The sequence below is a fragment of the Sulfurospirillum tamanense genome (assembly GCF_016937535.1).
Lineage (GTDB): Bacteria > Campylobacterota > Campylobacteria > Campylobacterales > Campylobacteraceae > Sulfurospirillum_B > Sulfurospirillum_B tamanense.
In genome coordinates this window covers 1-56,350 of record NZ_JAFHKK010000016.1, presented here as the reverse complement: position 1 = coordinate 56,350, position 56,350 = coordinate 1, and the positions used below count along the sequence as shown (strand labels likewise).

The window sequence follows — 56,350 nt, the reverse complement described above, 5'->3', positions numbered from 1 at the left end:
GTCTCGCAACAACTCGCCCGTGGAGTAGTGGGCGATGGTTTCAGGGTTGTGTTGAGCAATCAAGCTCGCATCGGTGGTTTTGCCGCTACCAGGTGCGCCAATGATGAGAAAAAGTTTTTTCATAAGAGTCCTTAATGGGATGTTTTTTCGCGAAGTCGAATGCCAAGTTCACGCATTTGCGCCATTTCGACAGGGCTTGGAGCGCCAGTGAGTTGGCACTGGGCGCGCTGGGTTTTAGGGAAAGCGATGACATCACGGATGCTAGAAGAGCCAGTAAGCAGCATCATTAGCCTGTCAAGTCCAAGGGCGATACCACCGTGTGGGGGTGCGCCAAATTTAAGAGCATTGAGCAAAAAGCCAAACTTTTCTGCCGCTTCTTCGTCACTGATGCCAAGGAGTGAAAAGACTTTGGCTTGGATGTCCGCTTTGTGGATACGAATACTTCCTCCGCCAAGCTCAACGCCGTTAAGTACCACGTCATAGGCGATGGATTCCATCTCATCCAGCGGCGCGTTGATGTCTTTTGGCATGGTGAAAGGGTGGTGCAAGGCTTTGAGTTTGCCTTCTTCCACTTCAAACATTTCAAAATCTACTACCCACAAAAACTCAAAGCGGTCTTTGGGGATGATGTCCATTTGTTCGGCCAAAAAGATGCGAAAACGTCCCATGTAATCAAGCACGAGTTTTTTGGGGCCTGCGCCAAAAAAGACCACGTCTCCCACGACAAGTTCGCAACGCGCCACAATCTGCTCAAGGGCTGCTTCGGTAAAAAACTTGGTCAAGGGGCCTTTGAGGCCGTCTTCTTTCATTTGAAAATATCCAAGACCTGAAGCGCCAAACTTGCGCACGTAATCCTCAAAGCCTTTCATCTGGCGTTTGGAGAAAACGGTGTCACCTTGGGGAACTTTGAGGGCTTTGATACGGTTTTTCTTGGCATCTTTGGCGATGGAGCTAAAGATTTCGTTGTCGCAGGTTTCAAAGATGTCCATCACATCTACCATGGAAAGGTCGTAGCGCAAATCAGGCTTGTCTGAACCGTAACGTTCCATCGCTTCTTTGTAGGTGATGCGGTTAAACGGTGCGTGAATCTCATGGCCCGCTTCTTTGAAAACAGCTTTGAGCAAATCTTCAGTCACAGCGATGATGTCGTCTTGCTCGCAAAAGCTCATTTCGATGTCGATTTGGGTAAATTCAGGTTGGCGATCGGCGCGCAAGTCTTCGTCGCGGAAACATTTAGCAATCTGAAAATAGCGGTCAAACCCTGAACACATGAGGAGTTGTTTGAACAGCTGTGGGGATTGGGGAAGGGCGTAAAATTCGCCGTTGTGCACACGGCTTGGCACAAGGTAATCCCGCGCACCCTCGGGCGTTGCTTTGGTTAAAATGGGGGTTTCGACTTCCAAAAAGCCTTTGGCGTCTAGGGTGTTGCGCACGGCCATGGCCGCTTTGCTACGCAAGCGAAAGGTCTCGTAAGCTTTGGGTGTGCGCAGGTCGAGGTAACGGTACTTTAAGCGTACTTCTTCGCTCACGTCTTTGTCGTTGATGACAAAGGGAAGGGCGGCACTTGGGTTTTCCACCACAAGACGGCTAAGGATAACTTCGATGGCACCTGTGGCAAGCTTGGGGTTTTCTAGTCCTTCGCCGCGCGCGCGCACTTTGCCGTAAGCGCGCAAGACAAATTCGTCGCGTACTTTAGAGGCTACATCGTGGGCTTCTTGGCTATCTTCGGGGTCGCAGACGAGTTGAATGAGTCCGGTTTTGTCTCGTAAGTCAATGAAAATAATCCCGCCGTGGTCGCGGTAGCTGTTGGTCCATCCGCACAATTCGACCTCTTGGCCGATGTGGGTCGTGTTTAAATCAGTGCAATAATGACTTCGCAATCTGTCTTCCTTGTGGGAGCTTTGGAAATTTTAAAAGGCTAAAGTGTACCAAAACCTTGCTTGTGCACGGCTTATCTTAAAAAAGCACAGACCAAACAGGCTTTTTCGCTCATTCTCGATTTATCATCCATGACAAATCTCCGAGGGTTTGATGGGCTCAAAAATCCGCTCAAAAGCCTGTTTAGTCTGTGCTTAAGATTTTTGATGCACTGCCATATTAAGTGAGTTTTTACACAGGGTTTGTATAATGCACTTTTTGTCATTGTCTGTGGGGGTGCTGTAAAAGGCTGAGATAATACCCCAAGAGGTCATTAATGTGGCTTCATGAACCTGATCTGGGTAATGCCAGCGTAGGAAATAAGGAGATAACCGCTATGAGTAAAGTGTTAGACAACCTCGAAAAAATCGACGCTTCGTACATCGAAAACTTCCCAAGTTCTCGAAAAATTTACCTTCAAGGCTCACGCCCCGACATTCAAGTGCCCATGCGTGAAATCACCCTCACGCCAACCGAAAAAAGCGACGGCACGGTAGAGGAAAACCCGCCTTTACATGTATATGATACTTCGGGTGTTTATACTGACCCTTCTGTGACCATCGACTTGCACCAAGGCTTAAAGCCCATCCGCAAGGCGTGGATTGAAGAGCGCGGGGACAGTGAGGTGTTGGAGGATTTTAGTTCGGTCTATTTTCACGAACGCCACGATGACCCTGAGCTTAAGGCGTTGCGGTTTCCTAACCTCAAAGCCCCGCGTCGGGCTAAAAAAGGTAAAAACATCACCCAACTCCACTACGCGCGTCAGGGCATCATCACCCCTGAGATGGAGTACGTGGCTATCCGTGAAAACTGCAATCTCGAAGTAGCACGCCAACACAAACTCTTGGGCAAACAGCACAAGGGCGAGAGCTTTGGGGCTAATTTGCCTGAAGTCTATACGCCTGAATTTGTGCGCCAGGAAATCGCCGCAGGGCGCGCGGTCATGCCCCTGAACGTAAACCACCCTGAAGCGGAGCCTATGATTATCGGGCGCAATTTCATGGTCAAAATCAACGCCAACATCGGCAATTCCGCGACCACCTCGTCCATCGAAGAAGAAGTGGAAAAGATGCTGTGGTCGACGCGCTGGGGTGGGGACACGGTGATGGATTTGTCCACGGGCAAAAACATTCACGAAACCAGAGAGTGGATTTTGCGAAATTCCGCCGTGCCTATCGGTACAGTGCCTATCTACCAAGCCCTCGAAAAGGTCAATGGCATCGCGGAGGATTTGACGTGGGAAGTGTACCGCGACACGCTCATCGAGCAAGCTGAGCAGGGGGTGGATTATTTTACCATCCATGCGGGCGTGCGGTTGGCGTATGTGCCGTTGAGTGCTACGCGCCTCACTGGCATCGTTTCGCGCGGGGGAAGCATCATGGCAAAATGGTGTTTGCACCACCACAAAGAGAGCTTTTTGTACACCCATTTTGAAGAGATTTGTGAAATCATGAAAGCTTATGACGTGGCGTTTTCACTAGGGGACGGCTTGCGCCCAGGCTCACTCTATGACGCTAACGACGAAGCGCAGTTTGCGGAGCTTGAAACCCTAGGAGAACTCACCAAAATCGCATGGAAACACGACGTACAAGTGATGATCGAAGGCCCAGGACACGTGCCGATGCAGATGATTAAAGAGAACATGACTAAGGAACTGGAGGACTGTTTTGAAGCCCCGTTTTACACCCTTGGGCCGCTCGTGACGGACGTGGCACCGGGGTACGACCACATCACCTCAGCCATTGGCGCGGCACAGATTGGGTGGTATGGCACGGCGATGTTGTGTTATGTGACGCCCAAAGAACACTTGGGATTGCCTAACCGCGAAGATGTCAAAGAGGGCATCATCACCTACAAAATCGCCGCCCACGCCGCCGACCTAGCCAAAGGTTTCCCCGGAGCGCAAATCCGCGACAACGCCATGAGCAAAGCCCGTTTTGAGTTTCGTTGGGTTGACCAGTTTAACATCGGCTTCGACCCTGACCGCGCCCGTGAATACCACGACAAAACCTTGCCCGCCCAAAGCGCCAAAGTCGCCCACTTTTGCTCCATGTGCGGCCCCAAGTTTTGCTCCATGAAAATCTCCCAAGACATCCGCGACTACGCCGAAAAAATCGGCACCGACGATGTCAACGTTGCCTTAGAAAAAGGGCTAGAAGAACAAGCCGAACATTTTAAAAAGAGCGGTGGACAGCTTTACATGTAAGGGGGGTGTTAGCCCCCCCTTTTTTTTCTCAGGTTTGTGGTAAAGCTTAACACAATAATGCCTCATTTATATCTTGTTTGTAGGATTCGTATGGGTTTTTGGAGGTGCGAAATGTCCAGCCCAAGACATCTAAAATAGAATATGAGACAAGGGTGGTATTATCTCCATAAATATTCAAATCAAAATCATTAATTTTTTGAGGAAAGTTTTTGTATAAATCATCCAATATTAATTTATTTGCTAGATCATCCAAATCCATGATACGTTGATCCATATGATTAAATTGATTTCGCGCAGCATAAATAACTAACCCCATTGGCATATTTCCAATTTCTCTGCCCGCGCAAAACTTTGTATTAAATTTAAATGTTTTGTTTCGATTAACTGCGTATTGGAGTTTATTATCGTTAATAAAATTTTCGCTCTCAGATAAAAAAGAATTTTTTGTCTCGTTTTTTGAATAAAGTTTTATAGCCATATATGCAATTTGAAGAATCGAACCTGCGATAACATTTTTGGAAAAAATCATTGAGTTGGATTGTGATTTATAATCTTTAATACTCTCTGGCAATGCTGTTTGTATAGTGGAGACTAATTTAACAAAATTATCAACAAATCGTCTTTCGTCTTCCAATAGTATATTAAACAATGACCTAATTGCAGAGTCTGTGTTTTTAAAATAATCCTCCAAAGTTTCCACGTTTTTCCTTAATATCAAGAAGACTAATGCGATAGAGCAAGGGCACTTTTTATTCATCTTTATCGCATATAAAGATTTGTTTCATTCTGCGCTTGTATATCAAAGAATAAAAACTCACACCTCCAACGTAATTTTCCCCTTGACATAGTTATGCACCAACGCTTGAATGAGGTTTTGATACCCGATACCTAGCTCTTTGGATTTTGCTTTGAGGACGGCTAGGTCGCTGACGGAAAAGCGAATGGTGGTTTGTCTTTTTTCATTCAATGATTTAGTGTATTTGGCGTGGTTTTGGTACACACTTAGCTCTTGTTTGTCTAATGGTTTTTCACGCCATTCGCCTGCTTCTATCTCTCCGAGGAGTTCTGCTTCTTCGGTATCTAGGACTATTTTTTTTGTTTTCATTGTTTTTTCCCTCCAAAGGATTTGACCAATTTTCGACTAGGAATAATTGTCTTTAAAAATATTTCACTCTCATTTTCCACGAAAGGAACATACCAAATATAGCCTTTCAGTTCAACGACAAAAATCTCTTGATGGGGGTATTTTTCATGGTTGGGGTGCGCGAGGCGATTTAAAATGGTACCTTGCTCAATTAGCGCAAGCACCTCTTCAAAACTCACCCCTCGTTGAAGTTGCAAGAGTTGATTTTTTGCTTCGTCCCAACGAATGATTTTATCCACAATTTTTCCTTATCGTTGATGAAATATTGTAGTATTTTGTAGATGTATTGTCAATACATATTTATTCACTTTATAAACTAAAGAGAAGGTGTTTACATGTTAAAGATAAAACATCACACTGTATTAAGACCAAATAAATGGCTTTACATGTAAAGCCCCTCCGCCTCATCTTCTAAGAATATGGTAAAATCCCCCTTATGAAAATCATCAAACCCACCCATCCCTTAGCCTCGTTAGCGCATGTTGGTCTTGTGGCGCGCCCCAATAGCGATGTGCTCTTACATGTAAAGCGTCTGGAAAAGGCACTACAAGCCCATGGTATCGCCTTACATGTAGAAGAAAAAAGCGCACACATGCTAGGCCTTCCAAAAGGCCTTCCTCTAGACGCGCTGTGCAAAAAATGCGACATGCTCGTCTCTCTTGGGGGCGATGGCACCCTTATTTCCGTGTGTCGGCAAAGTTACATGTACGGCATTCCTGTGCTTGGGATTCATGCGGGGCAGTTGGGATTTTTGACCGATGTGCGTTTGGAAGAGATTGAGGATTTTGTGGAGTCGTTGGTGGCGGGCGAGTACCGCATTGACACACGCATGATGCTTGAAGTGGTGCTTAAAAAAGACGACCATGAAGTGCGTAAAGTGGCGTTTAATGACGTGGTTTTTTCCCGCGCTTCCATTTCCGCTATGGCCAAAATCGACGCGTTTATCAACGGAGAATTGTTCAACTCTTACCACGGCGATGGCGTCATCGTTTGCACGCCCACGGGTTCTACTGCGTACAACCTCTCCGCGGGCGGGCCTATCGTGTTTCCTTTAACCCAAGCGCTCATCTTGACGCCCATTTGCCCGCACTCTTTAACCCAACGCCCCATGGTGTTGCCCGTGGAGTTTCGCATTACGCTCAAAAGTTTAGACGAAACGGTCGTGGTGGTGGATGGCCAAGACACCTACGCCATGAGTGAATTTGAGAGCATAGAGCTTGGCATTGCGCCAAAAAGTGCCTACTTGATGCACAAAAAAGAGCGCAATTATTTTGACGTACTGAAAGATAAACTCCGCTGGGGGGATGAATGATTGAACGGTTGTTGGTCAAAGACCACTTAAGTTTTAAAGAAGCAGATTTAACCTTTGCACCCGGCCTCATCGCCTTTACGGGTCCTAGTGGTGCGGGAAAATCAGTACTCATGCGCGCATTTTTAGCCTTGTTTGGGTTTCAAGAAAGCGACGCCACTTTGCTAGAAGCAGCGCTTAATGGCCCTTTGGCACTCGAAGAAGTGGGTATCGAAGCGGAAGAGCCCAATGTGTTGCGCTGTGTCAAACAAAAAAGCGTGCGCTACTTTGTCAACGGCCAAATGCTCTCACGCAAAAACATGACCTACGTGTGCAAAGACGCGGTGCGCTACCTTTCGGTGAAAGAGAGCAACGAATTTAGCCCCGAAGCCCTTTTGAGCCTCTTGGACGGAAGTATTAAAACGCCAAAATTTGCCCAAGAAAAAGTGGCGTTTGGAACCCTTTTTGCGGAATACAAAACCGCCAAAGAAGCCCTAAAGCGCGTGGAAGACGAAGAGCGTCGTGTGGAAGAGTTGCGTGAATTTGCACGCTTTGAGATTCAAAAAATCGAAGAGGTTAGCCCCAAGCTTGGGGAAGACGACGACTTGATGCGCTTTAAAAAAATGCTCTCCAAAAAGGAAAAACTCGAAGTCGCTTTGTCCAAAGCTGAGGGGATTTTTGAGTTTGAAAGCGCGGTGCATGAAGCCCTAAGCCACAGCGACATTCCGAGCGATTTTTTTGACGCAAGCATGAACGAACTGCGGATGCATTTTGAACAAGCCAGCGAACGGTTGGGGGATTTGGAAGAAGCGGACGTGGAAGCGTTACTAGACCGTATCGAAAAAATCAGCACCCTCAAAAACCGCTACGGAACCATTGAAGAGATTTTGGCGCACTTGCAAAAACGCAAAGAAGAACTGAGCCGCTACGAAAACATCGCCTTTGAAAAAAAAGCCCTAGAGGAGCGTCACGAAGTCCTTCGAGGTGAAGTCAAGGTTAAAGCAGCGTACCTAAGCAGTGAGCGCGCGAAGGCCCTTGGGGCGTTAGAAGCGCGTATCAACGGGTTTTTAAAAGCCCTCTATTTGCACGGTGCGCGTGTGGTGATGGCCCCTTGTGAAGTGAGCCAAACGGGCGCAGATTCCCTTGAAGTCGTGCTTGAAGGCGTTGAAGTGCGCTCCATCAGCTCAGGGGAATTTAACCGTTTGCGCCTTGCTTTTATCGCCACCGCCCAAGAAGTGCTCAACAGCGGAAGCGGTGTGCTCATCTTGGACGAAGTGGACGCAAACTTAAGCGGCAAAGAGTCTATGAGTGTCGCCAATGTCCTCAAATCCCTCTCTCGGTCGTACCAGATTTTTGCCATCTCCCACCAACCACAACTTTCTTCTAAGGCCGACCAACATTTTGTGGTGGAGAAAAAAGAGGGACAAAGCATTGTGCGGCTTTTAAGCCCCAAAGAGCGCGTGGAAGAAGTAGCGCGCATGGTGAGTGGTGAAGCCATCACTTCTGAAGCAAGGGAGCTAGCCCTCTCTTTATTAGAACCCTAACATAAGGAATGCAGTAGCCTATGCGAGAAAAAATTTTACTGGTAGAAGACAACAAAGCCCTCGCCAAACTCTTGGCCAAAAAAACGGAAAGCTCCTTGGGAATGCAAGTGGATGTGGCCCATTCTATGGAAGAGGCGAAGGTATTTTTAAAACACGCCAATGACTATTTTATTGCCCTGTTGGATTTAAACTTACCCGATGCTCCTGATGGAGAGATTGTGGATTATGTGTTAGAACTTGGGATGCTTGTCATTGTTTTAACGGGCAACATCGACAAAAAAACCAAAGCGCTTTTTGAAGAAAAACCCATCGTGGATTATGTCTTTAAAGGCAACATGGACGATGTGAACTACATCTTTAGTATGATTGACAGGTTGCGTAAAAACACCCAGCACAAGGTGCTTGTGGTAGACAGCGCCATCACGTCGCGTAACCGCACTAAGATGCTGCTTCAAAGCCAACAGTTTAAAGTCCTTGTGGCGGCGCACGGGGAGGAAGCCCTGCGCTATTTTGAAGACCATGATGACATTAGTTTAGTGGTGACAGACTATCACATGCCTGTGATTAATGGCATGGAATTGGTGTTGGAGCTTCGCAAAACAAAAAGCAAACACGAGCTTGGCATCATTGCTATTTCCTCCAGTGAAGAAGAGAGCATGGCGGCCAAGTTTTTAAAACATGGCGCCAATGATTTTATCATTAAACCCTTTGGCAAAGAAGAGCTTACATGTAGAGTGAACAACACCATTGAAGCCATGGAAAACATCGAAACTATCGCCATGCTTGGAACGACCGATGGTCTCACGGGAGCGTTGGAACGACGTCATTTTTTACGCCAAGTAGAAGCGTATTTGGATGAAGCAAAAGAGAAAAAAGAGTCTTATGCTTTTGGGATTGTGGATATTGATCAACTTAAAGCTATCAACGAAACACACGGATATGAAGCAGGCGATAGGGTGCTAAGCTCTGTGGCAAGCACTTTGCGCGGGGAAGCAAAGGGAGTAGATGCCATTGGCAGGTTTGGCGGAGCAGAATTTGGTGTTTTGTTGAAGCATGTAAGCAAAGAGGAAGCCTTGCGTTGGTTTGTGAAAATGCGCGCCCATTTGGCCAACCAGCCTTTACATGTAAGGGGAAAAGAGGTGCGCATTACGGTTTCTATGGGCCTTGCTTTTGAGGGAGAAACACAGGTGGAGAGCTTGCTTGAGCGCGCCGATGAAGCCTTGGGCGAAGCCAAACACCAAGGGCGTAACCGTGTTGAGATTTACGAGGAGAGAGCATGATTATCGACACCCATTGCCACCTAGACGACGCGCGCTACACCGAGGATTTGGACACGGTGATTGCGCGGGCTTTGGAAGCGGGCGTGAAAGGCATCATGCTTCCAGGGGCCGACATCGAAGATTTGCCAAAAGCTAAGGCCATCGCCCACCGTTATCCCCATGTATTTTACGCCGCAGGCGTGCATCCTTACCATCATGCGCAGTACGATGAGCAGGTGTTAGAGCACTATTTGCAAGATGAAAAATGCATCGCCGTGGGAGAGTGCGGGTTGGACTATTTTCGCCTTCCTAAAGACGAGCAGGCCAAGATAGAGGAAAAAGCGGCCCAAAAAGAGGTGTTTCGCGCCCACATTGCCTTGGCTACCAAGCACCAAAAACCTCTCATTGTTCATGTGAGAGAATCCAGTGCGGACAGTTTTGAAATGCTCAACACCTTTGCTGCAGGCAAGGTGCCCTCAGGTGTGTTGCACTGCTATAACGCCAGTGAAGTCTTGTTGCCCTTAGCGGCGGCCAATTTTTATTTTGGCATTGGCGGGGTGTTGACCTTTAAAAACGAGAAAAAATTGGGTGAAATCGTAACGCGCATTCCTAAAGATAAACTGGTACTTGAAACCGATGCGCCTTATCTTACCCCGCACCCCAAACGCGGGGAACGTAACGAACCTGCCTACACTGCCTACGTAGCGAGCCATTTGGCGCGCGTCCTTGGGATGAGCGAAGAGGCGTTAATGGCGTTAACTACTCAAAATGCTAAAGCCCTTTTTAAAGCATTTGAAAAGTTAGATTAAGGTACGATAAATCTTTTAAAAGCACCAAAGGTGCACAAGCTCTCCACCAAGGAGAACTTAGCGTTAGCGTAGCTTTTAGAGCTTTGCTTTCCCCTCTGATTTAACCCTAAAGGATTCTCATGCTTTGGCGCTTTATGCTAGCCTTTTTTCTCTGCGCAAATACACTCTTTGCCTATTTTGTTACCGAAAACAATTACACGCAACAACAGCGGGTTTTGAAAAGCCTTGACATTGACACCTCTTTTTTAAATGACCCTATTTTGCTCTCCATGCGCGACGACCTCGACTTGTACCGTACCCGCCATTTCTTGAATATTTTGGAGCGTGGCTATCAGTTTGTGCCTATCGTGCGTCAGATGATTGCAGATGCGGGGATTCCTGATGCATTTTTATACTTAGCGATGACCGAGTCTAATTTTTCTGCGCGCGCGTATTCGAGTGCTAGAGCTGTGGGTTTGTGGCAATTTATGCCTTACACAGGAAGAAAATTTGGTTTAGTGATTGACGAATACGTAGACGAGCGCCGTGACCCCATTAAATCTACCGAAGCGGCCATTAAGTTTTTGCAATACCTGCACGATGATTTTGGCAAATGGTACCTTGCTGCCATGGCGTACAATTGCGGTGAAGGCCGCGTGCGCCGCGCAATCATTGAAGCTGGAACTGACGAGTTGAGTGTGTTGCTTGACCCTAATAAAAAATACGTTCCCAGAGAAACCCGCAACTACATCCGAAAGATTCTCACCATGGCGCACCTCTCAGGGAGTGCAGATTTTATCATTGGGCATGATGGGGATTATTTGATGAACCAAGGTAGTAGCTCTACTTTTGCGCCTATAATAGTTCCTGGCGGTACGACGTTAAGCGACATTGCCAAAAGTACTGGATTGCCAGTAAAGATTGTAAAAGAGTACAACATTCACCTGAATTACTTTTTTACACCGCCTAACGTTAAAGAGTATGTGGTGTACATTCCTTATGATAAAAAGTCCCTGTTTACGCAAAATTTTAAACCCTCAGACGGATCGGAAGCTTTTTATGTTCATGTGGTCAAAAAAGGAGATTCGCTCTATGAGATTGGCAGGCGGTACGGAATCTCTTATAAGGTTGTCAAAGACTTTAATAACCTCTCGTCAAACACCTTGCGTATCAACCAAAAACTTATCGTTCCTGTTGCAAAACCTACAACCAAGCACTATGTGGTGCGCCAAGGGGACACCTTGGGATCAATTTCACGAAAGTTTAACATTGGCCTTAATGAGTTAATGCGCTTAAATAATCTTACTTCAACAGTGATTCACCCAGGGGGTAAGATTGTTGTTCCTTAGGACAGGCATTTGTATAATGCTTTTGTTGGCCTTGGGTGGCTGTTCTTCTAAGCAGCGTGTGTACTATGCGCCCACAAAGTCTCAAGGCGCAATCATTGACACGCCTCAAATGCACCGTGCCACCATGCGCTCTTACACTATCAATGGCAAAACTTACCACCCCACAACAGTGAGCCTTGGGGATTCTTTTAGTGGAATTGCCAGTTGGTACGGGAAAGATTTTCACGGTAAAAAAACTTCCAACGGTGAGATTTATAACATGTACGCCATGACCGCAGCGCATAAAACTCTACCTATGAACACTATGGTGCGGGTGACCCACTTGCAAAATGGTAAAAGCATTGTGGTGCGCATCAATGACCGTGGTCCTTTTGTGGCAAGCCGTATCATTGACCTTTCTTATACGGGCGCACAACGCATTGATATGATTCAATCAGGCACTGCGCCGGTGCGCCTAGATGTGCTTGGGTTTGCAGGAAAAGTTGGCGGAACAACGCAGGCAGCCAAGCAGGTTGATGGCGGGGAATTTTTGGTTCAAATTGGGGCGTTTAGACGCGTTGAGGGTGCGCGCGCTTTTGCAAAAGAGCATCAAATGGAAGAGGGGCGATACCCTGCAAGTGTGCAAGAGGGCGTATTGGATGGAAGCCCGATTTACCGTGTGTATTTGGGTGGATTTAGAAGCGAAGATGAGGCGCGAGATTTTATTGGCCTTGGGCGTTACCAAGGGTCATTTGTTATAAGGGATTCACGATGATAACAAAAGAACGCACAACCAAAGAGACGCAAATTGTGCTTAGTTTAGAGGTGTATGGCGAGGGAAAAAGTGAGATTAGTACGGGCGTTGGGTTTTTTGACCATATGCTCGAAGCCCTGAGTAAACACGGTTGGCTCAATCTCTCTCTTACATGTAAAGGCGACACCCACGTGGATTTTCACCATACCGTAGAAGATGTGGGTATTGTGTTGGGTCAAGCCCTCAAAGAAGCACTTTTTCCTGTGGGCGCCATTGAGCGCTATGGTAACGCTACGGTAGTGATGGACGAAGCGGCTGTAAGCTGCGCACTAGATGTGAGTAACCGTCCTTTTTTAGTGTGCGAGCTAGATGTAGAGGGAAAAATTGGCGAATTTGATGGAGAGCTTGTAGAGGAGTTTTTTCGCGCACTAGTTACCAACGCGGGACTAAGCGTACATCTTATTCAAGAGCGCGGTAAAAACCGTCACCACGTCACCGAAGCCGCCTTTAAAGCCTTTGCTGTAGCCTTGCGAAGAGCAGTGGCACCCAGCGCGCGCGGGAGCATTCCTAGCACCAAAGGTGTGCTGTGATTCATCTTTTAGTCTTTGATGTGGATGGCTGTTTAACTGATGGTCGCATTACCTATGCAAGCGATGGCCAAGAGTTAAAGTCCTTTAGCGTCAAAGATGGCCTAGCTATTGAGGCGTGGAGTCGCTTGGGTGGAAAGGTTGCTATTATCACAGGGCGCAACTCCTCTATAGTGGAGCGTCGAGCAAAAGAGTTAAATGTGGCCCATGTGCACCAAGGGGTAAAAAACAAAGTTGCCATCTTGGAACGTATTTTAGAAGAAGAGCATTTAGCGTGGGAAAATGTGGCAATTTTAGGGGACGACCTTAACGACCAAGGAATGCTCACAAAAGCAGGTTGGTCGTTTACCCCAAAAGACGGGGCAAAACAGATTCGTTCTTTGGTTAACACTGTCCTTACATGTAAGGGTGGGAAAGGGGCTGCGCGAGAGATGATTGAGCTTATTTTGGAAAATGAAGGCCGAGAAAAGGAGCTTGAAGCACTTTGGCACTAAAAACCTTGTATGTTTTTTTGGGCACATTGATGTGTGTCGCTCTGTTCTTAATGGCCCAAGAGCAGTATTTTTTTGACTTTAAGCCAAAAGACCCAAAAGCGGCACATATGGTGATGCACGGGGTGCGAAATTATGAGATTTCAGACCTTGGGGTGCAAAGCATCACGAACGCCAAAACTCTAAAGCGTTTTGCCACCTATGATGAGCTGATTGTGGCCGAATCCTTAATGCGAGGTGAGACTTATGTGAGCTTGCTGCGGGCAAACAGTGCTACTATCACGGAAAAATTTGTTTTTCTAAAAGGGGATGTGTACTTCGCTAGAAGCGACGAGGTGAGTTTTGAGAGCCAAGAGGCTACTTACGACCGTCAAAATAAAGTCCTAAAAGGCAACCTTCCTTTTTTGGCCATGTATGGCCCCCACCAAAGTAAAGGGGAGGGATTTGTCTACCATATGGATGAAAAAACCTTGGAGGCGACCAAGATAGACGCACTTTTAGAAACGGAGAAACCATGAGAATTATAGTAGCAATGATGTTGAGTTTTGGGTTAATGTTGGCCGAACAGGTTGAAGTGGTCGCTGAGCGTTTTAATGCGAGCGAAGCGGCACAAAAAGCGGTATTTACAGGGAATGTGAAAGTAACTAAGGGGACTGATGTGTTGACCTCTGATGTGTTGACTATCACATTTAATGCTAAAAAAGAACCTTTGATGTATGAGGCAACAGGAAACGCCAAGGCCAATATCACCATGAATGAGGTGCGCTATTTTGCTAGTGGGAAGGTGCTCACGTATGACCCAGTTGCTTTAGTGTATACGGTGCAAGAGAATGGTTTTTTGCATGAAATTGAAACAGATCGTAAGGTATACGGAGAGCGCATTACGGTGAATCAAGCCACAGGAAGCTACGCGGTAGACAGCAAGCCAAGCGAGCCTGTAAAATTCATTTTTCAAATGAACAATCAAAAAGAGAGTGCCCAATGATTCGCATCACCGAAGCCGCCTTTGTGACCTCGGCTCCTTCGTTGCGTGAATGTATGCCTGAAGGATGTATGGAAGTGGTCTTTTTGGGGCGTTCTAATGTGGGCAAAAGCTCGCTCATCAATGCTCTCACAAACCGAAAAAACTTAGCCAAAAAATCTTCGACACCGGGTAAAACACGGTTGATTAATTTTTTTGAAGTGGTATTTGATAAAGAGGGTGAAAAGTTCCATGCCCGTTTTGTGGACTTACCTGGCTTTGGTTACGCTAAAGTTTCAAAAAGCGAACAAGCGGCGTGGCAAAAAAACCTCACTGAATTCATCACTATGCGTGCTTCCATTCGTTTGTTTGTGGTGCTGGTGGATGCAAGGCATCCTGATTTAGAAATCGATAAGCAAGTCTCTTTACATATACAGTCTCATTTGCGTCCAGACCAACAGATGCTTACCGTGTTTACTAAAAGCGATAAACTCAAGCAAAACGAGCTTGCGCTCATCCGTAAATCTTACCCCAATAGCATGTTTGTGTCGGTGTTGAAACAGCGGGGGATTGCTAAGGCAACCGAGGCCATCTTTCACTATTTATTTGAAGGAACACAAGCGTGATTACTTACAAAAAAGCAACCCTGCAAGACATCGCTGCGATGCAAGCACTGGTGAAGCCTGAGGTGGATAAAGGGATTATTTTACACCGTAGCAGTGATGAGATGGCAACCAACATTCGCTCCTACATGCTTGCGTTTGAAGATGAGGTGCTGGCGGGGTTTGGGGCGTTGCATTTTCATGCACCCACATTAGCAGAAGTCCGTAGTTTGATTGTTTCTGATACCCTGCGAGGCAAAGGAGTGGGTTCACACATTGTTAAAGCGCTATTAGCAGAAGCAAAAACCTATGGTGTTAAACAAGTGTTTACCTTGACCTATCAAAAAGCCTTTTTCGAGCGTTTGGATTTTCGTGAAATCCCTAAAGAAGACCTTCCTGCCCATAAAATCTGGGCCGATTGTATTAAATGTAAGTATTTTCCAGTATGCGAAGAGATCGCGCTGATTTATTCTCTGTAAGAAACGGAGCCTTGGTTGGCGGACTGGTGTTGTACCAAGTCGCTTCTTCATTATATCCTTTGCTAAGCCCATTGATTGGCTTTTTCTTTTGTTATGCTGTGTTGCTTAAAGAAGAAGAAGAAAAAACCATGAAAGAGCGTTTTTGGTTGCGCAATGCAATTTTTGGATACTTGATTTTTACAGAGCTCAACAAAGGGTTTTACCTCTTTTCGACGCTCATGTTTCTGTTTCTTTTTTATGCCCTCGTGGTAGATTGGATTAAAAGTGCCTTTAAGTGCCGCCCATGTATTTTGGTTGCTTTTGTGGCCTCAGGGTACGTGGGCGTGTTCGCGACCAACACCCTTTTAGCCTACATTATGAACACTTCCTTTTTTGCTTTCGGTTGGGAATATGCCCTTTATATCGCAACAGATGCAGTGCTGGCAATTATCTTATTTCGGGATCGACTCTGATGCGTATGCGAATTGTCTTTAGTGCTATTGTGCTTGTGTGGGTGATTTTGATGGTGCGTATTTATTATATAAGCATCAAGTCCAACACTTACTACGAGGAAATTGCCAATCAAAATGCCATTAAGGTTGAGCGTTTGGCCCCATTGCGTGGGTCTATCATGGATGCCCAAGGGCGGCCGATGGCGGTTAACCGTTTGGGTTTTTCGGTGGGAATTACACCCCATTTAAGCGCGCGCTCTAAAGAAGCTATTTTAAATGAAGAAATTGCATTTTTAAGCACCCTTTTAAAACAAGACCCCGAGGAGTTAAAAAAACGCTATCTGCGTAAAGATTCTCCTTATTTTCAAGGGTTTGTGACTGTTATTGATTTTATCTCCTACGATGCTGTGATTGAACATTTTTCACGGATTAGCTTACGTGATAATCTGAAAATTGTGCCCAGCTCCAAGCGCCACTACCCTTACGGAAAACTAGCCTCCCATGTGATTGGCTATGTAGGCCGTGCCAATTTGGACGATTATAACGAAGACCCTATTTCACGCCTAACCAACCATGTGGGGCGTACGGGAATTGAGCACTACTATAATGCAGTTTTGCAAGGAAAAGAGGGTGAGCGTCGCACCAAAGTAACGGCATTTAACCAAGAGATCGAAGAGCTCTCTAAGACGTTGCCAAGCAGTACCGACCTTGAACTTACCATCGACCTTGAATTGCAACAGTACATTTCAGAAATTTTTGCTGAGGATGCGGGGGCTGTGGTGGTGATGGATGTGGAAGATGGCAAGTTGTTGGCTGCGGGAAGTTTTCCTGAGTATGATTTAAACCAATTTGTCACAGGCATTAGCCATGAAGCATGGCAAGAACTCATGAACAATCTTGATAATCCTTTTACCAACAAACTAGTTAATGGACTGTATCCTCCTGGTTCTGTTGTCAAAATGGGGGTGGGGTTGGCGCTTTTGGGAACACAGAAAATTACGCGCCAGACTTCGTATTATTGTACGGCATCCTTTGAACTTGGTGGGCGGAACTTCCGCTGTTGGCGTGATGGCGGGCATGGACACACGGATTTAAACAAAGCGATTAGAGAAAGCTGTGATGACTATTTTTATAAAGCAAGTCTGAAAGTAGGTGTTGATGCACTGACGCCCGTGTTGGAGCGTCTTGGTTTTGGAGACCGTACGGGTGTGGATTTGCCCAATGAATTTATTGGGACAGTGCCAGGGCGCCACTGGAAAATGCAACGCTACCAAAAGCCATGGTACCAAGGAGAAACCCTCATTACTTCCATTGGGCAAGGGTATTTTCTCTCAACGCCGTTGCAAGTTGCCCTGCATACGGGGATTTTGGCAACAGGCAAAAAAGTCACTCCTCATTTTGTAAAGCGCATTGATGGCGAAGAGGTTGTCTATCCTGTAGACGAAGAGATTCTCACAGAAATTGAAAAGGCAGAATTGCCCCATATCCAAAAAGGAATGTATGAAGTAGCCAATCACCCCAATGGTACAGCCTATTGGCGACTAATCAACTCAAAAATTAAAGTTGCCGCCAAAACAGGGACAGCGCAAGTGGTGGGGATTGGGCAAGATGTCAAAAAGCGCATTAAAGAAGAGGAGATGGAGTATTTTCACCGCTCTCATGCGTGGCTAACCTCTTATGGTCCTTACAAAAACCCACGTTACGTCGTAACCGTACTGGTGGAACACGGCGGCCATGGCGGTCAAGCAGCAGGGCCAATCGTGACCAAAATTTACAACAAGCTTGAAGAGTTGGGCTATATTGAGGCTGAATAAGCTTTACATGTAAAGGTTTAGTTTGGCTCAAAATAAGCCAGTTCTCTCAACAGTGCGCGTACTTCTTCCTCGTCAAAAAAGAGGTTGTGGCGCAATTCTTTAGAAAAACGCTTCAGTAGCTTTGCCTTTTCGTTCATGAATCTTTCTCTATCATCCTTAAAAGGAGAGAGTTTTTGATCGAGAAAAAGCAGGTAGGAAGCTTTAATTTGCGCTTGTTTTTCCCGCTTGCTTTTGGGCGCAGCGCCAGGTTTTAGCAAAAGCCATGAGGCAACAATAAGTACGCCGATAATCCCAATAACACCCACTGTTTCCATTATAGACCTTAAAAAAGTTTTAAAATAAGTCAGAAGTAAAATAACTAAAAAAAACAGCTAAGAAAAACCAAAGCTTAATGCAAGTTTGCGTTGTTATAATCCACTGACGATTTTCGTATTGTACTAAAAGCTAGGCACTTTTGGTACAAAATTAGGCAAATGAAGGAGAATCCATGGGGCAATGGGTGCGCTTTAGCGAGTTTGATGTGACTAATGAGCGGCGTGTCCAAAAGGTCAAAGACTTTTTGGATAAAAATGCATTGGAGCTAAGCGATGATGTGGAGTTGTTTGTCACCGCTAGCGAAGAGGGCGAAATGGTGGCATGTGGTGGCATTAGCGGAAAGATTCTTAAGTGCGTTGCTGTAACGCCGCGCTTAAGAGGTCAGCGCTTTGTGCTTAAGGTGATTGATGAGCTTTTAGAAGCAGCAAAAAGACGGGGGCAAAAAGAACTTTTTTTGTTTAGCGCCCCTAAAAATCAGGCCTATTTTGAGTCTCATGGGTTTAGATTAATCGAATCCAGCGGCGATGAAGTTATTTTGATGGAAAACAGCGACAATCTGGCACAGTTTAAAGAGGGTTTGCGCCAAAAGTGTGTTGATGGAAAAAACATTGGCAGTGTTGTTTTGTGTGATTCACCCCTTCAAGAGAGGGAAACGGCACTGATTAACCAAGCCCTTGGGCAATGTGATTGGTTGCATGTATTTGTTGTTTGCCAAGAGGGCACCCATTCGCCAGCACGTACAGAGGCACTGCGGCAAAGCCTAGCTTCTTTTTCACGTATTAGCGTGCATGAAAACTCAGAATATTTGATTTCAAAAGCAACATTTCCGACCTATTTTATCAAAGACCAAGACCACATCAATGCCTTGCACGGGGAGTTGGATTTGAAAATATTCAAGCGCCACATTGCTCCCGCACTTGGGATTACCCATCGGTTTATTGGATGTGAAAGCGATGTCAATGAGGCGTACAACGCGCTCATGAAGGAGTTGTTACCCCAAGTGTGGGAGGATGCACCTCCTGTTTGTGTGGTAAGTCTAGGCTAAAAATTGCCCGAGGCCACTAATGAGCATCAGGGCAAAAATAGCCAGAAGGCCTATTCCTGCAGAAGCGTTATAAAGGCGGTTGGCGGTGAGAAACACAAGCATCACGCTCGCCGCCCCAGCGCAAGCTATGTCAAAACCGTGGGTTGCAAAATTAACAGGCAACGGGCTAAAAAGTGCTGAAGCACCTAAAACGACGGTGAAATTGGCCACATTAGAGCCGACAATATTGCCCACAATCATGTCACCATTGCCTTTTTTGGCCGCCACAATGCTGACAATGAGTTCGGGTAAACTCGTCCCAAAGGCGATGAGAAGTAGGGCAATCAACCACTCATCTACCCCAAAATTGCGGGCAATCAACGCCGCACTGTCGATAGTGAAATGCGCCCCGACAATCACAAACCCAAAGCCAAGTAAAAGCCAAAAAGCACTCTGTTTTAAAGAAAAGTTTTCACAGTTTGGCTCTTCGTGTGCAAGACCTGTTTCTTGCTTGTTGAGAAAGAGTAAATAAGCCCCCATCATCATCAAAAAAAGCACCCCATCCAAAAATCCAATAGCGCCATCATACGCCATGAGTAAAAAAAGCACAAAAGGAAAAAGCGCCCATGCGCTATCGTGTGCAAACATGTCGCGTTTAGGGGTGATGGTTTTGGCGATGAGAAAAATAAGTCCTAGTACCAGCGTAATGTTAAAGGTGGTGCTGCCTATGACATTCCCTACAGCCATTTCACCTTTGCCTTGAATGCTAGCAGAAATACTGGTGGCCATTTCGGGCAAACTTGTTCCAAGAGCTATGAGTGTGGCTCCAATGACGAAATGGGAAATGCCAAAACGTAACGCAATGTGCTCACTTTGTTCGATGATGCGGTTCGCGCCATAAATGAGCGCACTCATGGATGCTAAAAAAACAAGATACTCCATCACTTCTCCGTGCGAACAATGAGGCTAGGAGGGAGGCCAAAAGTACCAATGAGCTCTTCTTCTTTTTGGCGCATTTGTCCTGTGTCGCTCTCATGGTCAAACCCAAGCAAGTGCAATAAACCGTGGATAAACAACAAAGCTATCTCTGCTTCAGGCGTGTGGCCAAGGGTTTTGGACACCTCCAGTACGGCATCAAGATTAATCACAATACTCCCAAGGGGAGCATGGGGAAAAGGCTCTAGGGGAAAACTTAGCACATCTGTGGGTTTATCAATCCCGCGTGTTTGGAGGTTAAGGGCTTGCATGGCTTCTTTTTCAACCAAAAGTAATTCAACTTCTTGGGTGCTAAGGGTGTTGGCAATGGCCTCTAGGGGTTCTAGGGAAAAAACAAAATCCGTTTCATTTTCAAAAGTAATCATAGGGTTTCCTAAAAGAGTGTTAATTGGGCTAGCCCAGACTGGTCGCTCAGGGTTGCTTCAATGGTCTCTTTGTTGCCCAAAACTAAAGCATAGCGAAAATCTTGCAACCCCAGGAGTTCGTGAGTGTGCGCATAGGTATGGGTTGTGTTTACATGTAAAGCTTGCCCTTCTGGCTTACATGTAAGCATTTTTAACTCAGGGTAATGGCTCGCGATGGAAGCCAACTCTTGGGCAAAAAGTTGGGGGTTAGACTCTACAATAAGGGCTTGGCGCGTGGTGCCAAAAGGATGAATGCGCATCCGCTTGTCTACAAAAATTGGCTCAAAATGCGCGATGGGTTTTAAATGATAAGGAGAATACGTAATCCCCAATGTGTCCAAAAATTCCACCACTTGTGCAAAAGAAGTGACAAATAAAGAAGAAAGTGGCAAGTGAGCATAGTAGCGCCCCTTATGGGTAAAACTGCTTTGAAAGAGGGTACTGTGCTGTAAAAGACTAGGGGCGTATTGCGGGTCTGGAAGCTTGCCAAAGGTGGGGGCGATTTTTTCTACCAAAGCACGGTTGGTGGAAAAGACATGCAATGGCGCGGCGGCGTTCATGATGGTAGTAAAAGAGTGGGCAAGGGAATCGCCCAAAAAACACAACGACTTTGGCAAAGAGAGCGCACGCATAAGGGCGTACTCAAGAGGAGAAAGGTGCACAAAGGTGTGTTTGGCGTGGGCAATCTCAAAGCGCATGAGACGGATGAGCGCCATTTCGATACTCTCAACGCGAATCCACGCAATCTCAGGGTCACTAACGGGTACGTCTTTGTCGGTAAAGATGGCGTAAGCACCACGCTTTACGGCTTCTTGAATGGAAGAGATAAGCCTGTCTTGCGCAAAATACGCAAACCCACGCTCTACATGTAAAGGCTCTTGCGCAAACCCTTCTGTGGCACTCACCGAAGGCGTGGTGAGAAGTTCTCCTTCAGTGAGTCTAAGCAAGCTTTCAAGTCTCATCCTACCGATGCACCGCTTTCTCTTGGGGTTTCGGGTCGCATGAGGCAAAGACCTGTGCCATCTTTCGCTGCAAGTAACATGCCGTGGCTTTCAAGCCCCATGATTTTAGCGGGTTTTAAATTGGCCACGATGCACACTTGGGTTCCCACAAGGCTTTGGGCGCTGTAGTGCTCTTTGATGCCTGCGATGATTTGGCGGGTTGCGCCCTCGCCTAGGTCTACTTGGAGTTTTAGAAGTTTGGCACTTTTAGGTACCTCTTCAGCCTCGACGATAGTGGCGATTTTGAGTTGGCTTTTGAAGAACTCTTTAACATCCACAAGCCCCTCGGTTGGAACTTTTGCTTCCTTTGATGTTTCCTTGGAAGTCTCTTTTGGCGGAGGTGTGGGCTCGGGTGAATCCATGCGTTCTTCTTCGATACGTGGAAACAAAGGTGGCACTTTTTCGATAGTAAAAGGTGCAAGAAGCGTTTCTTGGGCAATGAGTGCGTCGTAGCCCTCCTTGTCTAAGGGGAAGTGCATCCCTTGGGCGATTTTCTGGCAGGTTTGAGGCATGATGGGGGAGAGCAATACAGCCACTTTAGCCAAAAGGTTGGCCACGAGGGCCACGAGGGCGAGGGCCTCTTCGGTTTTACCCTCTTTGATTTTTACCCACGGCTCGTGGATGGTGATGGATTGGTTGGCAAGGGTGAGGACTTTCCAGAGCTCTTCCAAGTAGCGGTTGGTTTGCACTTCTTGGATGTAATTTTCCACGACACGCAAGATAACGTGTGCCTCTTCGAGCTCTTTGGCGTAGAATTTTTTGACGTCGGCAGAGTCGATAACGTGCGCACTGTACTTGCCGCTCATGCCAATGATGCGATTTAAAAGGTTACCAAATTCGTTGCCAAGGTCGGAGTTGATGCGGTCGATGAGGGCTTTTTGGCTAAAGTCCCCGTCTTGTCCAAAAGGCACTTCACGGAGCAAGAAAAAGCGAAAATTTTCCAGTCCATACGCATCCGCGACCTCTTTGGGGTTGACCACGTTGCCCTTGGATTTGCTCATCTTTTCACCGTTGCGCGTCCACCAACCGTGTGCGGCGACGTGTTTGGGAAGAGGCAAGTCAAGGCTCATTAAAAACGCAGGCCAGTAGATGGCATGAAAGCGCAAAATGTCTTTGCCTACAAGTTGCACAGAGGCAGGCCAGTAGCCCATGTTGGCGTCGTCTTTGCCATATCCTAGGGCGGTGATGTAGTTTAAAAGAGCATCAAGCCACACATACATGACATGTCTGGGGTCATTCATGGATTCGGGCAGTTTTACCCCCCAATCAAAACTGGTGCGGGTGATGGAGAGATCCCTGAGGCCTTGTTTGACAAAGCTAATCACTTCGTTTTTTTTGCCCTTTGGCACGACGCATTTTTCTTCTTTGTGGTACCACTCTAAAAGCTTATCTTGGTAGTTTGAGAGGCGGAAAAAGTAGCTTTCTTCCTTGACAAGATTGGTGGGCTTTCCGCAATCTGGACATCCGCCATCATCCAAAAGCTGGGTTTCAGTGAAAAAGGTTTCACAGCTTACGCAGTAAAAGCCCTCGTATTCGCCCTTATAAATGTCACCTTTGGCAAGCATGACTTCAAAGGCTTTTTGTACCCCACGTTTATGCTCTTCGTCGGTGGTGCGGATGAAATGGTTGTAGCTAATGTCAAAATCATCCCACAAGGCTTTAAATTTACCACTGATTTCATCGGCATACACCTTTGGTGTAAAGCCTCTGGCTTTGGCAGCTTGTTCGATTTTTTGGCCGTGTTCATCAGTGCCTGTAAGCAAGAACGTGTCGCTGCCCTTAAGGCGATAATAGCGCGCCATGGTATCGGCAATGATGGTGGTATAAGCATGCCCGATGTGGGGCACGTCGTTGACATAGTAAATGGGAGTAGTGACGTAAGATTTCATTCTATTTCCTGTGGGTTAAAATTCAAAGCCGCCGCCTTGGCCCTTGGCCATGCTGTCATATACAGCAGCAACGTACTCTTTGCGAAGGGTACACGTAAAGAGGGCGTCGCATGGAGTGCAACTCTCGTAAGTTTTTTCTTTCTGGCACGCTTGCAATCGCTCCTTGACTTCATCAAGCCGCCGTTCAAACGCATCTAAAGGTTCAGTGGTTTGCATAGGTTGCCCTCACCGTGGCGATTTCTTCACGGGAACCAAAAAAGCATGGCGTGGTGTCGTGGGCATGGCTAGGTGTGAGGCTTAGTAAAGGCACGTTGCCATCAATGGCTTCGCCGCCTGCTAGGGTGTAAACAAAGGCAAAGGGAAACACTTCAAAGACCATGCGCAGTTTTCCTTTGGGTACATCAGACGTAGCAGGATAGGAAAACAACCCGCCCCCTTTGAGGAGAATTTGGTGCAAGTCTGGCACCATGCCCCCTGAGTAGCGCAAGCGGTACCCTTGAGCAAACAGCCCACCAATCATGGCTTTGTGATGGGCAGGCCAGTGCTGCTGGGTGCCTCCTGGGGCGTTGAGTTTGCCTTTGGGGTTTAAGGTCAAGGTACGCACAAAAGCAAACGCACCTTCCGGAGTGAGGCGGTAAAGCCGCACGTCTTCGTGAGCGATGACTAGCTCGACCCTAGGGCCGTATACCACGTACACGGCGGCTTTGAGGTTTGCCCCGCTAATGCCCCCTTCGTAAATCCCAAAGATAGAGCCCACGCTCAGGTTGACATCCACCAAACTTGACCCATCCAATGGGTCGTACCCGACGATGTAGCGTCCTTTTACATGTAAGGGGGTTTGAACCTCTTTTTCTTCGCTAATGATGGCTTGCACGCTAGTTACTGAAGCAAAGGCTTCTTCGATGATGTGGTCGCTTAAGACATCAAGTTTAAGTTGGGTATCGCCCGTGGCGTTGGTGTGGCTTGTGGCGCCCGTGTCGGCGTTTACGATGGCACGGCTAATGCCAATGGCGGCGTGTTTGATGGCGTCAAAAATCTCAGTCATTTTCTCTCCTTACCTCTTTGGCGTGGGCCAAAATCCACGCGCACAAGGCCTCGGGGTCGTTTAGGTCAAGGATGTCTAAGTGAGAGGGGATGTCATACGCTTTTAAATCCACGCTCTCATCCACGGCCAACGCGTCGCTGACGTCAAAATACGCAGGGTCTAAGCGGTCGCGAAAGACAGAAATACGTGGCAGAGGAAGGGTTTTAAGGCCCTCGACTAACAAAATCTCAAACTCCCCAAGCATGCTAATAATGCCCTCAATGTCGCGGGATTGTTTGGAAAAATAGGTGGTGCGACTAGGGGAGGCGACCACAACTTCTGCACCCGTTTGACTAAATTTCCAACTGTCTTTTCCCTCTTTGTCAAAGACAGCTTTGTCGCTGGGGTCATGCTTGATGATGGCGAGCTTGTAGGTTTGGCTTAGGATATTGGCAACTTTGACAATGGCGGTTGTTTTACCACTGTTAGAAGGTCCTGAAAAGGCGATGGCGCGTGCGTTCATACCACTCTCTTTGTGCTTAAAATTGGGGGATTATAACAAAAAAAGGTTTATAACCCGCTTCTTCTTCTCTTTAATCCTTTCCTTACGCCAAACAAGCTACAATACTCCACTTTAAAAATCGGGGCATGTGATGCGGTATGTAATATTGGGGTTGACAGTACTTTTTTTAGTAGGATGCGCGCAAAAAATCCAAACGGACGTGGTGTTGAAAAACCAAGCCATTACCAAAACCCAAAAAGCAGAAATCATTGAAGATGAAAAACGTTTTTTAGTAGTAGGAACGTACTTAAACGACATTATCCATGAGGCAACGCCTCCAAATACCCATGAGCATTTCATTATTGCACTTTACGAAGGGGGTGAGAACCCTTACCGTGCTCCTATTTTAGGTGCACAAGTTAATGATGTAAATGCCACATGGGAGTATTTGGAGCACAACAGCCCTTTACTTGAACTTTTACCTATGGCAAACAGTTGGAGTCACTATTATCACATCAAAGCGCCTCTAAGCTACCCTGATAAGCTTATTTTGCAGATCGAAATCGATCCGTTGCGGCAGGTTCGCTTAAACTTTGAAAAAGATCCCAGATAGAGACATTTAGCCCCGCTTGGCGGCTGTAGATAATGTAATTAGTGAGCACTTTTTTGCCGTATTCGCGGCTTTCTGCGTAAGGCACCAATTCCATGCTTAAAAATGGCTCATAAGGCCCTTCGTTAAACAAATCCCCCCGCGTTAACATGCGCCTTGTAAACCCTATCCCTCCGTTGTACGCATATGCTACAAAAAGGGGATGGTAGAGCCATGATTCAAGGTAATCAAGGTGAATATTCGCAAAACGGTAAGCGATTTTGGGTTGAAACATGTGGTCGATGTCAAAGGATTTTATTCCTTCTTTTTTGGCAATGTCGCGGGCCAAAAAAGGCATAAACTGCATCATGCCAAGGGCGTATGAAGTAGAAACTGCAGCGGGAATAAAACGGCTCTCTTGTCTGGCGATGGCTAAAATGAGTGCTTTGCGTTTGGGGGCAAGCCCTTCAAGATGTTGCGCGTAAGGCGTGATGAAATAAGGGGTTTGAAAACGCTCTTGTCGCTCTTTGATAAAGGCGTATTGAGGCAGAGTCTCTTCGGTGAAAAAACGCTCAGAAAAGACTCCTAAATCTTCACTTTTTCTGATGTGTTCCAGCGTTAGCCGCCACGTAAATGGGTCGGTGATGGAGTAGTTTTTCAGCGCAGAAACAGTTGGCGTAGGCGAAGCGACTTCAAATTCCTCTGCACCCAAGCGCTCACGGGCGGCCAAGGTGTAGAGGTTGGGCTCAAAACTTTGGGTTAGGGTTTTGAGGTAAGCTTCTTCTTTGGTGAGAAGATAGCTCCAAAAAAGCGCTCTGTCTTTGTCTTGGCGGTTGTAGGCGCTTTTAAAGCTCGCGTCAAACCAAGCAAGGGCAAGCTCTTTTTGTGTTTGTTCAAGGGCGTTAAGGCCCAGCAAAAAGGCACTCTGACCCGAAAGAGAAGGAGCCTTTTGAGGGGAAAGTGCTAGCAATGAAGCGGCTACATTGGTCTGGGTGCGTTCAAAAACCACCTGAGTAAGAAAGCGTTCAAACAGCGGTTGGGTGCTCAGGGTAAGGAGGGTTTCTTCTGAAAGAGGTTGGTTGAGCACCTCTTTGCGAAACGCTTCGCCACCACTTGTGTAAAGATAGAGAAAGTGTTTGGTTTCGTTTTCAAGCATTGCTTGAAGGGGCGTGGTTGAGAGCAAGGGGTCAAGCCATGAAAAGAGCTCAGGATAGGCTTTTTGGAGGCGTGTTTTTAGGCGTTCTTGTTGGCTTTTTTCCAAAGAAAGCATCACATAAGGCGTAGCGCGAATGGCTTGGCAATCCACAGAGGCTTTGATGAAATCCTCTGTTTTTAAGCGCAAACACCTAATGGCTTCTTTGAACCCAGGCTCTTCTACGGTGTCCCCAAAGGCGTAAAGCAAGGTATTGCTCATGCGACTGACTTGGCCTAAAAGTTCCCAAGCTTCCGCGCCCGTGGGGTTGTTTTCGGTGAGGTACCGGTGTATGTAATAATCTTTTGCGAGGCTTCTGGGGTAGGCACTTAGGATTTCAATGCTCAGCGCTACCCCAAAAAGGTTACATGTAAACAAAGACCCCGCAAGTAAAACAGACCCGACGCGGTTAAAGCCCATTAGCCAACCCAAAAAGTAACTTTACAAGAAACAGGTCTAAAAACTGCAATCCTAAAATCACAATAATAGGCGCCAAATCAATCCCGCCGATGACTGTGGGAATGTAGCGGCGAATAAAGGCATACACAGGCTGCGTGAGGCGCATAAGGGCTTGAACAATGGGATTGTAAGGGTCAGGACGTACCCATGTGATAAGGGCAGCAATAATAATAACCCAGATATAGATAGTAATCACCATGTGTAGTATCTGTGCGATAGCTTCGATAAGTGTTGAAAAAATCATGAGCGGACAATCTCCTTTAGGTATGGGGTGATAAGAGGGTAGAGTTCTTCAAGTGCTGGCCCGTGGGAAGAGCCTGTGAGCAGAACATACAAAAGCTCAAGAGAGCTTTCGCCTTTACATGTAAGCTCAAGGTGTGCCCTAAGCACTTCAAGGGTTTGGCAATGGGGTGCTTGAAGCAGGGCATTTTGTAAGGTTTTAAACGCCTCTTCGGCGCCCTTTGGCGGGACTTTTGGGGAAAAGATGGCGTGAAGTTTGGGTTTAAGCTCTTTTAGCGTTGGGGCTTCTTTGGCGTAGATTTTAGCCAATTTTCCAAAATCGGCTCCCGAAAAGTCCAGCAACGCAGCCAGTTTCGCATCTTCCATGCGCAAGAGGTGTTCGCGGTTGAGGTGGCGCAAGGTGCGTATGTCAAAGGGTGCGCTAGGAGCAAAGCCCTTGCTCGCATCAAGCCATGCCAGTGCCTCTTCGGCGGTGAAGAGTTCGCAAGGGGCGTTGGTGCTAAGCAAAAGAAGGTAGTTGCTGATGGCTTGGGGTAAAAACCCTTGTTCTAGTAACCAGTCCACTCGCCACCCGTCATCTTGAGCACCCATTTTTTCGCCTTTGGTATTTAAGAGGACGGGTAATGCAACGGTGCGTAAGGTTTCATTAAACCCAAGGCTATGGCGGATGTATTCGTGCTTGGACGCTCGTGCCACGCACTCTTCGTCATCAAGCACCACGCCAACGCCTTGGAGCATGTCATCCACCGCGCAAGCAAAATCTTCCGTAGGGCTTTTGTCGTGGTGAAGTAGGACAAAGCGTTCGGGGTTTTGGGTTGAGGCTTTGATGCGCACCGTAAAGGGCCCTTCGTTGTTAAGCACCTCTTCGTTGCTTAGGGTTTCGCACGTGCCATCGTACAAGTAAGCTTCACCGTTGCTTTTAGCTATTTTTTCTTTGGTTTTGAGGGTTTGAGAGGTACAAAAACACGAAAAAGCTTTGCCATTTGAGAGTAAGGAGGCGGCACATTGGTGGTGGAATTTTAGGGCTTCGCTTTGGTAATGCAAGACGTCATAAGCGATGCCAAAAACGGCAAGCGTGTTTAGCATCTCTTGGTCTTTGCCATCTCCGTTGCGCGCCTTGTTGTTATCCATAATGCGCACATGAAAACGCGCCCCATCCTTTTTGGCACACAGGTAATTAAGCAGTGCAACGCGAAGGTTGCCTAGGTGCATATCTTCTGTGGGAGAGAGGGCAAATCGGTACATTTGTATCCTGTTAAATGGGGTTTACATGTAAAGGTTTTACATGGTTAAATGGGTGGGTATTATAGCAAGAGATTCTTAATGAGTCTTTTTTGGTAAAGCTTAGTATTGTTGAGTGATATTATTGTATTAGTTTAACAATTATTTCAATGAAAAAGGGTTATGATGGTGACAAGTTTACTTAACATTATAAGGAGTGAGACATGGGATTAAATCGTAGAGACGTATTAAAAGTCGGCGGCTTAAGTGTGGTTGCTGCTGCAGTAGGCGGATGTAGCTCTTTGATAGAACCAAAAACTCCAAAGGAAAAACAAAAAACACAACCAACGTTGATGCCTGCCCCAAAAGGAAACCGCGTAGTGGTAGTTGGTGGTGGATTTGGAGGGCTTGCCCTTGCAAAATCTGTACGCCAGAACAATCCTGAGAGTGAAGTGGTAGTGTTAGAGCGTCGCGACCTTTTCTTTTCGTGCCCTTTTTCCAATACCTACCTTGCGGAAATGGATGGGGCGGATTTGAATGTGTTGACGCGGGATTATTACGGGCCAGCTCAAGAGTTTGGGTATCGGTTTATCCAGTGCGAAGTGTTAGGTATTGATAGGGCTAAAAAAACTGTTACCACGAGCCATGGAACTATAGGCTATGATATTTTGGCGCTTTCTCCAGGGATTGCCTATGCTTATGACCAACAATTTCCTCAGTGGGATGCCGCTAAAATTGCTCGGGTAGCCCAAGAAGCGCCTTCGGCAATGCTTGCGGGCAATGAGCACCTTGCGCTAAAGCGCCAATTGGAGCAAATGGATGATGGAGATGTGGTTATTACGGTTCCTTTTGGTAAATACCGCTGCCCACCCGCACCCTATGAGCGTGCGTGCATGATTGCACATTATATGGAGAAAGAAGGCATCGAAGGCAAGGTGATTATTTTAGATGCGGCCAATGAGCCTCAAGCCAAAGCAGGTGCGTTTAAAGAAGCATTCAATGACCTCTTTAAAGACCGCATTGTTTTTGTTGGAGAGGTTAAGATTAAAGACGTTAATTTGGATGCTAAAGAGATTGTCTACACAACAGAAGACGATAACTTCAACATCAAAGAGCACGTTTTGCCTTATCAGGTGTTGAATCTTATTCCCCAAAACAAAGCCAATCCAGTGATTGCCATGGCAGGTATTGAGACAAATGCTTGGGGTGGCGCGCGGCTTAAGGGAGCAGGTTTTGTCTCTGTGAGTGACCCTAGTGTTTATGTGGTTGGGGATTGTGTGGGGCACGGTGTTCCTGCTAGTGGTCAGGCGGCAAACTGGGCTGGTAAGCGTGCAGGTAGCCATATTGCCCTACGCCTTGCGGGCAAATCGGTAGATGAAATGGCTGGAATTCCTTTTAAAAATGCCAACATGTGCTACTCTATGGTGGGGGCCGATCCGGAAGAGGCAATTATGGTTACTCATGAGTTTGTCTTTGAAAATGGAGGTTTGCTAGGCAAGGGTTTTGTGCCTAAGGATGCCACAACTGGAAAATTCAGAACGCCGCAACTTGGCAAGGCTACAAGGGAGTGGTACCGAGGGATTATGAGCGATATGTTTGGGGTGTAAGACCCCAAACAATGGGACTGGCTACTTGTTCCAGTCCCTTACTCGCATGTGGCATGAGGCGCATTGGTTTAAGATGAGTCCGTACATGTCAATAGCTTCAAAATAATCTTTTTCATCATACGCTTTCACCATGGCTTTTGTGTACACCTTGATGCTTTTGGCGGTTTTGGTGGCAAACTTGTGCGCACTGGCTTGCTCTTTTGGCAAATAGTCCTCTACATCTACTGAGTCAAGAGCGCGAAGGGCCAACACTAACTCTTCCGCACCTTTATAAAGACAGGTTTTGCACTGCCCAACAAGGGTTTTTTGCATGTGGCCTAGAGCATTTGTCATGGCTCGCATATCTTCTAAACGCTCTTTTTTGGTGTACTGGGCAGCACTTAATGCGGTGCTAAGCATCATGGCGAGTGCCAATGTTATCATTGTTTTCATCATCTCCCCTTAGTATTGGATAATTTCTTTTGTAAATGCACTCAGCGTTACTGTGGCGGTGGAAACTTTGACAAGTTGTCTCGCCTTGCGCGCGCTTTGAAACCTGTCGGCCAGTTGTGGGCGGAAAATACGAAAATACTGATGGAACATCTCCATGCCCAGTACGCCAGAAGCATAGACTTTATCATTGGCTTCGTCGTATTCAAGCACGATAGAGGCAAGAGGGTCTTTGGCCTCCCCTGCTACGCTTTTAGCGCCTTGCTTTGGGTCAAAAGCCGAAAGATGAGAAGAGCAGACCACTACACCACCTTTGTCATAAGCCATGGTTTGTCCACCTTTGGGAACATAGGTAATGAAACTGTCTTCTGGGTTGGGATGCGTGAGCGCATGGGAGCAGATGGCGCTAAAAGCAACCACATTCTTTTCCTTGCCCACACCGCCTTTCCAAAGATAGGTTTCTCCAGAAGAAGATTTTAGGGCAACCTCTTGCTTGAGGGGCTCTGGAAGCTTGATGAGAAAACAGGGTGTGGCAATATGAGGGTAGTGAAATACGTAAGGCACTTCTGTGGCAAGGGCGCCAAGGCGAACAGGCTCACCTTTTTCATCCACCAGCAAAGCTCTTTCGTAACTGGCAAAGAGTGTGCCATCGTTGGCAAATAAAAGTCCTTTAATAAGCGACGGGGAAGCCGCCACCAACAAACCTGAGCCCAACACTTTGTTAAATGTCCGTCGCTGCATGGGAACCTCGCTATTTTGGAGATATAGACAACTATTTTAGTTGGATATATCTTACGAAGTTCTAAAAGAGGAACAGTTTTGTTCCTTAAAAGAAAAAGAAAAAGAAAAGGGCTGAGAATTACCCAGCCCTTTTGAGGGGTTAAGAGGCAAATACCTTTTCGAGGAAGGGCACCACTTGTTTTTTGCGGCTAAGGACTTTAGGAAGCCACGCTTGGCGGCTTTCAAGGGTGGTGTTAAAGGCGTGTTCGACTTTTTCAGGGGCGTCACTGAGGCACAAAAGTTGCGAACCTTCAGTGATAATGTCGGTCAAAAGAAGCATGATGCTGTGGCGGTTTGCTTCGTTTTTCATGACTTCAAGTTCGGCGAAGAGTGCCTCTTTCATTTCATCGAATACACTCAAATCTACCACTTCGAGTTGCCCGATGCCCACCATGGAACCGCTCATGTTAAAGTCTTTAAAATCGCGCATGATGAGCTCTCTTGGACTTGTGCCCTTAACCGCGGACTTGACTATGAACATCTCCATGCCAAGGGCGCGTGGGTCTTCAAGTCCGACGATTTTGGCGAGCTCTTTGACGGCTTTGGTGTCTTCGCGGGTGCAGGTGGGGGATTTGAAAATAACTGTGTCGCTTAAAATGGCGCAGAGCATAATGCCTGCGATGTCTTTGGGGATTTCCACATTATGGTAATCGTACATTTGCTTGATGATGGTGTTAGAACATCCCACGGGGCGAATCCAACACTCTAGGGGTGTGTCGGTCGTGAGGTCACCCAGTTTGTGGTGGTCGACGATGCCAAGAATGGTCGCTTGCTTGATGTCTTTGGGGCTTTGGGCAAGGTCGGAGTGGTCCACGATGTAGACCTCTTCGTCTGCGTATTCGGTTTTAAGCGCAGGGGCTTCTACGCCAAATTTTTCCAAAATAAAGCGCGTTTCAGGGCTGATTTCTCCTTGGCGTGCAGGCATACAGGGTTGTCCGAGTTGGGTTTTAAGGTACGCAAGGGAAATGGCGCCACAGATGGAGTCTGAATCGGGATTGGTGTGGCCAACGACATAAATAGGCATAAGTATCCTTTGGAATTAAATGTTTGCCATTATAACGGATTTGCGTAAGGGAAAGGTTAAGAGGGAAAGATAAAAGAGGGGAAAAAGACAAGAGCCCCGATTGGCGGGTGGGGCTCTTGATTTACAAAAAGGGTGTTGCTTTGTTTGGACAAGTGAAGTATAATCCCCCTAGTTAAACAGCGTCTAAATAAACAGTAAATAAAGAATTAACTAAGGAGATTTTGTGGGTGATTTTTCCCTTTTCTCAACAGCAATTTTACTGGTATTTGTGTTGGACCCTTTTGGAAACGTGCCCGTGATTTTGAGTATTTTAAAGGGAATTCCCAAAGAGAGGCAGCGGCGGATTATCGCTAGAGAGATGGCCATTGGCCTAGTGATTTTGGCCCTCTTTTTGTTTTTTGGTGAAAGTTTTTTAGCCATGATGCACCTTGAAACCGAAGCGGTGCGCATCGCAGGGGCGGTCATCTTTTTTGTCATTGGGGTGAAGATGATTTTTCCAGGAGAGGCGGGGAGTGCGAGCTTGTATGGCAAAGAAGGAGAACCCTTTGTGGTGCCCATTGCGATGCCTTTAGTGGCAGGCCCTTCGGCGCTAGCGACGTTGTTGGTGCTCTCTAGTGCCCACGCTGAGGCCACGGGAACGCTTTTTGGTGCACTTCTTTTGGCGTGGCTATTTTCGGCGGTTGTGATGCTGCTTTCGCCTTTTTTACTCCAAGTATTAAAGCCCAAGGGTCTAATGGCACTAGAGCGGCTCATGGGAATGTTGCTCTTGATGTTGGCAGTGCAAATGTTTATCGACGGAGTGCGCGGGCTCGTTGCGCTAGGAGTTTAGGACAAATTAACTCTTTTTAAGGGTTTGCTCTGTAAGGTTTCGGATAAAGGATTTTTAATGGTTGATTTACAAACAATCCCCTTGTTTTCAAAACTTAGCCAAGAAGATTTGGCGATTTTGGAACGCATTAGTACGGTGAAGTCTTATCAAAAAGGGGAGATTCTCTTTTTTGAGGGAGAAGAACCGACGTATTTACATGTACTCCTTGATGGGGTGTTAAAACTCTATAAGACCAATTTCAAAGGGACGCAGATTTTTTTGCACCAGTTTTACCCCATCTCTTTTGTGGCTGAGTTGGCTAACTTTGAAGCCATTCCCTATCCTGCTACAGCTGAGTTTATGGTGGATGGGCAAGTGCTTAAAATCGAATATGAAACCTTTAAGAAAGAGCTGCTTAATAACCCTGAGCTCTCCTTTAAAATCATCCAATCCCTCTCTGCAAAGCTAAAAATCATGTCCGAAGTAGTACACAAGGAGATTATCCTCACCTCTGAAGCCAAGGTGGCGAAGTTTATTATCGAGCATACGGAGTTTTTTGGGGATTTTAAACACACCAAGATTGCATCCCTTGTGAATCTTACTCCCGAAACCCTTTCACGCACCCTAACGAAATTCAAACAACAAGGTCTGATTAGCATGGACGAAACGTTGCGGATTACACAGTTTGATGGGGAAAAACTACGCCAGATTTTTGAGTAGGCTTCTTGCGGGAAGCTTTTTTATTTTTCGTCAGGTAGCCGCTTTGTTTTTTTTGGCGGTATGCTTTTTAAAATCCCTTCCTTTTCTTTACATGTAGAGCTTTTTCCAAGATAATTTTTAATTAAAGCTTAAAACTATTTGATAACATTTTTCTGTTTCATTGACCTAAGTCAATGATTTATTCTTCGTCAATCCAGTACAATCCCGCATGTATTGGTAAGAAGTGTTACCAATCAAAAATCGTTGGGTTTGCGAAAGAGGAGGCGCGAGACCCAAGGGGAAAGCGGCGGCGTTGCCACAGGCAACCAATTCAAATCAAGGAGGGAATGTTGAAACCAAATAAATTCCTTATATTTAGTGCATTGGGTGCATTTATCTTTGCTGTAGGAATGTTTGCCTACACAGTGCATGCATCAAAAGCACTCTCCTACCTCTCTAGCGATCCTAAAGCGTGCATCAATTGTCATGTTATGAACACACAATACGCCACATGGCAACACAGTGCGCATTTTGGAAACGCAACCTGTGTAGATTGCCATTTGCCGCGCGGGGATTTTGTGGACAAATACATCGCTAAAGCGGTTGATGGCTGGAATCACTCAGTTGCCTTTACGCTGCAGAGTTTTGACCACAGCATCAAAATCAGCGATGATGGCGCAAGGCGTGTGCAAGAGAATTGTATCTCCTGCCATGCAAGCCTTACTTCGACGCTAGTGAGCAATGCAGACAAGTACCACACCTTTGATGATTCAAGTGTGGATACAGGGAGACGATGCTGGGAGTGCCATAAGGGCGTGCCTCACGGGAAGGTGCGAGGACTAACAACAACGCCAAATAACTTGGGCGTTAAAGAAGTACTATAAAAGGGAGTGTTGATGAAAAAATTTAAATTGTTGCTTGTAGCATCATTGTTAGCGATTGTTTCAATGGCGTTTTTAACAAGCAATATCAATGCGCGAGAAGCAGAGCGCGTGGCGCTGAATGAAGTACAGGGGATTCCTGCAAATGCTTCAGTGAGTTCAGAGTGGGCAAAATACTATCCCCGCCAGTACGATTCTTGGAAACGTACCAAAGAGGGCGACGAGATGGAAGATTTGCTCAAGAAAAAACCCCAATTGCCTGTGATTTGGGCAGGGTACCGATTTTCGATTGACTACAATTCACCGCGCGGCCATTACTATGCGGTGCAAGATAATGTCAATTCGTTGCGCACGGGTGCACCGGTGGATGATCTAACAGGTCCTTTTCCTACGGCGTGCTGGACGTGTAAATCTCCTGATGTAGTGCGTTTGATGGAAGAAGATGGCGAGCTTGAGTACTTTACAGGAAAATGGGCGCGTTATGGTAGTGAAGCGGTCAACAGTGTAGGGTGTTTGGATTGTCATAATCCCAAAACTGCTGAGCTTGCCATGGGACGAGAGTACCTTAACCGTGGTCTTGAAGTGGCTGGGCTTCCCCGCTTTGAAGATGCAACACACCAAGAAAAACGTTCTTTAGTGTGCGCGCAATGCCACTCTGAGTATTATTTCAAAAAAACCGAGTACACCGACAAAGCAGGCAAAGACCAAACAGCGATGGTGGTTACCTTGCCATGGCATGAAGGATTAACTGCTGAGGGAATGGAGCGCTATTACGATAGTATCGACTTTAGTGATTGGACGCACAAAATCTCCAAAACTCCAATGCTCAAAGCCCAACACCCTGGCTATGAGATTGCAAAAACAGGCATTCACTACCAAAAAGGTGTTTCATGTGCCGATTGCCACATGCCTTACACCCAAGAAGGTTCAGTGAAATATTCTGATCACAAAATCGGAAACCCACTGGATAACATGGACCGCAGTTGTATGACCTGCCACCGTGAAAGCGAAGATAAATTGCGCGAAATTGTTCATACAAAATTTGAGCGCAAAGAGTTCTTGATGGAAATTTCCATGGATAACCTAGCTAAAGCACACCTAGAAACAGGCCGTGCAATGGAGCTTGGCGCCACAGACGAAGAGCTCAAAGAGATTCGTACCTTGCTTCGCCATGGACAATGGCGTTGGGATTACGCTATTGCGAGTCACGGGTCATTTTTCCACGCACCTGAAGAGACCTTACGGTTACTCGCGGACGCTAGTGAAAAAGCCCAACAAGCGCGTATTTCTCTTGTACGTCTTTTGGCAAAATACGGTGATGCCCAATACATGGCACCTGATTTTGACACCAAAGAAAAAGCCCAAACTCTTGCAGGCGTAAACTTGCAAAAAGAGATTGAGGCGAAGATGAAGTTTAAAGAGACTCTTGAAAAAGAGTGGCACAAACAGGCTAAAGCCAAAGGGTTGCTAGATGAAGCAAACCGTAAAGACGTAGATTTGGAATCTTCGTACTTTAAAAAGAAATAGTTGTTTTTTATCCCCAAGGGTTTTCCTTGGGGATAGTGTAGTTTTTAGCTTTACATGTAAAGCTAAAAAGTGCTAAAAATGAAAGCGAGCAAATGGTAAAACGCATAGTAGGTTCTTTTTGGTTGATGCTAGTGTTGTTTTTAACTCTTGGAATAAGTGCAGGTGTGGCGACTTTTGTAGAGAATGATTATGGCACATCCACCGCGCGCGTGGGGGTGTATGAAGCGTGGTGGTTTGAGTTGCTTTTGGCGCTGTTGTGTCTCAACATGGTGGCTGTGATGCTCAAAACACGCATGGTGCGCCACGTGCCACGTTTTCTTTTTCACGGAGCCTTTGTGCTTATCATACTAGGCGCGGCATTGACGCGGTATTTTGGTGTGGAAGGGGTGCTAAACTTGCCCCAGGGCGAGAGGGTTCAAGGCTTTTTAAGTGCGCAAAACAGCATTGCTTTGACCTTAAATAAAGAAGGAAAAACCCAAACCCATGCCTTTGCCTATACTGCAAACGCATGGTATAACTCCTTTGGCAAAAGTGTCGAATTTGAGGGCCAAAAAGTACGTTTACATGTAAAGCGTGTGGAGATTGAAAAAAAAGGTTTAGCGACTAAGGCGACCCTTGAGATGGAGTTGTTTTATAAAGACATTACGCGCCGTGTGCACCTAGAGGAATACGCCTTAAGAATGGCAGAACCGATGATTTTTACCCTCGGCGACATGCATGTAGCGCTTTCGTATGGTGCAGCTTTTGTGCCCCTACCTTTTGCGGTGGAACTTGAAGAATTTGAGATTGTCTATTACCCCGGAGGCGCTTCGCCCGCGACATACAGTAGCCAGGTACGTATTGAAGGCCAAAGTTACCCCGTCGGCATGAACGCCCCTTTGCGTCTTAAGGGATACACTTTTTACCAAAGCTCTTATGATGAACACGGAAGCATTTTGTGGGTCAATAAAGACCCTGGTAAATGGCCCACGTACGCAGGGTATGGACTCTTGTTTTTAGGCCTGATATGGAACCTTTTGGACCCGCGCTCACGGGTGCGTACGCTCATGGCTAAAGTGCGTGCCCACGAAGCCGCCCTTGGTGTGTTGCTGTTGTTTACCCTTAGCGCGCCCTTGCAAGCCCAAACCTACGAAGAGCTCTATTTGGAGGAGCATAAAAAAGGCTCTGTGGCTCTGGCCCAAGCGTTTGGGGAGCTAGTAGTGCAAACGCGTGCGGGGCGCATGAAGCCCATGGACACACTCAACCGCGAGATTTTGCGCAAACTTACGGGAAAAGAGACTTACTTTGGCATGAGTGCTAACCAAGTGGTGCTAGGGATGCTCACCCATCAACGCCTTTGGAAACGCCTACCCCTCATTAAGGTAAAAGACCCTAAAGTTAAAGAACTTATTGGCTTATCCCCAGAGACCTCTTTAGCGAAATTTGAAGATTTTTTTCGGGGTAATGTGTATAAGTTGGAAGTCTTGGTCCACCAAGCCCACCAAACCAGACCCGCCAACCGTGGCACTTATGAAAAAGAGTTGATTCGCGTGGATGAGCGGTTGAATGTGGCTATTATGAGCTTTTATGGGGCGTTGTTTCGGTTTTTTCCAGACCCCGAAGATGTACACGCTCCGTGGCTGAGTATGGATGCCATGTGGGCTCAAAAAGCCCACGGTATGCACCGTGCGACCCAGCGATTCATGGATCGTGTGTTTGCCCGCGATTACGCAGGAGCGATGGAGCCTTTGGATGAAATTGCAACTTACGCCAAAACATTTGGAGAGCCTTACTTGTTGAGCTCTGCCCGCATTCATGCAGAGTTGTGGCTTAATCGCTTGGGGATTTTCCCCCGCTTGATTGGGTGGTATGTGGGGCTTGGGGTGTTGAGTTTGGTTTTGGCTTTTGTGTATCTTGGGGGCAATCGCCCAAAAACATGGTTGCACCGTGCGCTCTTTGGCACGTTGGCGGCGTTGTTTGTGGCGCATATTGGCGGGATTGTGTTGCGGTGGTATGTGGGTGGGTTTATTCCTATGAGCAATACCTACGAGTCCATCGTCTACATCGCGTGGTCGTGCGCGCTCGCGGGGCTTGTGCTGTTTCGCCGTTCGTTTTTTGGATTAAGCGCGGCGTTGTTACTCGCAGGTATTTTTATGTTGGTGGCACATTTGGGGAACATTGATCCTCAAATCACTCCTTTGGTGCCTGTGCTACACTCTTTTTGGCTTAGCGTACATGTTTCTGTTATTACGGCAAGTTACGGATTTTTGGGCGTTGGGGCTCTTTTGGGCGCCATGAGTTTGCTCCTGTTGGCCTTAGCCAAACCTTTACATGTAAAGCAAAAAAATGTGGCGTATTTGGCGTGGGTGAATGAAATCGCGCTCATCATTGGCTTGACGCTTTTGGTTATCGGGAATTTTCTTGGTGGTATTTGGGCTAATGAGTCGTGGGGGCGGTATTGGGGATGGGACCCCAAAGAGACGTGGACTTTTGTATCCATTCTTTTGTATGCCCTTGTGGTGCACTGGCGGTTTTTACCAAAGCTTTACAGTGTGTTTAGCTTTTCCCTTCTCTCTCTTCTCTCCTTTGGGTCGATTTTAATGACCTATTTTGGGGTAAATTTTTACCTCGCAGGATTGCATTCGTATGCCACAGGGGACCCTGTGCCTCTTCCTGCGTGGGTATTTGGAATCTTGGGCGCGGTGGCCGTGTTGGCTGGGGCAGCCTATAAAAATCAATCTTATATCAACAAGGAATAACATGAAAAATAGTTTTAAAAAAACCCTTGCGGGTCTGTTTCTTGGCGCTTGTGTCGCTTTTGCTTCTGAGGCAAAAATTCACGAAGCGCAGGTAAATCATGTGTTGCATGCGGGAAGCTATACGTATTATGGCATTCAAAATGGTGCGCGTCAGTATTGGGTGGTGACGCCACGTAGTAATTTGCCTGTGGGGGCGTGGATGCGTTTCAAAGAGGAAATCGCGATGCCCACGTACGAGAGCAAGGCGTTAGGGCAAACCTTTGAAGATGTGATTTTTACCAGCGATTTTCAGTACCGCACCCAAGAAGACGAGGCAAAACATTTGGCTTTTATCACCGAAAAAGTTGCTACATCACCCTACGCGCAAAAGGGAACTTTGAGCATCCAAGAAGCTATGGAAAAACGCAAAGAATACGCAGGAAAAACCGTGGAGATTCGCGCAAAAGTTGTCAAAGCATCGCAAAATATTATGGGTAAAAACTGGATTCATTTGCAAGATGGCACAGGCACAGGAGATGAAGTAGGGCGCATTGTGGCTACTTCCTTGGCATTGCCAGAAGTGGGCGACATTGTAATTGCCAAGGGAAAAGTGAGCGTGGATAAAGATTTTGGCTCAGGGTATGTGTATAAAATTATACTTGAAGAGACAGTTTTTGAAGAAAAATAAGCTTTACATGTAAAGCATAAAAGCATTTTGCTACAATAAGGCACGAACAATAAGGAGCATAATGCAAAGTCAAATCTCTCCTGTTTTCTTAGATTCGATCTCTCTTTTTTCAGGACTAGATGAGTCTATCTTGCAGCAGTTGTGCGCCTGTTGCAAGATCTCCCACCATGCTAGCGGCGAGACCCTCTATTATGAAAAAGAAGAAGACCCTTATTTGCATTTTATTGTATATGGCGGAGTGAAATTTTACAAAGTTGACCGTTACGATAATGAAATTTTCCTTTACCATTTGGGTGCTAACACCTTGGTGTTTGATGTGGCAAAAATCTGCCAAGACCACTGTTTTGTCTGCTATGCCAACGCAGAATTTACCCAAGATAGCGAAGTATTGTCTTTTGAGAGCGAGGCATTTCGTGCGGTGCTAAAAGCCACACCCGCACTTATGCAACGCATATTAAAAGAGTCTTTTCGGGCTATTTCTCAACTTCAGTGCATCATCAACCGCGACGTAGTATTTGATGGCTCAGCCAAAGTGGCGCACATGATTGTGAGTGATTTGGAAAATTTTAATACCCTCAAAAAACACGAAATTGCCTACATGCTACACATTCAGCCCGAAACCCTTTCACGCATTTTGAAAAAACTAGAGCGCAACGGCGTGATTGCAATCGAAAAAAACTGTGTTATTATCCGCGACGAAAACGCGTTAAGAGAAATTTATGAATAGGAACTGGGAATGAAACCCTCACGCATTAGCACCAAACTGCGCATTGTTGGCGGCTTGCTTTCGTTGATGATTTTTCTCATCATCGGCCTTGTGGTTGCCATGAACGAAAAGTCTAAAAAAGATTCGCTTATCATTAACATTGCGGGCAAGCAACGGATGCTCACCCAAAAAATGAGTAAAGAAATTTTCTTTTTACGTCACCGCGACAGCCACGATTTTCGCCAACTTGATGGGGCGATGGAGTTGTTTGAAAACAACCTCAACGACCTGCGCTTTGGCAACTCTGATCGGGGAATTTATGCACCTCAAAACAGTGTAATTGAGAACAAGTTGGAAGAAGTTGCCAAAGGCTGGGGGCCTTTTAAAGAAGAGCTCGAAAGCGTTAAAAAAGGAATTTTGAGTGTCAAGAGCGACAAAGAGGTGCTCAGTAAACGCATTGAATTGCTTTTGAATATGTCTGATAAAATCGTACAAGAGATGGTCGCCAAGAACTTGGAGGGGGTATATATCGACCTCTCAGGCCGCCAACGGATGCTCTCCCAGCGCATGGGGTTGTTTATAGAGCGGTATTTGCGCACAGACAATCGGGAGGATTATTTTTTATTTGTCAACGCAAAGGCCTTATACGATGAAACCCTCACTATGTTTGCGCAAGATGCGACCATCCAAGGCCACCCCGACGTGCACGGGGCGGTGGTGCATTTACAGCAGTATTGGGGTGAATTTGAGACTTATGTGACCCATTTACTAGAAGTGGAGCGTGCTATAAATGCCTCCATTGCTTATGTAAACCGCAATAATGTACGTATTTTAGACAACATGGACGAAGCAGTATGGCTCTACACTGAGCATAGTGAAAATAAAAACCAACTCTTGGTTAATAGCCTCTTTTTTATTGGGATTATGGCAATGGTGGTTATTTTATACACCTTTGTTTTGGTTCGCGACATGGTGTCTAACATCGACCGATTTGTAGATCGCGCTAAACGTTTGGCCAACATTGAAGGGGCAACACCCGAAACTGTTTCGGTGCCCGAAGGTATGGAGACTGAACTTCAAGAAGCCTCTTCGTATTTGCAAGCGTATGTTGGCAAGGTAAGTGTGGCGATGCGCTCTTCCGAAGAAGCCATCAAACGCGCGGAAAACTCTATCGGTGAATTGCAAGCGTTGGCAGAAAACGTTGAAGAAGCATTGCGGGATTTAGTGATTGATGAAGAGACACGCAAAAAACTGGGCCACAGCATGAATGCCACCGAAGACATTGCTATCGAATCCACTGAGAGCTTGATGAATGTTTCAAATATGCTCAACAAGCTCAAGGATAATCTTGCGTCCTTGGCGCACAATGCCAAGCAAACCCGCTGATTTCTAGTGTTTCCCCTTAAAAGTATTGGAAGAGCATAGGAGGGCTTGACTTAAGTCATAGCTTTGCCTTTTGGCTAAAGGTTACAATGTGCCGTAACCCAAAAACCAGGAGGTTTTCATGTCCCTTTCACGAAGAGACTTTCTCAAAACATCGGCTGCTGCTACTGCTGCGGCTGCTGTAGGTATTAGTGTTCCCAGCGAGGCGCGCGCGGCCGCTGCACAAGCAGAGTCGGGGTGGCGTTGGGATAAATCTGTGTGTCGTTTCTGTGGTACCGGTTGTGGGATCATGGTTGCGACTAAAGAAGGAAAGATTGTAGCAGTCAAAGGTGATCCAGCGGCTCCTGTGAACCGTGGCCTTAACTGCATCAAAGGCTACTTTAATGCCAAAATCATGTACGGCGCTGACCGGTTAACCCAGCCACTTTTGCGCACCAACGACAAAGGCGAGTTTGATAAAAACGGCAAGTTCCGTCCCATTTCATGGGAGCGTGCTTTTGATGAAATGGAAAAAAACATCAAACGTGCCCTCAAAGAAAGTGGCCCCGAGGGCGTAGGCGTGTTTGCTTCAGGCCAGTACACCATCATGGAAGGCTGTGCGGCGCAAAAGATGATGAAAGGCGGGTTTCGTTCAAACGCCATTGACCCCAACGCGCGCCATTGTATGGCTTCGGCGGTTGTTGGGTTTTATCAAACCTTTGGGATTGATGAGCCAGCGGGCTGTTATGATGACATTGAACTCACCGATACCATCGTCACATGGGGAGCAAACATGGCGGAGATGCATCCGATTCTTTGGTCACGCGTCAGCGATCGCAAACTTACCGCACCAGAGCGCGTCAAGGTCATCAACCTTTCTACTTACACCCACCGAGGGTCTGACCTTTCTGATACAGAGATTATTTTCTCACCCAGTACCGATTTGGCCATTTTTAACTACATTGCCAGAGAGATTGTGTACAACCACCCCGAGGCTATTGATTGGGATTTTGTAAACAAATACATCGTTTTTGCTTCACAGCCTGTGAATATTGGCTACGGCATGCGTCGCAGTGATGAAAAGTCCATCAAAGAGGGCAAATACAGCGCTTTGGAAATGGAAACCGTCGGCAAAGAGATGAAAACCATCGTCTCGGCCAAAGAAGCCCCATCCCTTGAGCCTTTTGGCTATAAAGAGGGCGACGTGATGGAACATAAGCCTGCGGGCTTGAAGCACTGGGAGATTTCTTTTGAAGAGTACAAAAAATTTCTTGCACCTTACACGCTAGATTATGTGGCCAAGATTTCCAAAGGAAATCCTGATGAGTCTTTGGAAAGCTACAAAGCCAAACTCCAAGAATTAGCCAATTTATACATCGAAAAAGACCGCAAAGTTGTCTCGTTTTGGACGATGGGCATGAACCAACACATTCGTGGCACATGGGTTAATACCCTTGCGTACAACATTCACTTTTTGCTTGGCAAGCAGTCAAAGCCAGGAAGCGGCGCGTTTTCACTCACCGGACAGCCCAGTGCGTGTGGAACAGCTAGAGAGGTAGGTACCTTTACCCACCGACTTCCTGCGGACATGATGACAGCCAATCCAAAGCACCGCCAAGTAGTAGAAAACGTGTGGAAAATTCCTGAGGGAACGCTAAACCCTGTAGGCAACCAACACATCATGAAAATTTTTCGTGACATTGAAGATGGCGTGGTGAAATTCGCGTGGGTGAATGTGTGTAACATTTTTCACACTACTGCCAATGCAAACCACTGGATTAAGGCGGCACGTGAAATGGATAATTTCATCGTGTGTTCGGATGCGTATCCGGGTATCTCAGCCAAAGTGGCCGACCTTATCTTGCCCTCAGCGATGATATATGAAAAATGGGGCGGGTACGGAAACGCCGAACGCCGAACCCAGTTATGGAAGCAGCAAGTCCTTCCTGTTGGGCAGGCTATGAGTGATACATGGCAATGGGTAGAGCTTTCTAAGCGTTTTACGGTCAAGGACGCGTGGGGTGAGTACACCTTGCGTGGCGGACAAAAACTCGAAAGCATGATAGACAAAGCCAAAGCCATGGGTTACACCGAAGACACTACGATGTTTGAAATCCTCTTTGGCAATGAACGTGCCAAGAAATTCTCCGCCAACGACCCTGTGGGCGAAGGATATGATGACACCGAATCAAAGGGCGATAGCCGCAATGTGCTTGGAAGTGATGGTAAGCCGTGGAAAGGATATGGCTTTAACATTCACAAGTACCTTTTTGAAGAATACGCCTACTTTGGGCGAGGCAAGGCGCATGACCTCGCAGACTTTGACACCTACCACCGCGTGCGTGGTTTGAAGTGGCCCGTGGTGGATGGTAAAGAAACCCAATGGCGCTTTAATGCCAAGTATGACCCGTATGCGCGCAAAGAAAATTCAGGCGAATTTGCCTTTTATGGCACGTTGGCTAAAGCGTTGCAGCAAGGAGATTTGCGTGGTGTGACAGATACGACAGCAAAAGGACTCAAGAACAAAGCCAAAATTTTTGCCCGTCCTTACATGGATCCCCCCGAAATGCCAGACACTGCGTATCCTCTTTGGATGTGTACAGGGCGCGTGTTGGAGCATTGGCACAGTGGTACGATGACCATGCGTGTGCCTGAGCTTTACCGTGCTGTGCCTGAAGCGCTGTGCTTTATGCGCAGTGAAGATGCGCAAAAGTATGGCCTTAAGCAAGGTGACCTTGCATGGGTAGAGAGCCGTCGTGGTAAAGTCAAAGCACGGGTGGAAACTAGAGGCCGAAACAAAACGCCAAAAGGGCTTATTTATGTACCATTTTTTGATGAGAAGGTTTTCATCAACAAGGTATGCCTTGATGCGACATGTCCGCTTTCAGGCGAGACAGACTATAAAAAATGCGCCGTAAAAATTTATAAAGCTTAAGGAAAAACCATGAGCAATCAAACAAAGCGAACAATCACCGAACGCCGAAAGTTTCTTTCCTTGATGGCGCAGAGTGTGGGTTTGTCCGCTTTGGGAGGGATGGTGTGGACAGGGTACCTTGTGGAGGCAAAGGCGGCACCTTTGCTTTTGCGACCTCCTGGAGCGCGCGCTGAGGCGGATTTTTTGAAGCTGTGTATTCGGTGTGGACAGTGCGTAGCAGCCTGTCCTTATGACACCTTGATGCTTGCAACGCCAGGAACGCAAAAGCCATTAGGCACGCCTTATTTTATCCCAAGAGACACGCCTTGCTACATGTGTGTTGATATTCCTTGTATGCCTGTGTGCCCTACAGGGGCGCTAAGCGAGGAGGGGATTTCGGTTATTGAAAAAGGTGAGAAGCAGTGGGCTATCGAAAAAGCCAGAATGGGCCTAGCGGTGGTAGACATGGAGTCGTGTATTGCGTATTGGGGAATCCAATGCGATGCGTGCTACCGTGCCTGTCCTGTGATGGATAGTGCCATTAAGCTAGAGTACCGACGCAATGAGCGCACAGGCAAACATGCCTATTTGATTCCTGTCGTAAGCAGTGATGCGTGTACGGGGTGTGGGCTGTGTGAACGGGCCTGTGTGACGGAAAAACCTGCCATTTTTGTGCGTCCTCATGCCCTTGCGCAAGGGGACGTTGGAAAGCATTACATCAAAGGATGGGATGCTAAAGATGTGCAGCGCGTAGAGCACCTAGAAGGGCTTGAGACAACCGTGACCAACCGAAGCAAGTTAAGTCCACAACAGTATCTAAACGAGGGAGGGCTTTTGGATGATTGATTTTCTTAAGCGCCATCGTTTTATGGTGGCAAGACGCCTTACCCAAGGTGGGCTTTTAGCCTTGTATGTGGCAGGAAGTGTGTACGGCTGGACCGTGTTACAGGGAAACCTTAGCAGTTCACTTGTCTTTGGCGTGATTCCTTTAGCAGACCCTTTTGCGCTGATGCAGATTTTTGCCACAGGGGCTTGGGTGGCTTCAAGCGCATTGCTTGGGGCGGTGATTATCGTTCTGTTTTATGGACTTGTTGGGGGTAGAGGATTTTGTGCGTGGGTTTGTCCTATGAATTTGGTTACTGACCTTGCCAACTTTTTGCGCCGTATTTTGTTGCTAGATAAAACAGAACGAAAGGTTTGGCTAGGGCGTAGCGTACGCTACTGGCTTTTGGGTCTAGCCCTTGTGCTTTCTTTTGCCACAGGTGTTGGGGCATTTGAAATGGTAAGTCCCATTGGGATCTTGCATCGGGGGATTATTTTTGGCTTTGGCATGGGGTTTGCCGCGGTGCTTAGCATCTTTTTGTTTGACCTTTTTGCTCTCAAAAACGGATGGTGCGGACATGTGTGTCCCCTTGGGGCATTTTATGCCCTTTTGGGTAGATTTAGTTTTGTGCGCGTCATACACCATCAGCCAAACTGCACCTTGTGCATGAAATGCAAAGATATTTGCCCTGAAAAGCCAGTGTTAGAAATCGTTGGAAAGCGTAGTGGTGCTATCACGATGGGTGAGTGCATTAACTGCGGTCGATGTGTGGAAGTATGTGAAGACGACGCCCTTTCTTTTGGCGTGCGTCGCTATATTCATCAAAATCAACAGGAGTAGAGTATGTTGAAACAAAAAATTGTTCTTTTTGGCCTAGCCCTTGGGGCTTTGATTGTCACAGGATGTGCAGTGACACAACAGGCTGTTAGTGAAGATGAGATGGGGCTTCGTCAGACCTCATTGTATGCTGAGGATAAAACCACAGCAGACGCCACAAACTATGCCAAGACGGCCCCCGGCGAATCTAAGGTCTTTGCGCGTTCTTTTGAAAATGTGCCGCCGATGATTCCCCATGACGTGGAAGGTATGCTTGACATCACCAAAGAGATGAACATGTGCATGGACTGCCACATGCCAGCTATGGCCGAAGCGGTTGCTGCAACGCCAGTTCCTGCTTCGCACTTGGCATCTTTTCGTCCGTTGACCCAATACGTTGGCGGTGAGTTCAAAAAAGATGGCAAGCCCGTAGCAAACACCTCTGACATCATTGTTGTGGTGCACGAGCGAGAAGGGCTAAGCATGGATCGCTATACATGTACAGCTTGCCATGCGCCCCAATCTGACAATGCGCTTATTGTTCCCAATCGCTTTACTTCGGTATTTAGAAGTGAAGAGGGTGGAGCAACGAGTTCTAATTTGCTTGATGTCTTAAACGACGGGATTTAACTGTGGCAGATATGTCTAGGCGGGGGATGCTTGCATCCCTTGCCCTGCGCTCCAAAACCCTACCCCTAAGACCGCCCTATGGTGGCGCGGAGGAACTTTTTCACCAAGAGTGCCCCAGTTGCGTGGATGCGCCTTGTGTTGCTGTTTGTGAAGAAGCGGTTATTCAAAAAGACGAACAGGGAATGCCTGTGTTGGTTTTTAAAAATTCAGGATGCACCTTTTGTCAAGCGTGCGCCCATGCTTGCCCAAAAGGTGTTTTAAGCCTTGAAAACGAAGCGAAAATAAGCGCGCAGGTGCGCATAGAAACCGCAACGTGTTTGGCATGGAATGGCGTGGTGTGCGCTACATGTAAAGATGTATGCGCGGTGGGTGCTATTACCTTTTTTGGGTTGTATCGACCCGTGGTTGCGGGGGATGTGTGTACGGCGTGCGGGTTTTGCTATGGGGTATGTCCTGTGGATGCCGTGCGCATACAAAGGAGGGAAGTGTGAAAAAAATCGGATTGTGTTTGCTGGGGATTGTTGGTTTGCTTTTTGGGCAAGAAGTAGCCCCTTCTCATGTGTTTAAAGCGCAGGGCAATGTGTTGGACATTGTAGTACAAGAGGGGCGCATTATTGCAGGGACGGATGCGGGAAGCATTGAGGTGTTTGACCTTGAGGCCAAAGTTCAAGAAACGGCAGTGGTTTTTGATGGGATTGAGGATTTTATGGGAAATCCGCTGGGTGCTAAAGTGTACAGCGTGGACGTGTTGCGCAATGGAAGCACGTTTTTGGCAGTGGTTCAAACACAGGGGAGTTTTCGCGAGTTGTATATTGTGCGCGAAGGAGTGAAAGAGCGAGTGCTTGATGCAAGCGCACAACTGATGATCAAAAAAGCAAAGTTCATCAGTCCTAAGCAAGTGCTGTTGGGGCTGATGAGCAACGAACTGATGTTGTACGATGTCCAGAAAAAGGCAACGGTGTATCGGTTTCAAATTAACCAGTCCCATTTTTCAGATTTTGCCCTTAATGAAAGCAAAACCCTTGCGGTTACGAGCGATGAGTCTGGGGAGATTGCCTTGGTGGATGTGATGATGGGTGAAGTATTGCAAACCTACAAGGGTGGCAATGTGGACAATGTGTATAAAGTCGATTTTAAAAAAGAGCGTATCTTAACCGCAGGACAAGACAGAAGGGGGATTATTTACGAACGGGCCAGCGGAAGGTTTGAGCGGGTTAATGCGGATTTTTTGATTTATGCAGGGGCGCTTAGCCCCAGCAGTATCCTTGGGGCGTGGGCGTTTACAGAAGACAATGCCATTGCGGTGTTTGACCTGCAAACCAAAACCCAGCGCTATACCCTTAAAGGGCAACGCAGTACTATGAATACCATCGTTTTTGTAGATGAAAAAACGTTGGTTAGTGGAAGCGATGACCCTTATATTATGTTATGGAGATTGCCATGAATGTTTCAAGTATTGTTGTACAAGCCAAGGTGGAGCACATTGAGGCTCTTGTAGATACTTTCAAAAAATGCGACTACTGCGACTACCACTTTCACGATAAAGAGATGGGAAAAATCATCCTGACAGTCGAAGGTGAGGGGATTGAAGAGGAGATTGGGAAATTTAAGCAAATCAAAGCCACGAGCCATGTGGTCAATGCAGACATGATGATGGCGTACAGCGAAGATGAACTAGACCGTGAACGCGCGAAGTTTGCAGACAAAGACCCTGTGCCAGAAGTATTAAGAGATGACTCTTTGCGCGCGGAAGACATCAGGTATCACGGAGATTTAAAAAAGAAAGAGATTTAGGAGGAAGTTATGCGAGGACACGACGCTTTTGTGGAAACCCAAGTGCCTGAAAATGAGCTCATTGTGTCGCGAACGGATTTGCGAGGAACCATCACCTATGCCAATGATGTTTTTGCGCGGGTGAGTGGCTACGAAATAGAAGAATTAGTGGGCAAACCGCACAATCTCTTGCGCCATCCTGACATGCCTCGTTCGGTATTTGCTTCTCTTTGGGCCACGCTTAAGCGCGAAGAATTGTGGCAAGGGGTGGTCAAAAACCTCCGCAAGGATGGCGGCTTTTACTGGGTGTACGCGGAAGTTTCAGGGGTATATAAAGAGGGAAAATTAGTAGAATACAAATCCATGCGCTCCCCCATCGATGAAACACTCAAACGCCGTGTGCAAAAAGAGTATGAAGCTCGAAAAGCCACAGAAGAGGGCGAATGTTTTGCTAGTTTCTACCTCCCCTGTGCGCTGTTAACCAAGCTAGAAAACTACGCTGCTCAAACCGAGCAAAACGACAGCCAAGCCTTGGCAAAGCTGCTGGATGAGCGGTTGTTGTAAAAGCCTTACATGTAAGGCTTTTTAGCTGCCTAATAACATTGTGTTGGTGTGACGCTTGAGAGAATAAATCTCTTTGGCGGTGAGTTTGTATTCTTTATCTTTGGAGCACAGGCCAATGGTCTGACTTGCTACGACTTTTGCACCAAGCACTCTAGTGCACTTTTTTAACAGCGTACGAGTCTGAAAAAAGAAACCAAAAAAAGAAGGTGCTGCGCAAGAGGTGATAATCAAAGCTTTTTTGTCAAGCTTTTTTTTGCGGTAACTGGGCGCTCCTTTTCCCCACGGATAGTACCCATACACCATGAGACGTTCTAAAAATTGTTTAAAAATAGCCGTAACGGTTCCAAAATTTGTAGGAGAGATGAGGATGTAATGGCTGGCTTTTTCAAGAGAGTCAACCATGCTGCTGAGGTCATCGTTTAAAACACATTTGCCTGGCGATTCACCTTTTTCTTGGGCGCACAAACGGCAATTGGTGCAAAAATGAAGTGTTTGTTCTCTTAGAGTAAAAAGCGTGTAGGACATAGCTTGGCTCTCAAGGGCGTCAATAGCGACGTTAACCACTTGATCGCACACCCCGCCTGCACGGTAGGAGCCATTGACAATAACAACATGTTTCATACTTTTCCTAAATATTAAGATGTTTAAAAAGAACCACGATTCTCAAAGTCTAAAAAATAACTTTTTGTCCCACCACACAATGCCTCCTGCTATAAAAAACAAGACAACGGTTTGGATGCACTTTGTGCTTTGCTCCACTTGAAACATCTCTTGGGAAAGGTTGATAAAAAGATGGTATAAAATCGCAATGAGAATACTTTTGTTGTTTTTAACGCACACCCAGCTAAGAATTACCCCCAAAGGAACAATAGAGATAAAAAAATTTACACCTAGCCATATGTCTTCTTGAAGCAATTGATACTGGTAGGAGTCTTTGACAAACACAAGAGGAAAATGCCACGCTGACCAGAGTACACCAAAAACCAAAGACGCGCCAAAGAGATTAAACTTTGCCGCCAAACTATCAAAAGCGTACCCACGCCACCCGAGTTCTTCAAAGGTTGCGGCCAAAATAAGAAGCGTTAGGGCGGGTACAAGGAACTCAAAAGAAAAATCTTCTGCTTTGGCAAACTGTGAAACCTCTCCCCCAAAAAGCAATGACAAAGTAATGGCCAAAAGCATTGAAAGGGGTGGAATTAAAAATGCAAAAAGCATCACAGGGCGAATGCGCCTAAGGCTATAAATACGCTCATAAAAATCCAACTTAGCCCTAATGTCAAGCCGATACAAAAAAAGAAGCCCGATAACAAAAGGGGCAATCAGCCCGCTTAACATCAAAGGCATATAAAACGGATGGTTGGTTTCTTGGTGGCTTAAAAATGCACCCAAAAACCAAAACAAAAATGTTACAAAAAATGTAACTGTGAAATATAATAACGGCCTATACGTGTCGCTTTTTTGCATAAAAGAATCTCCTTAATTAGCCTAAACATCTGTCGCAAGTTAAAAAAACCGATACATGAAACCAAGATAAGCCGAAATGTCCTCATGGTCTTCCACTAGAGGGCTTTTGTAGATAGTGCTATCCAAATGCACATACTTCACACCACCCAAAAATGTCCAGTGCTTGGATAACGCATATGCATAGTTGATGCCAACGGAGGGATTGATTGCATTGCCCACCTTGTAGGCTTTGCGTTCAGCTGAAGATTCTTTGGACGCTACACCAAAATAATAATCTGCCTTCTTGTCACTTAGGTATTCAGCCTTGATAAACCCGCTTAGATGGTGGGCGTCTTTTTGAAAAAGGACGTTGGTGTATTGCGCAGAAGCGCCATAGCCGTTGTGCTGGTTTGAAATATCAGGACTTAGGCGAATTGTGAGGTAAGAAGTCTTGCTTAGGGTAACTTTTGCTCTAAAATCACCATCAAGTGATGGCCTTTTGGTTTTCATGCCTGAAAGATAAGCGCCATCTTTGGCCTTGTAGCCATAAGTCCCCAAGGAGATGCCAGCTTTGAGCGCAACGCGTTCATTTTCCCAAGCATCTACGCCAAAGTCCAACCCTTCAAAATAGACCATTCCATAGCGTGCTTTGATGAACGGAAATAATTGCGCCTCACTTGAAACACTCTTATAGGGCTTGCTATCAGCAAATCCAACTAAGCCCAATTGGAGTTCATCAAAAGCCACGCTGGATGAATAGGCCAAAGAAAGAGCCGTAAGTGCGGTAATGTATCGCATAAAAATCCTTTTTTATGGGAGATTGTATAGGTTTTTAAAAAAGTTGTATTGTAAAAAGGCGAATAATCTAAAATGTATTAAAATCCAAATCAACTATAATTTTCTGAGTAGAAAAAGACTTTGCGCTGTGGAGAGATTTAGAGGCAGAAGAGTGTATGTCGCAGAGGTAGATTTGGTATTGATTGCTAGAGCGCATAAGATGGTACATGTATTGCATGGGCGAAACGCCGGCATATTTCTTAAAATCTTTTGCAAAATGGGCTTGGTCGTAGTACCCGCACTCAGAGGCGATGTGTGTCAATTTTTTAGGGTTTTGTGAAAAAAGTGTCTGGTGTATAATACTAAGTGCTTTGAGAAACCTCAAATTGCCCTGCATCTGCTTTAGGGACATGCCTGTCATGTCGTGACATTTTTTTTGCACCCACCGCTCCGAATAGCCCATTTTACGAGCAACTTCTACCGATGAAGCATTGCTCCATTTGTTCATTTTACTAAAAATGCTAAAAGGGTAGTGAGATACTTTTTTTGTGTTTTTCAAAAGAATTTCTGTCATGTGATGCTCGAAAACATCTACCATTTGCTTGCCTGTGGCACACTCCCAAAGCTTCTTGCAAAGCAAAGAGGTTGTGCTAGCCCCAATAATATCGGCAAGCTTAATATCCCAAGCTCCGATGAGTTCCTTGGGGGAGATATTGAAAATCTCAAGTAATGCATGAGGGTATAGATCCACTTTAAAAAATTTCTCAGCCCTTGCTTTTTTGGCAGGAAGTCTGTAAATATCAATCCAAGAATGAAGTCCAACTTTTACGTATGTTCCTGACTCAACCTTAAGCCTCTCGTCTTTCTCTAAAATCCCGTTCATGTGTATCTCGTTGGTTTCTCCAAAAAACTCAAAAATAAATTGGGTCATGATGGTGGGGTAGGCCCTAGCTAAAAACTTCCCTTCTTGGTCTTGTAGTGTACCAATAGAGGAGGTGTAAGAATGAATATAGTGACTCAATAGAGGGTGAGAGGAAAGAAGCCTTTGCGACTCAAGCATATTCGCAACCTTTGTAAAAATGCGAAATTATAGTTTTTACAGACAGCTTTGTCTTGTAAAAAAACGAATAATTACCAAAAAAACAAAACACTTGTGCCAAATTTTTGGCGCACGTATTCTGTCGGTGTCATGCCCGCATAGCGTTTAAATTCTTTAATAAAATGGGCTTGGTCGAAGTAGCCGCTTTCGTAAGCAAGGTGCGTTAGGTTTAAAGGAGAGTTTGTCTTTACATGTAAAGAGATGCTTTGGATGGTTTTAAAAAACCGCAATACGCCTTGTGCTTTTTTAAAGGAGACCCCAAAGACCTCCATGTGGTATTTTTGTATCCACCGTTCTGAATAGCCAAGAGTTTGTGAGAGGTCTTTTAGTGAGGCATGTTGTTGGAAAAACACAGGCGGACTAAAAGGCTTTTTTTGGGGGTTGTTTTTGAGTTTTTTTATAAAATATTTTTCAAAAACATGCACCATGTCCAAGGCGCTCTGCTTTTCTTCAAGTGCGCGATATAAAGAGTCATACCCCTCGCCCCAAACTTCTTTTAGGCTTCCCTCTAGCAAAGAAAGTTCCAAGGGTGAAATGCCAAAGACTTCAAAAAGTACGTGGGGGTAGAGGTCTATTTTAAAATTTTTCACGTGCCGTTTTGTGCTGTTGCTTTGGGTTTGGAAAATGTCTATCCATTGGGTTGAGCAGGCGTTAATGTAGCCATTTCTTGGGATGGGGAGTTTTTCCCCGTTTGATTCTATCTCCGCCAAACCTCCTTCAAATTCAAAATAAAACTGTATTAAAAACGTGGGAAATGCTCGGGTGATGTATTTGGCATGGGGTTCGTCCAAAACCCCTTGAGAAAAAGAGTACAAGTGTACATATGTTGCAATCTCTTTGGTGATGGGCATTAGCTCTTGGTAGGTTAGCACGCGTTTTTCCTTGGTATTGTCGCTGTAAAGTTCGCTTTTTTACAATACATCGCAGTCGGTTTTTTAGTATATTACCGCCTTAAATATTTATTATAACTTTAAGGACTAAGTATGAAGCTAAAGACAAAAATACTCACCATGGCATCCTTGCTGACAGCCATTGTGATTGTGGCATTGAGCTATGTGGGCTATGTGGGTATCAAGGAAAAGACTTTGGAGCAAGTCGAAGCTGAGCTTAAAAGTGAAGTATTGCCCTTTGCTGAGAATATAGCAGGGTTTATTAGCACCAAAAAAGATGTGGTAAGCATGTTGGCTAGCGTGCTCTCGGGACTGGGGGAATACGACAAAGAAACCTACCTTAAGCACATGCGGCAGGCTAAAGATACCATGGGGATTTATGGGGTTTTTGGGGCGCTGGAAAATGGGGAATATTTTGATACTACTGGTTGGTGGGAAGAGGGGTATGACCCTGTTAAACAACCTTGGTATGTTAATACCATTGGAACCGGAAAAGCAACCATCCATGGGCCAGAAGAGTACAGGGAGATGAGCGGTAACTTGGTGCGGTTTATCTCTGTCAACAGGGAAATCATGAAAAACAACAAGCCCATTGGCGTTATCTCTTCTGAAATCAGAACTGCTGATGTTGATAAAGTTATCCAATCAGCCAAGCCTATGGGTAGTGGCTATATGGTGCTTGTGCAAACGGATGGAAAAGTTATTATTCATCCAAGCGATAAAATACTGGGCAAAACTCTTGATGAGCTAAAGCTGCATGTGCTTAAAGAGGCCATTACATCCAAAGAGCATGGAATGGAGATTTTGCAGCTTCATGGTCATGAAAAAAAGATTTACTACTTTAAAAGGATTTCTGGAACACCTTATATTTTATTAGCTGTAGTCCCGCACAGTGAGCTCTCAGGCCCCCTTGATGAGCTATTGAAAAAATTTATTAGCATAGGCGTTTTTGGTATTTTGGCTTCTTTGTTTTTGTTGTATATTGGCATCACGCGAGGCTTGTCTCCTTTAATGCAAATGAAACACTATGCAAGCGAGTTAGCTAGCGGAGAAGGAGATTTGACAAAGAAGTTGGCGGACGAAAAACACGATGAAATCTCCGAGGCAAGCAAGGAGGTTAATCGGTTTATAGAAAAAATTAGAAGTATTATTGCACTATCAAAAAACCTATCCAGTGAAAACTCTTCGGTTGCTCATGAGCTTTCGGCAACCTCTTTGGAGGTGGGAAAGCGCGTAGAGGACTCCACTACGCTTATTTTGGAAACTACCTCGGTAACAAAGGAGCTTGGCGAGGATATTAAAACTTCAATCCAAAAAGCTGAGGCATCAAGAGAGGAAATATTGGTAGCAAATACCGAACTTAAAAGTGCCCAAAAACATATTCAAGAACTAGCATTAAAAGTTAAAAATAGTGCCGCCACAGAGGTTGAACTGGCCCACAAAATAAGCCAACTCAATAGTGATGCACAGCAGGTTCAAAGCATTCTTGAGATTATTGCAGATATTGCCGACCAAACAAATCTCTTGGCGCTTAATGCAGCCATCGAAGCAGCAAGAGCAGGAGACCATGGACGCGGGTTTGCGGTAGTGGCTGATGAAGTACGAAAATTGGCAGAGCGTACGCAAAAATCCCTCAATGAAATCAATGCCACCATTAATGTAATTTTACAAGCTATTGTGCAAGCAAGCGAGGAGATGACAGAAAACTCACGCTCCATCGAAGCCCTTTCGGATGTAAGTAAGTCTGTTGAGGAAAAAATTCTAAGCACAGTAACTGTTATGGATAATGCTACTAAAACCAATGAAGTATTAGTAAATGAATACAAAGAAACAGCCAGTAAAATCAATACTGTTTCTACTAAAATTTTGGAGTCCAATGACATCTCAAGCCAAAACGCAAGAAGTGTGGAGGAGATTGCAAGTGCAGCTAATCATCTTAGTAGTATGACAGAACAGCTAAATGAAACTCTCGGGAAATTTAAAACCTAGTCGAATGCAAAGGAATACGGTGTCGTTAAGGGAAAAATTTTTAGGGTTGCTTACGGCAATAATAATTGTCTTTTTTGTTAGGGCGAGCTATGCAAACGACCTAGAAAATGCCTATGCACAATATACGCAAAAGGTTGAGTACTATAGGCAGGTACGAAATAAAATCGCCTCTATTGATCAAGAAATACGCGCATTGCAAGAAGGTTTTTTTTATGAACAGGGGTTTTTTGTTTCGGAAGAAACCTCTGGCTCACTGGTAGGTAAATTGCATGAACTTTCTTTGGAGATAGCCATAAGAAGCCCTGATGCGCACTCTTTAATGGAGTTTGTATTGAAGAGGTTGCCGCAAAGCATCAACGAAGGGCTTGATGCTTTGCAAGTTAAAAAAATAGCTGCTATTAGCCAGTATTTGGAACAGAGCATTGTAAAAAACGAAAGTGCTTCTTTGAAATCAACACAAGATGAGCTTGAGGAGAAAAAAAGGTTTTTTAAAATTTTTCTTTGGATAAGCTCTTTGGTCTTGGTGCTTTTGGCTATTCTTATGTTCATGTCAATGTATAGGCCAATCAGTGCTTTGCTAAAGATGTGTAGGGTCGAACTTGATTCGCCTAGTAATGAGTTGGGAAAAATATCTTCTCATGTTGAGCAGATGGCAGATCAGGCAAAAACACTGGAAAATCAAATTTTTCTGCAATCGGAAGAGATGAATAAGCGTTTGTTTTATAACGATTTGACGGGGTTGCCAAACCGCAATAAGTTACTACATGATTTGGAAAGCGATGGTTTTTTGGAAACAATAGTGCTTTTAAACATCGATGAATTTCATTTTATTAATGATAGTTACGGTGACATGTTTGGGGATTATGTTTTAAAGGCCCTTGCTTTAAGAATAGCACAATCTGTAAAAGATTCTTGTGTAATTTACAAGCTTCATGCAGATGAGTTTGCCATAGGG

At 46.0% G+C, this 56,350-nt stretch carries 60 protein-coding genes (1 of these 60 cut by a window edge); 36 read left to right on the top strand and 24 right to left on the bottom strand.

The annotated features are described in order from the left end of the window. Together JWV37_RS08185 and aspS are read right to left on the bottom strand one after the other, a co-directional pair. Positions 1-123 carry the 5' portion of an adenylate kinase gene (locus JWV37_RS08185; RefSeq protein ID WP_205459307.1) on the bottom strand. 450 nt of this gene lie to the left of the window's left edge, so 123 of the gene's 573 nt are visible here — the first part of the coding sequence; it begins with the start codon at positions 121-123; the stop codon falls past the left edge of the window. An 8-nt stretch (positions 124-131) separates the two neighbouring features. Then, entirely contained in the window at positions 132-1,880 is a 1,749-nt protein-coding gene (gene aspS / locus JWV37_RS08180; RefSeq protein ID WP_205459306.1) for an aspartate--tRNA ligase, read from the bottom strand. Positions 1,881-2,254: 374 nt separating this feature from the next. Here aspS and thiC point away from each other — a divergent pair, with 374 nt between their 5' ends. After that, positions 2,255-4,123, top strand: coding sequence for a phosphomethylpyrimidine synthase ThiC (gene thiC / locus JWV37_RS08175; protein ID WP_205459305.1), 1,869 nt, complete (start codon positions 2,255-2,257; stop codon positions 4,121-4,123). 46 nt (positions 4,124-4,169) lie between these two features. Here the strand turns inward: thiC and JWV37_RS08170 are convergent, their stop codons facing one another. The 3 genes from JWV37_RS08170 to JWV37_RS08160 all read right to left on the bottom strand — a co-directional run bounded on the left by JWV37_RS08170 (position 4,170) and on the right by JWV37_RS08160 (position 5,506). Beyond that, positions 4,170-4,823 (bottom strand): hypothetical protein, encoded by a 654-nt coding sequence (locus JWV37_RS08170; protein ID WP_205459304.1) that lies wholly within the window; start codon positions 4,821-4,823, stop codon positions 4,170-4,172. 114 nt (positions 4,824-4,937) lie between these two features. Continuing rightward, the gene (locus JWV37_RS08165; RefSeq protein ID WP_205459303.1) at positions 4,938-5,228 is read right to left on the bottom strand and encodes a hypothetical protein; all 291 of its coding nucleotides are present in this window, start codon (positions 5,226-5,228) and stop codon (positions 4,938-4,940) included. Further along, the gene (locus JWV37_RS08160; protein ID WP_205459302.1) at positions 5,225-5,506 is read right to left on the bottom strand and encodes a BrnT family toxin; all 282 of its coding nucleotides are present in this window, start codon (positions 5,504-5,506) and stop codon (positions 5,225-5,227) included. Before JWV37_RS08160 ends, JWV37_RS08165 begins: the two co-directional genes overlap by 4 nt. A gap of 197 nt (positions 5,507-5,703) precedes the next feature. Between JWV37_RS08160 and JWV37_RS08155 the strand changes: the two genes are divergently transcribed. The 14 genes from JWV37_RS08155 to mrdA all read left to right on the top strand — a co-directional run bounded on the left by JWV37_RS08155 (position 5,704) and on the right by mrdA (position 17,593). Further along, positions 5,704-6,579, top strand: coding sequence for an NAD(+) kinase (locus JWV37_RS08155; protein WP_205459301.1), 876 nt, complete (start codon positions 5,704-5,706; stop codon positions 6,577-6,579). Continuing rightward, positions 6,576-8,099, top strand: a complete 1,524-nt coding sequence (locus tag JWV37_RS08150; protein ID WP_205459300.1) for an AAA family ATPase — start codon at positions 6,576-6,578, stop codon at positions 8,097-8,099. Before JWV37_RS08155 ends, JWV37_RS08150 begins: the two co-directional genes overlap by 4 nt. Positions 8,100-8,119: 20 nt before the next feature. After that, on the top strand, positions 8,120-9,379 hold the full coding sequence (locus tag JWV37_RS08145) for a GGDEF domain-containing response regulator (RefSeq protein ID WP_205459299.1): 1,260 nt from the start codon (positions 8,120-8,122) through the stop codon (positions 9,377-9,379). Further along, positions 9,376-10,167 carry a TatD family hydrolase gene (locus JWV37_RS08140; protein ID WP_205459298.1) on the top strand — a complete coding sequence of 264 codons (792 nt, stop codon included), beginning with the start codon at positions 9,376-9,378 and terminating at the stop codon, positions 10,165-10,167. Before JWV37_RS08145 ends, JWV37_RS08140 begins: the two co-directional genes overlap by 4 nt. A 119-nt stretch (positions 10,168-10,286) precedes the next feature. Next, positions 10,287-11,495 (top strand): lytic transglycosylase domain-containing protein, encoded by a 1,209-nt coding sequence (locus JWV37_RS08135; RefSeq protein WP_240332112.1) that lies wholly within the window; start codon positions 10,287-10,289, stop codon positions 11,493-11,495. Between the two features lie 16 nt (positions 11,496-11,511). Beyond that, positions 11,512-12,249 (top strand): septal ring lytic transglycosylase RlpA family protein, encoded by a 738-nt coding sequence (locus JWV37_RS08130; protein WP_205459297.1) that lies wholly within the window; start codon positions 11,512-11,514, stop codon positions 12,247-12,249. Then, complete coding sequence (gene hisB / locus JWV37_RS08125; protein WP_205459296.1) at positions 12,246-12,818, top strand: imidazoleglycerol-phosphate dehydratase HisB; 573 nt, start codon at positions 12,246-12,248, stop codon at positions 12,816-12,818. The genes JWV37_RS08130 and hisB overlap by 4 nt, the downstream gene beginning before the upstream one ends. Next, the gene (locus JWV37_RS08120) at positions 12,815-13,309 is read left to right on the top strand and encodes a KdsC family phosphatase (RefSeq protein WP_205459295.1); all 495 of its coding nucleotides are present in this window, start codon (positions 12,815-12,817) and stop codon (positions 13,307-13,309) included. Before hisB ends, JWV37_RS08120 begins: the two co-directional genes overlap by 4 nt. Continuing rightward, positions 13,300-13,824, top strand: a complete 525-nt coding sequence (locus JWV37_RS08115) for a hypothetical protein (protein WP_205459294.1) — start codon at positions 13,300-13,302, stop codon at positions 13,822-13,824. Before JWV37_RS08120 ends, JWV37_RS08115 begins: the two co-directional genes overlap by 10 nt. Next, the gene (locus tag JWV37_RS08110) at positions 13,821-14,291 is read left to right on the top strand and encodes an LptA/OstA family protein (RefSeq protein ID WP_205459293.1); all 471 of its coding nucleotides are present in this window, start codon (positions 13,821-13,823) and stop codon (positions 14,289-14,291) included. Before JWV37_RS08115 ends, JWV37_RS08110 begins: the two co-directional genes overlap by 4 nt. Beyond that, the gene (gene yihA / locus JWV37_RS08105; protein ID WP_205459292.1) at positions 14,288-14,893 is read left to right on the top strand and encodes a ribosome biogenesis GTP-binding protein YihA/YsxC; all 606 of its coding nucleotides are present in this window, start codon (positions 14,288-14,290) and stop codon (positions 14,891-14,893) included. Before JWV37_RS08110 ends, yihA begins: the two co-directional genes overlap by 4 nt. After that, positions 14,890-15,348 carry an N-acetyltransferase gene (locus JWV37_RS08100; protein WP_205459291.1) on the top strand — a complete coding sequence of 153 codons (459 nt, stop codon included), beginning with the start codon at positions 14,890-14,892 and terminating at the stop codon, positions 15,346-15,348. Before yihA ends, JWV37_RS08100 begins: the two co-directional genes overlap by 4 nt. After that, positions 15,315-15,800 carry a hypothetical protein gene (locus JWV37_RS08095; RefSeq protein ID WP_205459290.1) on the top strand — a complete coding sequence of 162 codons (486 nt, stop codon included), beginning with the start codon at positions 15,315-15,317 and terminating at the stop codon, positions 15,798-15,800. The genes JWV37_RS08100 and JWV37_RS08095 overlap by 34 nt, the downstream gene beginning before the upstream one ends. After that, on the top strand, positions 15,800-17,593 hold the full coding sequence (gene mrdA / locus JWV37_RS08090; protein ID WP_205459289.1) for a penicillin-binding protein 2: 1,794 nt from the start codon (positions 15,800-15,802) through the stop codon (positions 17,591-17,593). The genes JWV37_RS08095 and mrdA overlap by 1 nt, the downstream gene beginning before the upstream one ends. A gap of 17 nt (positions 17,594-17,610) precedes the next feature. Here the strand turns inward: mrdA and JWV37_RS08085 are convergent, their stop codons facing one another. Then, positions 17,611-17,907 (bottom strand): hypothetical protein, encoded by a 297-nt coding sequence (locus JWV37_RS08085; protein ID WP_205459288.1) that lies wholly within the window; start codon positions 17,905-17,907, stop codon positions 17,611-17,613. 173 nt (positions 17,908-18,080) lie between these two features. Here JWV37_RS08085 and JWV37_RS08080 point away from each other — a divergent pair, with 173 nt between their 5' ends. Beyond that, the gene (locus JWV37_RS08080; protein WP_205459287.1) at positions 18,081-18,953 is read left to right on the top strand and encodes a GNAT family N-acetyltransferase; all 873 of its coding nucleotides are present in this window, start codon (positions 18,081-18,083) and stop codon (positions 18,951-18,953) included. Here the strand turns inward: JWV37_RS08080 and JWV37_RS08075 are convergent. Genes JWV37_RS08075 through mobB form a run of 7 tightly spaced genes read right to left on the bottom strand, consistent with a single transcriptional unit; the run spans position 18,945 to position 24,769 of the window. After that, a complete protein-coding gene (locus JWV37_RS08075; protein WP_205459286.1) occupies positions 18,945-19,874 on the bottom strand; it encodes a calcium/sodium antiporter in 930 nt (309 codons plus the stop codon). The genes JWV37_RS08080 and JWV37_RS08075 overlap by 9 nt on opposite strands. Beyond that, on the bottom strand, positions 19,874-20,293 hold the full coding sequence (gene ybeY, locus JWV37_RS08070) for an rRNA maturation RNase YbeY (RefSeq protein WP_205459285.1): 420 nt from the start codon (positions 20,291-20,293) through the stop codon (positions 19,874-19,876). Before ybeY ends, JWV37_RS08075 begins: the two co-directional genes overlap by 1 nt. Positions 20,294-20,301: 8 nt before the next feature. Next, on the bottom strand, positions 20,302-21,294 hold the full coding sequence (locus tag JWV37_RS08065) for a hypothetical protein (protein WP_205459284.1): 993 nt from the start codon (positions 21,292-21,294) through the stop codon (positions 20,302-20,304). Continuing rightward, the gene (metG, locus tag JWV37_RS08060) at positions 21,291-23,222 is read right to left on the bottom strand and encodes a methionine--tRNA ligase (protein ID WP_205459283.1); all 1,932 of its coding nucleotides are present in this window, start codon (positions 23,220-23,222) and stop codon (positions 21,291-21,293) included. The genes JWV37_RS08065 and metG overlap by 4 nt, the downstream gene beginning before the upstream one ends. A gap of 15 nt (positions 23,223-23,237) precedes the next feature. Then, complete coding sequence (locus JWV37_RS08055; protein ID WP_205459282.1) at positions 23,238-23,438, bottom strand: hypothetical protein; 201 nt, start codon at positions 23,436-23,438, stop codon at positions 23,238-23,240. Then, a complete protein-coding gene (locus tag JWV37_RS08050) occupies positions 23,425-24,267 on the bottom strand; it encodes a class 1 fructose-bisphosphatase (RefSeq protein ID WP_205459281.1) in 843 nt (280 codons plus the stop codon). Before JWV37_RS08050 ends, JWV37_RS08055 begins: the two co-directional genes overlap by 14 nt. Next, positions 24,260-24,769 carry a molybdopterin-guanine dinucleotide biosynthesis protein B gene (gene mobB / locus JWV37_RS08045; RefSeq protein WP_205459280.1) on the bottom strand — a complete coding sequence of 170 codons (510 nt, stop codon included), beginning with the start codon at positions 24,767-24,769 and terminating at the stop codon, positions 24,260-24,262. Before mobB ends, JWV37_RS08050 begins: the two co-directional genes overlap by 8 nt. A gap of 130 nt (positions 24,770-24,899) precedes the next feature. Between mobB and JWV37_RS08040 the strand changes: the two genes are divergently transcribed. Next, positions 24,900-25,361: a hypothetical protein gene (locus JWV37_RS08040; protein ID WP_205459279.1), complete on the top strand. Its 462-nt coding sequence runs from the start codon at positions 24,900-24,902 to the stop codon at positions 25,359-25,361. Here the strand turns inward: JWV37_RS08040 and JWV37_RS08035 are convergent. From JWV37_RS08035 to JWV37_RS08025, 3 genes are read right to left on the bottom strand one after another with little or no spacing between them, the layout of a single operon-like run. Continuing rightward, on the bottom strand, positions 25,294-26,961 hold the full coding sequence (locus JWV37_RS08035; RefSeq protein ID WP_205459278.1) for a lytic transglycosylase domain-containing protein: 1,668 nt from the start codon (positions 26,959-26,961) through the stop codon (positions 25,294-25,296). The two genes, JWV37_RS08040 and JWV37_RS08035, sit on opposite strands and share 68 nt — an antisense overlap. Then, positions 26,939-27,232, bottom strand: coding sequence for a YggT family protein (locus JWV37_RS08030; RefSeq protein ID WP_205459277.1), 294 nt, complete (start codon positions 27,230-27,232; stop codon positions 26,939-26,941). The genes JWV37_RS08035 and JWV37_RS08030 overlap by 23 nt, the downstream gene beginning before the upstream one ends. Further along, positions 27,229-28,473 (bottom strand): glutamate--tRNA ligase family protein, encoded by a 1,245-nt coding sequence (locus JWV37_RS08025; RefSeq protein ID WP_205459276.1) that lies wholly within the window; start codon positions 28,471-28,473, stop codon positions 27,229-27,231. Before JWV37_RS08025 ends, JWV37_RS08030 begins: the two co-directional genes overlap by 4 nt. 200 nt (positions 28,474-28,673) lie before the next feature. Here JWV37_RS08025 and JWV37_RS08020 point away from each other — a divergent pair, with 200 nt between their 5' ends. Beyond that, entirely contained in the window at positions 28,674-30,056 is a 1,383-nt protein-coding gene (locus JWV37_RS08020) for an FAD-dependent oxidoreductase (RefSeq protein ID WP_205459275.1), read from the top strand. Positions 30,057-30,077: 21 nt separating this feature from the next. Here the strand turns inward: JWV37_RS08020 and JWV37_RS08015 are convergent, their stop codons facing one another. The 3 genes from JWV37_RS08015 to JWV37_RS08005 all read right to left on the bottom strand — a co-directional run bounded on the left by JWV37_RS08015 (position 30,078) and on the right by JWV37_RS08005 (position 32,289). Next, a complete protein-coding gene (locus JWV37_RS08015) occupies positions 30,078-30,488 on the bottom strand; it encodes a hypothetical protein (RefSeq protein ID WP_205459274.1) in 411 nt (136 codons plus the stop codon). A gap of 9 nt (positions 30,489-30,497) precedes the next feature. Next, on the bottom strand, positions 30,498-31,226 hold the full coding sequence (locus JWV37_RS08010) for a Rieske 2Fe-2S domain-containing protein (RefSeq protein WP_205459273.1): 729 nt from the start codon (positions 31,224-31,226) through the stop codon (positions 30,498-30,500). Between the two features lie 139 nt (positions 31,227-31,365). Further along, positions 31,366-32,289, bottom strand: coding sequence for a manganese-dependent inorganic pyrophosphatase (locus tag JWV37_RS08005; protein WP_205459272.1), 924 nt, complete (start codon positions 32,287-32,289; stop codon positions 31,366-31,368). 223 nt (positions 32,290-32,512) lie between these two features. On the opposite strand from JWV37_RS08005, the gene JWV37_RS08000 reads away from it, so the two are divergent. From JWV37_RS08000 to JWV37_RS07925, 16 genes are all read left to right on the top strand, one after another. Continuing rightward, positions 32,513-33,118, top strand: coding sequence for a MarC family protein (locus JWV37_RS08000; RefSeq protein WP_205459271.1), 606 nt, complete (start codon positions 32,513-32,515; stop codon positions 33,116-33,118). A gap of 57 nt (positions 33,119-33,175) precedes the next feature. Next, positions 33,176-33,817 (top strand): Crp/Fnr family transcriptional regulator, encoded by a 642-nt coding sequence (locus JWV37_RS07995; protein ID WP_205459270.1) that lies wholly within the window; start codon positions 33,176-33,178, stop codon positions 33,815-33,817. Between the two features lie 326 nt (positions 33,818-34,143). After that, positions 34,144-34,680 carry a cytochrome c nitrite reductase small subunit gene (gene nrfH, locus JWV37_RS07990; RefSeq protein WP_371829336.1) on the top strand — a complete coding sequence of 179 codons (537 nt, stop codon included), beginning with the start codon at positions 34,144-34,146 and terminating at the stop codon, positions 34,678-34,680. A gap of 12 nt (positions 34,681-34,692) precedes the next feature. After that, positions 34,693-36,204, top strand: a complete 1,512-nt coding sequence (gene nrfA, locus JWV37_RS07985; protein WP_205459268.1) for an ammonia-forming cytochrome c nitrite reductase — start codon at positions 34,693-34,695, stop codon at positions 36,202-36,204. 92 nt (positions 36,205-36,296) lie between these two features. Continuing rightward, positions 36,297-38,942 (top strand): cytochrome c biogenesis protein, encoded by a 2,646-nt coding sequence (locus tag JWV37_RS07980; RefSeq protein WP_205459267.1) that lies wholly within the window; start codon positions 36,297-36,299, stop codon positions 38,940-38,942. A 1-nt stretch (position 38,943) separates the two neighbouring features. After that, the gene (locus JWV37_RS07975; protein WP_205459266.1) at positions 38,944-39,609 is read left to right on the top strand and encodes a hypothetical protein; all 666 of its coding nucleotides are present in this window, start codon (positions 38,944-38,946) and stop codon (positions 39,607-39,609) included. Between the two features lie 61 nt (positions 39,610-39,670). Next, on the top strand, positions 39,671-40,336 hold the full coding sequence (locus JWV37_RS07970; RefSeq protein ID WP_205459265.1) for a Crp/Fnr family transcriptional regulator: 666 nt from the start codon (positions 39,671-39,673) through the stop codon (positions 40,334-40,336). Between the two features lie 9 nt (positions 40,337-40,345). Further along, the gene (locus JWV37_RS07965; RefSeq protein ID WP_205459264.1) at positions 40,346-41,701 is read left to right on the top strand and encodes a type IV pili methyl-accepting chemotaxis transducer N-terminal domain-containing protein; all 1,356 of its coding nucleotides are present in this window, start codon (positions 40,346-40,348) and stop codon (positions 41,699-41,701) included. Positions 41,702-41,819: 118 nt separating this feature from the next. After that, positions 41,820-44,612: a nitrate reductase catalytic subunit NapA gene (gene napA, locus JWV37_RS07960; RefSeq protein WP_205459263.1), complete on the top strand. Its 2,793-nt coding sequence runs from the start codon at positions 41,820-41,822 to the stop codon at positions 44,610-44,612. Positions 44,613-44,621: 9 nt separating this feature from the next. Continuing rightward, on the top strand, positions 44,622-45,437 hold the full coding sequence (gene napG / locus JWV37_RS07955) for a ferredoxin-type protein NapG (protein WP_205459262.1): 816 nt from the start codon (positions 44,622-44,624) through the stop codon (positions 45,435-45,437). Then, complete coding sequence (gene napH / locus JWV37_RS07950) at positions 45,430-46,254, top strand: quinol dehydrogenase ferredoxin subunit NapH (RefSeq protein ID WP_205459261.1); 825 nt, start codon at positions 45,430-45,432, stop codon at positions 46,252-46,254. The genes napG and napH overlap by 8 nt, the downstream gene beginning before the upstream one ends. A 3-nt stretch (positions 46,255-46,257) precedes the next feature. After that, on the top strand, positions 46,258-46,860 hold the full coding sequence (locus JWV37_RS07945) for a nitrate reductase cytochrome c-type subunit (protein ID WP_205459260.1): 603 nt from the start codon (positions 46,258-46,260) through the stop codon (positions 46,858-46,860). A gap of 26 nt (positions 46,861-46,886) precedes the next feature. After that, a complete protein-coding gene (locus tag JWV37_RS07940) occupies positions 46,887-47,351 on the top strand; it encodes a ferredoxin-type protein NapF (protein WP_205459259.1) in 465 nt (154 codons plus the stop codon). Next, positions 47,348-48,304, top strand: coding sequence for a WD40 repeat domain-containing protein (locus tag JWV37_RS07935; protein WP_205459258.1), 957 nt, complete (start codon positions 47,348-47,350; stop codon positions 48,302-48,304). The genes JWV37_RS07940 and JWV37_RS07935 overlap by 4 nt, the downstream gene beginning before the upstream one ends. Beyond that, positions 48,301-48,654, top strand: coding sequence for a chaperone NapD (locus tag JWV37_RS07930; RefSeq protein ID WP_205459257.1), 354 nt, complete (start codon positions 48,301-48,303; stop codon positions 48,652-48,654). Before JWV37_RS07935 ends, JWV37_RS07930 begins: the two co-directional genes overlap by 4 nt. 9 nt (positions 48,655-48,663) lie before the next feature. After that, positions 48,664-49,197: a PAS domain-containing protein gene (locus tag JWV37_RS07925; protein WP_205459256.1), complete on the top strand. Its 534-nt coding sequence runs from the start codon at positions 48,664-48,666 to the stop codon at positions 49,195-49,197. A gap of 21 nt (positions 49,198-49,218) precedes the next feature. On the opposite strand, the gene JWV37_RS07920 is transcribed toward JWV37_RS07925, so the two are convergent. From JWV37_RS07920 to JWV37_RS12930, 5 genes are all read right to left on the bottom strand, one after another. Further along, the gene (locus JWV37_RS07920) at positions 49,219-49,818 is read right to left on the bottom strand and encodes a flavodoxin family protein (protein WP_205459255.1); all 600 of its coding nucleotides are present in this window, start codon (positions 49,816-49,818) and stop codon (positions 49,219-49,221) included. Between the two features lie 42 nt (positions 49,819-49,860). After that, on the bottom strand, positions 49,861-50,598 hold the full coding sequence (locus JWV37_RS07915; protein WP_205459254.1) for a CPBP family intramembrane glutamic endopeptidase: 738 nt from the start codon (positions 50,596-50,598) through the stop codon (positions 49,861-49,863). Positions 50,599-50,700: 102 nt separating this feature from the next. Then, complete coding sequence (locus JWV37_RS07910) at positions 50,701-51,438, bottom strand: MipA/OmpV family protein (protein ID WP_205459253.1); 738 nt, start codon at positions 51,436-51,438, stop codon at positions 50,701-50,703. 67 nt (positions 51,439-51,505) lie between these two features. After that, positions 51,506-52,438 carry a helix-turn-helix domain-containing protein gene (locus JWV37_RS07905; RefSeq protein WP_205459252.1) on the bottom strand — a complete coding sequence of 311 codons (933 nt, stop codon included), beginning with the start codon at positions 52,436-52,438 and terminating at the stop codon, positions 51,506-51,508. Between the two features lie 110 nt (positions 52,439-52,548). Further along, positions 52,549-53,388 (bottom strand): helix-turn-helix domain-containing protein, encoded by an 840-nt coding sequence (locus JWV37_RS12930; RefSeq protein WP_205459251.1) that lies wholly within the window; start codon positions 53,386-53,388, stop codon positions 52,549-52,551. 111 nt (positions 53,389-53,499) lie between these two features. Between JWV37_RS12930 and JWV37_RS07895 the strand changes: the two genes are divergently transcribed. Further along, complete coding sequence (locus tag JWV37_RS07895; RefSeq protein ID WP_205459250.1) at positions 53,500-55,395, top strand: methyl-accepting chemotaxis protein; 1,896 nt, start codon at positions 53,500-53,502, stop codon at positions 55,393-55,395. After that, on the top strand, positions 55,367-56,350 hold a 984-nt coding region (locus JWV37_RS07890; protein WP_205459249.1), incomplete at its 3' end, for a diguanylate cyclase domain-containing protein. The genes JWV37_RS07895 and JWV37_RS07890, both read left to right, overlap by 29 nt.

Bases quoted from the DNA above. Each gene is read 5' to 3' on its own strand.
- mobB (WP_205459280.1), bottom strand. From the start codon at position 24,769: ATGAACGCACGCGCCATCGCCTTTTCAGGACCTTCTAACAGTGGTAAA.
- mrdA (WP_205459289.1), top strand. From the start codon at position 15,800: ATGCGTATGCGAATTGTCTTTAGTGCTATTGTGCTTGTGTGGGTGATT.
- JWV37_RS07930 (WP_205459257.1), top strand. From the start codon at position 48,301: ATGAATGTTTCAAGTATTGTTGTACAAGCCAAGGTGGAGCACATTGAG.
- JWV37_RS08010 (WP_205459273.1), bottom strand. From the start codon at position 31,226: ATGCAGCGACGGACATTTAACAAAGTGTTGGGCTCAGGTTTGTTGGTG.
- JWV37_RS08140 (WP_205459298.1), top strand. From the start codon at position 9,376: ATGATTATCGACACCCATTGCCACCTAGACGACGCGCGCTACACCGAG.
- JWV37_RS08150 (WP_205459300.1), top strand. From the start codon at position 6,576: ATGATTGAACGGTTGTTGGTCAAAGACCACTTAAGTTTTAAAGAAGCA.
- JWV37_RS08135 (WP_240332112.1), top strand. From the start codon at position 10,287: ATGCTTTGGCGCTTTATGCTAGCCTTTTTTCTCTGCGCAAATACACTC.
- hisB (WP_205459296.1), top strand. From the start codon at position 12,246: ATGATAACAAAAGAACGCACAACCAAAGAGACGCAAATTGTGCTTAGT.
- napH (WP_205459261.1), top strand. From the start codon at position 45,430: ATGATTGATTTTCTTAAGCGCCATCGTTTTATGGTGGCAAGACGCCTT.
- JWV37_RS07975 (WP_205459266.1), top strand. From the start codon at position 38,944: ATGAAAAATAGTTTTAAAAAAACCCTTGCGGGTCTGTTTCTTGGCGCT.
- JWV37_RS08130 (WP_205459297.1), top strand. From the start codon at position 11,512: ATGCTTTTGTTGGCCTTGGGTGGCTGTTCTTCTAAGCAGCGTGTGTAC.
- nrfA (WP_205459268.1), top strand. From the start codon at position 34,693: ATGAAAAAATTTAAATTGTTGCTTGTAGCATCATTGTTAGCGATTGTT.
- JWV37_RS08165 (WP_205459303.1), bottom strand. From the start codon at position 5,228: ATGAAAACAAAAAAAATAGTCCTAGATACCGAAGAAGCAGAACTCCTC.
- nrfH (WP_371829336.1), top strand. From the start codon at position 34,144: ATGTTGAAACCAAATAAATTCCTTATATTTAGTGCATTGGGTGCATTT.
- JWV37_RS08065 (WP_205459284.1), bottom strand. From the start codon at position 21,294: ATGAGACTTGAAAGCTTGCTTAGACTCACTGAAGGAGAACTTCTCACC.
- JWV37_RS07965 (WP_205459264.1), top strand. From the start codon at position 40,346: ATGAAACCCTCACGCATTAGCACCAAACTGCGCATTGTTGGCGGCTTG.
- JWV37_RS07945 (WP_205459260.1), top strand. From the start codon at position 46,258: ATGTTGAAACAAAAAATTGTTCTTTTTGGCCTAGCCCTTGGGGCTTTG.
- JWV37_RS07920 (WP_205459255.1), bottom strand. From the start codon at position 49,818: ATGAAACATGTTGTTATTGTCAATGGCTCCTACCGTGCAGGCGGGGTG.
- napA (WP_205459263.1), top strand. From the start codon at position 41,820: ATGTCCCTTTCACGAAGAGACTTTCTCAAAACATCGGCTGCTGCTACT.
- napG (WP_205459262.1), top strand. From the start codon at position 44,622: ATGAGCAATCAAACAAAGCGAACAATCACCGAACGCCGAAAGTTTCTT.
- JWV37_RS08020 (WP_205459275.1), top strand. From the start codon at position 28,674: ATGGGATTAAATCGTAGAGACGTATTAAAAGTCGGCGGCTTAAGTGTG.
- JWV37_RS08050 (WP_205459281.1), bottom strand. From the start codon at position 24,267: ATGACTGAGATTTTTGACGCCATCAAACACGCCGCCATTGGCATTAGC.
- JWV37_RS08075 (WP_205459286.1), bottom strand. From the start codon at position 19,874: ATGGAGTATCTTGTTTTTTTAGCATCCATGAGTGCGCTCATTTATGGC.
- JWV37_RS07995 (WP_205459270.1), top strand. From the start codon at position 33,176: ATGGTTGATTTACAAACAATCCCCTTGTTTTCAAAACTTAGCCAAGAA.
- JWV37_RS08085 (WP_205459288.1), bottom strand. From the start codon at position 17,907: ATGGAAACAGTGGGTGTTATTGGGATTATCGGCGTACTTATTGTTGCC.
- JWV37_RS08110 (WP_205459293.1), top strand. From the start codon at position 13,821: ATGAGAATTATAGTAGCAATGATGTTGAGTTTTGGGTTAATGTTGGCC.
- JWV37_RS07910 (WP_205459253.1), bottom strand. From the start codon at position 51,438: ATGCGATACATTACCGCACTTACGGCTCTTTCTTTGGCCTATTCATCC.
- ybeY (WP_205459285.1), bottom strand. From the start codon at position 20,293: ATGATTACTTTTGAAAATGAAACGGATTTTGTTTTTTCCCTAGAACCC.
- JWV37_RS07940 (WP_205459259.1), top strand. From the start codon at position 46,887: ATGCTTGCATCCCTTGCCCTGCGCTCCAAAACCCTACCCCTAAGACCG.
- JWV37_RS08145 (WP_205459299.1), top strand. From the start codon at position 8,120: ATGCGAGAAAAAATTTTACTGGTAGAAGACAACAAAGCCCTCGCCAAA.
- metG (WP_205459283.1), bottom strand. From the start codon at position 23,222: ATGAAATCTTACGTCACTACTCCCATTTACTATGTCAACGACGTGCCC.
- thiC (WP_205459305.1), top strand. From the start codon at position 2,255: ATGAGTAAAGTGTTAGACAACCTCGAAAAAATCGACGCTTCGTACATC.
- JWV37_RS08155 (WP_205459301.1), top strand. From the start codon at position 5,704: ATGAAAATCATCAAACCCACCCATCCCTTAGCCTCGTTAGCGCATGTT.
- JWV37_RS08095 (WP_205459290.1), top strand. From the start codon at position 15,315: ATGCGAAGAGATCGCGCTGATTTATTCTCTGTAAGAAACGGAGCCTTG.
- JWV37_RS07980 (WP_205459267.1), top strand. From the start codon at position 36,297: ATGGTAAAACGCATAGTAGGTTCTTTTTGGTTGATGCTAGTGTTGTTT.
- JWV37_RS07970 (WP_205459265.1), top strand. From the start codon at position 39,671: ATGCAAAGTCAAATCTCTCCTGTTTTCTTAGATTCGATCTCTCTTTTT.
- JWV37_RS08005 (WP_205459272.1), bottom strand. From the start codon at position 32,289: ATGCCTATTTATGTCGTTGGCCACACCAATCCCGATTCAGACTCCATC.
- JWV37_RS08030 (WP_205459277.1), bottom strand. From the start codon at position 27,232: ATGATTTTTTCAACACTTATCGAAGCTATCGCACAGATACTACACATG.
- JWV37_RS08055 (WP_205459282.1), bottom strand. From the start codon at position 23,438: ATGCAAACCACTGAACCTTTAGATGCGTTTGAACGGCGGCTTGATGAA.
- yihA (WP_205459292.1), top strand. From the start codon at position 14,288: ATGATTCGCATCACCGAAGCCGCCTTTGTGACCTCGGCTCCTTCGTTG.
- JWV37_RS08080 (WP_205459287.1), top strand. From the start codon at position 18,081: ATGGGGCAATGGGTGCGCTTTAGCGAGTTTGATGTGACTAATGAGCGG.
- JWV37_RS08015 (WP_205459274.1), bottom strand. From the start codon at position 30,488: ATGAAAACAATGATAACATTGGCACTCGCCATGATGCTTAGCACCGCA.
- JWV37_RS07895 (WP_205459250.1), top strand. From the start codon at position 53,500: ATGAAGCTAAAGACAAAAATACTCACCATGGCATCCTTGCTGACAGCC.
- JWV37_RS08040 (WP_205459279.1), top strand. From the start codon at position 24,900: ATGCGGTATGTAATATTGGGGTTGACAGTACTTTTTTTAGTAGGATGC.
- JWV37_RS07925 (WP_205459256.1), top strand. From the start codon at position 48,664: ATGCGAGGACACGACGCTTTTGTGGAAACCCAAGTGCCTGAAAATGAG.
- JWV37_RS08025 (WP_205459276.1), bottom strand. From the start codon at position 28,473: ATGTACCGATTTGCCCTCTCTCCCACAGAAGATATGCACCTAGGCAAC.